Raw genomic sequence first — 55,023 nt, forward strand, 5'->3', positions numbered from 1 at the left:
GATAGCCACGATTGCGGCGCGTGCACCGTCATCGTCGATGGCCGCGCGGTGACGAGCTGCAGCCTCGCGCTTGGGACGCTGGAGGGGGCACGCGTGACGACCATCGAGGGGCTGTCCGCGGACGGGTCGCATCCTGTGCAACAGGCCTGGCTTGCCGAGCAGGTGACGATGTGCGGCTATTGCGAGCCGGGGTTCATCATGGCGATTGCGGCGGCGCTACAGGCGGGCTCTGCCGCGGGAAGTGAGGCCATGGCAGCGCTGCCGAACATCTGCCGATGCGGAGCATATCCGCGGATCCGGAAGGCGATCGCCCGCGCAGCGGCGGCAATGGGGAAGCAGCACGCGGCGCCGCTACATGAACAAAGAGCGCAACAACAATTCACCCCCACTTCATCTGGCGAAGCGCACAGCTCACCGCAGTGACCAGGATTTTCTCAGGTGGGGAGCAGGTGATGCGTAAGTTCCTATTCGGTCTTCTTCTTGCCGGCGCAGCAACGCCGGCGTTCGCCGCGGCGGGTCCGCGCCATCACGACGACAACGACGATCGTTCTCGTCGTCAGGAGGAGCGCGCCGAGCGCCCGGCTCGTGCGGAGCGCAGTGACCGCGCTCAGGCGCGGCCGCGCTTCGATCGCTCCGACCGGTCGGAGCGGCGCGTCGATGTCCAGCGTCCGCAATTCTCGGGCGGCTACGGACGACCCGATCGCCCGCAGCTGGACCGTGTGCAACCGGTCATGCGCGAGAACCCTTACGCGGGTGATCGCCGCCGGTCGTCCGATGCGCCCGACAGCGTCCGCAACTGGCGCCCGCGCGAGCAACGCGGGCAGCAGGGCGGTTACATCGCTCGCCGGATCGACCGTCCGGATGGCGTGCGGATCGATCGTGATGCGCGGCAGCAGTTCTCGGGCGGGTACCAGCAGCGCGATCGCTGGACCAACGGCCAGCGCTATGGACGCACGCAGCAGGTGCGCGTCGACAGCCGCAATCGCGACCGTTCCAACTGGAACCATAACTGGCGCAACGACCGCCGCTATGATTGGCGCAACTGGCGCAACCAGCACCGTTCGCGCTTCCACGTCGGGGTCTACTTCGATCCGTTCGGCTGGAATTATCAGCGGTTCTCGGTCGGCTGGCGCCTGCAGCCCGGCTATTACAGCAACCGCTACTGGATCAACGATCCGTGGATGTACCGCCTCCCCTATGCGCCTCCGGGTACGCAGTGGGTGCGTTACTGGAACGACGCGCTGCTCGTCGATCTCTACTCCGGCGAGGTTGTGGACGTGATCAACAACTTCTTCTGGTAGACTTCGTACAAGCGTTGATCGAAGGGGCGTTGCGGTCTTGCCGCAGCGCCCCTTTTCACGTCTGATTGCAGCAGACATCGACGAGTAACCCGCCATGGCCGTCACGACGCGAATCGCGCTTATTTCCGCATGCCTCGTCCCCCTCGCGGCGACCGCTGCCGCAGCCGCGCCGGCGCCGCCAGCCAAGGCTACGACGGAGGCGAGCCCGCACGACCGCCTGTTCAATCTGTTCAAGCGCAGCGACGAGGACACGCTGCGGCGCAATCCTATGCAGGCCATCTACCGCGGCGACCTGCGTTATGCGGACCGTCTCGGCGACCTTTACAGCCCGGAGCATTTCGCGGGCGAGCGCATCGCGGCGCAGCGCGACCTTGCGGAGCTGCAGACGATTGACCGCGCGCAGCTCGGCGCGACGGATCAGATCGCCTACGACGTTTTCGCTTACCAAACCAAGGACACGCTGCGCGGGCTACAGCCCACGCTACTCGAGCCTCGGATCGTGCGGCCAATGAACCATTTCTTCGGGCTGCAGACGGAATATGCGACATTTGCCAGCGGCAAAGGCGGCGCTCCGTTCAATACGGTTGCCGATTACGAGAACAGCCTGAAGCGCAACCGGGACTTCGTGCGCAACGTCAACGAAGCGATCGCGATGTGGCGCCGCGGCCAGGACGAGGGGATCGTCGACACCAAGCTGACGGTCCGCAACATGATCGAGCAGCTCGACGGACAGCTCAAGCTCAGCCCTGAGGATTCGCCCTATTTCGAGCCAGTAAAGAACTTCCCGGCGACGGTCCGTCCGGCCGACCGGGTGCGGCTCGCCCAGGCGTATCGCCAGTCGATTGCGACCGAGATCTACCCGGCGCTCGGCCGCCTGCGAGACTTCCTGCAGAACCAGTATCTGCCGCATGCACGCGAGGGCGTCGGCCTCATGTACATGAAGGGCGGCGACGCGCTCTACCGCTACCAGGTGCAGTCGACGACGACGCTGCCGAAGACACCCCAGGAGATCCACCAGCTCGGCCTCAGCGAGGTCGCGCGGATCATCAAGGGCTTCGAGGACGTGCAGAAGGAGGTCGGCTTCAGCGGCACGCTGCAGCAGTTCTTCGACTACATGCGAACCAGTCCGAAGTTTCAGCCGAAGAGCCGGGAATCGCTGACGCAGGACTTCTATCGGATCAAGAAGGCAGTCGAGGCCAAGGTGCCGCAATTCTTCTCGACCGTCCCCAAGACCAAGCTGGTCATCCGGCCCTACGACCCGTTCCGGGAGAAGTTCGAAGCCGGCGGCTCCTACGAGCAGGGCAGCGCCGACGGGTCGCGGCCGGGCACGTTCAACTTCAACGCGTACGACCTGCCGACGCGGAGCACCTGGGGCGAAACCACCCTGTTCCTGCACGAAGGCGAACCCGGGCATCACTTCCAGATCAGCCTGGCGCAGGAGGACGAGAAGTTGCCGTCCTTCATGCGGTTCGGCGGCAACACGGCCTACGTCGAAGGCTGGGCACTCTATTCGGAGACGCTCGGCTACGACATGGGCTTCTACAAGGATCCGTACGCCCGCTTCGGCACTCTCAACGACGAGATGCTGCGGGCCATGCGCCTGGTGGTCGACACCGGCATCCACACCAAGGGTTGGACGCGCGAGCAGGCGATCGATTACATGCTGTCGCACTCGGGCATGGGAAAGACGGACGCGACCGCCGAGGTCGAGCGCTATATCGCGATCCCGAGCCAGGCGACCGCCTACAAGGTGGGCGCGCTGACCATCCAGCGGCTTCGAAAAAGGGCCGAAACCGAACTTGGCCGCAAGTTCGACATCCGCGAATTCCATGCCCAGGTGCTTGGCACCGGCGCCCTTCCGCTCGCGATCCTCGAACAGAAGATCGACCGCTGGATCGCCGAGAAACGGTCGAGCTAAGCGCGTCGCCTCTCAGCCTGCCGTTTGGCACCGGGTCACAGTCGCCGGATCGGCTGCAAGCCCGCTGCGCCCTATCCATCGGGTGAATGTCGACGCGAGGGAAGAATCGCCGTCGAGGCTGATGTGTCCGGACTCGATCTCCTCCTCGAACTCGCTGATTCCCAACCAGGCGGACGTCAGCGCGCGCAAGTCTGCCGTAACGAGGAGATCGATATCGACCCCCGGATCGATCGAGCACAGGTCGACCGGCTGTTCCGGGGCGACGATGAGCCAGTGGAAGCGCTGATCCACTGGCAGACAGGGGAAGCTGAACTGTACGACCGTCTTGCGCGCTAGCGTCGACCAGGGGCGCAAGTTGCGGCGCATGTTCCACATCAACTGGCGCACATCGAGGTTGGTCAGTGAGCAGTCCGAATTGGCCCAGCGGAGTGCCCAGCGGCCCATCGCCTGCACGATCGGCTCGAGATTCCGACCAGACGGCGTCAGGAAGTACCGGCCGCTTTCCTGGGTGATGACCCCGGCCTCTCGAAGCTCCTTGAGTCGCTTGGCGAGCAGCGCGGGGGATATACGCGGCACGCCGCGTCGGATTTCATTGAAGTGGGTTGATCCGGACAGCAGCTCACTGACGACGACGAGGGTCCAGCGAGTCGCGAGCAGGTCCGCAGCCATCGCGATGGGGCAGAACTGCCCGATCAGCGACACGTGTCCACCGCCGGTATCGAGCGGAGTACCGTCCATTTCCGAACCCCCTCACCGGTTCAGTTACTATACTTGAGCCCTTTCAGAAACCTGCAAAGCCGGTGCCAACAGCCCGGAGGAGCCGGCCCAGGAGGACCGGACGGGCTGCCTGGAGGAAACGACATGGCGCAAATCGATCAACAGAAACTCGAGCAGTTCATGGGCAAGATGGTGACCGACATGAGCGCCGCGATGAGTGGACCGCTTGTCATCATGGGCGTGAAGCTCGGGATATATGCGGCACTCGCCCAAAACGGCCCAATGTCGTCGGAACGGCTGGCCGAGCTCACGGGCGTACGCGAGCGCTATGTGCGCGAATGGCTCGCGGCACAGGCGGCTTCTGGCTTCGTCGATTATGATCCGGACGGGAGGCAGTTTTCGATGTCCCCCGAGCAGCAGATGGCGCTCGCCGATGAGGACTCGCCCGTCTACGTAGCAAGCGCATTCGAGCTGATCGCCTCGGCCTATATCGATGAGCCGAAACTCACCGATGCGTTCAAGCAGGGCAAGGGTTTCGGCTGGCATGAGCACCATGACTGCCTGTTCCGCGGGACCGAGCGGTTCTTCCGCACCAGCTACCGCGCCAATCTCATTTCCGACTGGCTGCCGTCACTCGAGGGTGTCGTCGACAAACTGACTGCCGGCGCGAAAGTCGCGGACGTCGGCTGCGGCCACGGCGCATCGACCCTCCTGATGGCCGAGGCGTTTCCGAACAGCCAATTCACTGGCTACGATTACCATGACGCGTCCATCGAGCAGGCTCGAAGAGCCGCCGTCAACGCCGGGGCAAACGGCAACGTCGGGTTCGAGCTTGCCGCCGGCAAAGACGTTCCCGACGAGGATTACGACCTGGTCGCCTGCTTCGACTGTCTTCACGACATGGGCGACCCGGTGGGCGTCGCAAGGCGCATCCGCGAGGTCATGAAACCGGACGGGACATTCATGATCGTCGAGCCGTTCGCGAACAACAATCTCGAGGAGAATCTCAACCCGGTCGGACGGATGTACTATTCCGCTTCGACGATGATCTGCACGCCGGGATCGCTGGCGCAGGAAGTGGGGCTCGGGCTCGGCGCGCAGGCTGGCGAGGCCAAGCTCAGCCAGGTCCTCAGGGAAGCAGGGTTCAACCACGTGCGAAAATCCGCGTCTACTCCGTTCAACATGGTTCTGGAAGCAAGACCCTGAGAACCCCGAAGCCCGATCAGCGTCGGGGCAAAGCAGACGAGATAGCTAAACTGCTCCCAGCGCCTCGGCGATCAGCTTGCGGGTGTTGTCGATGCCGTAGAGGGCGATGAAGCTGCCCATGCGCGGGCCCTGACTGGAGCCGAGCAGGGTCTCGTAAAGCGCCTGGAACCAGCCGCGCAGGCTTTCGAACGGGTGGCGCTTGCCGACTTCGAAGACAGCGTTCTGGATCGCTTCGCCGTCCGCGCCGGCGGGCAGCTTCGCGAGTTCGGCGTCGAGGTCGCGCAGGGCTGCAGCCTCGAGATCGCTCGGAGCGCGGCGCTGCAAGGTGGGCACGACGAAGTCGCGGGCGTAGTTGACCGCCAGGCCGATGAGCTCGTCGAGTTCGGGTTCGCTTTCCGGCGAAGTGCCCGGCGCGTAGCGTTGAACAAAGCGCCACGCGGTGTCCTTGTCAGCAACCCCGGGCAGGCTGACGAGGTTGAGCAACAAGCCGTAGGTCAGCGGGAGAGTCGTCGCCGGCACGGCGCCGCGGTGGATGTGGTGAACCGGGTTGCCAAGCTTCTGTTCGATCGGCTGGCCCGCATAATTGCCGCGAAACTGCCAGTATTCGTCCACCGCTCGCGGGATGACGCCGATGTGCAGGCTCTTGGCCCGCTTGGGCTCGCGGTAGATGTAGAAGGACAGGCTCGGCTCGCTTCCATAGCGCAGCCATTCGTCGAGGCTGAGGCCGTTGCCCTTCGACTTGGAGATCTTCTCCCCCTTCTCGTCGAGGAACATCTCGTAGTTGAAGCCTTCCGGCGGACGGCCACCGAGGACTCGGGCGATCTTGCCCGACTGTATGACGCTGTCGATCAGGTCCTTGCCGGCCATTTCGTAGTCGATGCCAAGCGCCACCCAACGGGCGGCCCAGTCGACCTTCCACTGCAGCTTGCCGGCGCCGCCCAGGGCGGACTGCCGCACGCGGCTGCCGTCCTCGTCGTCGAAGGCGATCAGCCCCGCATCGGCGTCCACCACCTCAACCGGCACTTGCAGCACGCGGCCGGTTCTCGGCGAAACGGGCAGAAGTGGCGAGTACGTCTGGCGGCGGTCTTCGCGAAGTGTGGGCAGCATGACGCTCATGATTGCGTCCCAGCTCGCCAGGACCTTGCGGGTCACCTCGTCGAAGCGGCCGCTCGTGTAGCAGTCGGTCGCGGACAGGAACTCATAGTCGAAGCCGAAGCGGTCGAGGAAGGAGCGGAGCATCGCATTGTTGTGATGCGCGAAGCTCTCGTGCGTGCCGAACGGGTCCGGAATCTGCGTCAGCGGCTTGCCGAGATACTTGGTCAGCATCTGCTGGCTGGGGACGTTGTCGGGCACCTTGCGCAGCCCGTCCATGTCGTCGCTGAAGGCGATCAGACGCGTCGGCGCGCCGCCGGTCAGCTCCTCATAGGCATGCCGGACGAAGCTCGTCCGCGCGACCTCGTTGAAGGTGCCGATGTGCGGCAGTCCCGATGGCCCGTAGCCTGTTTCGAAGATCACCGGAGCGCCGCCCGGCTTGCCGTCGGGCCAGCGGTTCAGCAGCTTGCGCGCTTCCTCATAGGGCCACGCTTTGGACGTCAGTGCGGCTGTGCGAAGGCTTTCGGCGTCCAATTGCGTTGCTCTTCTGTTCTCTTGTCGGCAGGGTCGGGGAATGGCCGTTCCTTTGCCGCTTCCCGCGCTGCACGCAACCCACGCCGGGATCTGGTTGGCGGGGGTGAATGGCGACGTCCGCGAGGCGAGCCGGAGCGAGGCGATCGCCCGGGCTGCAGAGACACCGCACATCATTCTCAATGCGCCGCTCGTCGGGCAGCGGCTCGGCTACCCGGAACTTTCAGGCACCGATCTGCTGGAGCTCTTCGCTTTCATTCACCCGGCCCGCTTCGCGGTGCCGACCGCGGCGGGTCTGAGCCGGGCGGTAGGACTGCCGCCGCCGGAGAGTGATGCAGACGCGGCGGTAGCGTTGCGAGCGATCGCGGGACGGCTGCTGGACACGCTCGCGGATACCGATTGGCAAGAGCGCGAGGGCGCGTGGACGGTGAACGCCACGCTGCATCGGCTCGGCTGGGGTTGGGCGCCACTGATCGGTGCCCGGCTCGAGCGGCCGGAGCGCGGCGAACGGATGCTGTTCTCGCGATTGAAGCAATGGGAAGACGCCGCCGAGCGGCCGCCGCCGCTGGCGGTCAACGTCGATGCCGCTGCAGCCCGGTCGCGACTCGAGCGGCTGACCGGACGTGCCGAAACCCGAGAGGGCCAGCGGGCGATGGCCGAAGCGGTCGGCGGACTGTTCGGTCCCAAGCGCCGCAATGAAGCGCCGAACCTGCTGCTTGCCGAGGCCGGCACGGGAATCGGCAAGACGCTTGCCTATCTCGCGCCGGCGTCACTGTGGGCGGAGCGTTCGGGCGGGACCGTTTGGGTCTCCACCTTCACCAAGGCGCTGCAGCGGCAGCTCGATGGCGAAGGTCCCAAACTTTTCGCCGATGCCGAAGAGCGCGCGCGGCGGATCGTCGTTCGCAAGGGGCGCGAGAACTATCTGTGCCTCCTCAACCTGGAGGACGCCCTGCAGGGCGCGTTCAGCGGCCGCGCGGCGGTCCTGGCGCAACTGGTCGGGCGCTGGGCGGCGTACACGAAGGACGGCGACATGGTTGGCGGCGACTTGCCGGGATGGCTGCCGAGCCTGTTCCGCCGAGCCGGCGCAACAGCGCTCAGCGACCGGCGGGGCGAGTGCGTCTATGCCGGCTGTCCGCATTATCGCCGCTGCTTCATTGAGCGGGCGGAGCGGTCGAGCCGCGAGGCTGACATCGTCATCGCCAACCATGCGCTGGTCATGGTCAACGCGGCGCGTGCACGCGAGGACGCACCGCGACGAATCCTCTTCGACGAGGGTCATCACCTGTTCGATGCGGCAGACTCGACCTTCGCTGTCGCGTTCGGGGGGCAGGAAGCGATCGAGCTGCGCCGCTGGATCGTCGGTCCGGAGGGCCGCTCCCGGGGCCGCCGTCGCGGGCTTGCCGCCCGGCTGATGGACGTCGCGTCCTATGACGAGGAGGGGGCGCTCGCGCTCGAAGCCGCCGTGGAGGCCGCACGGGCACTGACATCCGACGGCTGGCTGCAGCGGATCGTCGAAGGATCGCCGTTCGGGCCGGTCGAAGCGCTGCTCGCCGAGGTGCGGGGCACGGTTTACGCGCGCGCCAAAGCCCAGGAGGCGGGATACGGTCTCGAAACCGAACTTGCCGAGCCGGACGGCGCGCTGGTGTCGCGGGCAAGCGACGCGATGCAGGCGCTCGAGTCGCTTCAGAAGCCGCTCGCTGCGTTAGGACGACGGCTCGAAGCGGTGCTCGAGGACTCGCCCGATTGGCTGGATACGCAGGCGCGGGCGCGGGTCGACGGCGCCATCCGCGGCCTGAGCTGGCGGCGCGAGACCGTCGCTGCATGGATTGCCCTGCTGGCGCGGATCGGCGGCGAGGCGGATCCCGAGTTCGTCGACTGGCTTGCGGTCGATCGGGTCGACGGACGCGAGTTCGACGTCGCCATTCACCGCCGGTGGCTGGACCCGACGAAGCCGCTCGCCGGGGCAGTGCTTGCCCCCGCGGATGGCGTGCTCGTGACCTCGGCCACGCTGCGGGGTGGCGAGGACTGGTCTGCAGCGGAGGCGCGCACCGGCGCGCTTCACCTTGCATCCCCTGCCGACCGGTTCGAAGCCGATAGCCCGTTCGACTACGCCGGCTGCTCCGAAGTGCTGGTCGTCACCGACGTAAAGCAGGGCGATGTCGCATCGCTGGCGGGGGCCTATGCCAGGCTGATCGAAGCGGCGGACGGCGGAACGCTCGGCCTTTTCACGGCGATCCAGCGCCTCAAGGCCGTCCACGCCCGCATTACCGACCGGTTGGCCCGGGCGGGGCGGCCGCTGCTCGCGCAACATGTCGATCCCATCGACGCCGGTACTCTGGTCGACATCTTCCGTGATGATCCTCGGGCATCGCTACTGGGTACCGACGCGCTTCGCGACGGTGTCGACGTGCCGGGCGAGTCGCTGCGGCTGGTAGTCATGGAGCGGGTGCCGTGGCCCAGGCCAACGGTGCTTCACGCGGCCCGGCGGATGGCTGGCGGCGGCAGTGCCTATGACGACCGGGTCGTCCGTGCGAGGTTGGCGCAGGCGTTCGGCCGGCTGATCCGACGGCACGGCGACCGTGGCGTGTTCGTGATCCTGTCGGCCGCGATGCCGTCGCGACTGCTTGCCGCGTTTCCGGCCGGCGTTCCGGTTCGCCGCATTCCCCTCGAGGAGGCGATCGGCCGGGTTCGGGAGAAGCTGCTGCTCGACGGCGCTGTGGAAGCAGCGGCGGAGCAGGTCCGCGTCTAGCGGTCGAGCGCGTCCGCCAATCGGTTTCGCAGCGCGATTAGGCGGAAAACATCGAGGCCGGCAGCCTGCGGCGCGTCCTCGAGGTCGTTCTCCAATGGCGGCTGGAGGGCAGCGTCGACATCGGGCGCGCTGTCGATCTCACGAGCGCCCGGATCGCTGCTCTTGTCGCGAAGCAGCTTCTGCACGCCACGAACGGTGTAGCCTTCTTCGTTGAGCAGGCGGTTGATTCGGCGCGCCAGTTCGACGTCGGCAGGGCGGTAGTAGCGGCGATTGCCGGCCCGCTGCATCGGCTTGAGCTGCGGGAAGCGTGTTTCCCAATAGCGAAGGATGTGCTGGGCGACGCCGAGTTCGTCCGACAATTCGCCGATCGTCTTGAAAGCGCCGGCTGCCTTTTCGGCCGTCGCCACCGACCGACCTATTTGGCGACCCGGTCGCGCATGATCTGGCTTGCGCGGAAGGTCATCACCCGGCGCGGCGCGATCGGCACTTCGACCCCGGTCTTGGGATTGCGGCCGACGCGCTCGCCCTTGTCGCGCAGAATGAACGTGCCGAAGCCGGAGATCTTCACGTTCTGCCCTTGCGCAAGCGAGTGGCACATGTGGTGAAGCACGCGTTCGACGACGCCCGCAGACTCGGATCGGGAAAGACCTAGCTTGCGGTGCACGACATCGGCAAGGTCGGCCCGCGTCAGCGTCCCGTCCGCCGCCACGTCCTTGCTGCTGATCCGCGCAATGCCCAAGTCCGCCATTTTCGTCTCCCGAGCAAATCGGCGATGCCCCCGCCGCTGCCTATTACACTTCCGTAATGGATTTCCGCCGTGTCGGCAATTCGACTGTTTCGCTGAATTGCTGATATATATCAATACCTGAGCGCGGCTGCACCCCAAGTAAATCCGCCGCCCATTGCTTCAAGCACGACCATGTCGCCCCGTTTGATTCGCCCGTCGCGCACCGCCGTGTCGAGCGCAAGCGGAACCGAAGCTGCCGATGTGTTCGCGTGACGATCGACGGTGACCACCACCTTTTCCGGCGCAAGCCCGAGTTTCTTCGCGGTCGCATCGAGGATGCGGGCGTTTGCCTGGTGGGGAACGACCCAGTCCACGTCCGCGGCCGTCAATCCGAGTTCCGCGAGAACTTCGTTGAGGACTTCAGCAAGATTGACCACCGCGTGCCGGAAAACCTCCCGGCCTTTCATCCGCAGCTTGCCGACCGTGCCGGTGGTCGAAGGACCACCGTCGACGAACAGCAGGTCGTTGTGGCGGCCGTCGGCGTGAAGCTTGGTCGCGAGCAGGCCCGAGTCGCTATCCTCGGCGCTGAGGACGAGGGCGCCGGCGCCATCGCCGAACAGGACGCAGGTGGTGCGGTCCTCCCAGTCGAGCAGGCGGCTGAACGTCTCGGCGCCGATGACCAATGCCTTGCGGGCGTTGCCGGCGCGAAGCATCGAGTCGGCGACAGTCAGCGCGTAGAGGAAGCCCGTGCAGACGGCGTGCACGTCGAACGCGACGCAGTCGGGAATTCCAAGCGTCGCCTGCACTTTGGTCGCGGATGACGGGAAGGTCTGGTCGGGAGTTGCGGTTGCGAGGACGATAAGGTCGATATCGGTCGCCTGCAGACCGGCTGCGTCGAGAGCGTTGCGGGCGGCCTCCGTGGCGAGGCTGGCGGTGGTCTCGCCCTCCGCCGCGACATAGCGGCTGCGGATTCCCGTGCGCTCGACGATCCAGGCATCGGTTGTGTCGACCGTCTCCGCCAGCTCGGCATTGTCGACGCGGCGCTTCGGCAGCGCAGAGCCGGTGCCGGCAACGACGGAGCGCAACGTCACTGCGCCGACTCAGCCGCGAACGCGTGGGCGCGGAAGTTGTCGAGGTCGTCGCCGATCTTCCGGATGATGTCGCTCTTCACCATGGTCGCGGCGACACCAATCGCATTCGCGACACCCTTCGGAGTCGCGCTGCCGTGGCTCTTCACGACGAGCCCGTTGAGGCCAAGGAAGACGGCGCCGTTGTGATTGTTAGGGTCGAGGTGGACCTTCAGCAGGTTGAGCGCGGGGCGCGACAGCGCGAATCCGGCCTTTGACCGGAGTGAGCTCGTGAAGGCGCGGCGCAGGAGGTCGGTGACGAACCGCGCCGTCCCTTCCGCCGTCTTCAGCGCGATGTTGCCGGAGAAGCCGTCGGTGACGACAACGTCGACTTCGCCGCGCGACAGCTGGTCGCCCTCGGTGAAGCCGTCGAACCGCATCGGCAGGTAATCCGCCTCGCGGAGCAGCGCCGCGGCTTCCTTCAACTCGTCGGTGCCCTTGAGCTCCTCGGTGCCGATGTTCAGCAGCTTCACGCGAGGTTGCTGGATGGCGATGACGGTCCGCGCATAGGCCGCGCCCATCACCGCGAACTGCACCAGGTTCTGTGCGTCGCATTCGGTGTTGGCGCCAAGATCGAGCATGACGAGGTCAGTGTTGCCCAGCGTCGGCAGCAGCGCCGCAAGGGCAGGACGGTCGATGCCCGGCATGGTGCGAAGGGCGAGCTTCGACATCGCCATCAGGGCGCCGGTGTTGCCTGCAGACAGAGCGGCGTCCGCGCGGCCTTCCTTCACGGCGTTGATCGCGATGCCCATGGACGTAGTGCGCGCGCGGCGGATCGCCTGCGTGGGCTTCTCGCTGGCTTCGATCGATTCGGCGGAGTGCACCACCTCGACGTCGTTGCGGAGGTTGCCGTGCTTGGCGATCTCGGCGCGGACGCGCGCTTCGTCGCCGTGGAACATGAAGCAGAGCGAGGTGTCGCGACGGCGCGCACGGGCAGCCCCGGCGATCATTGCCGCCGGACCGCCGTCCCCTCCCATTGCGTCAATGGCGATGCGTGGGCCGTGGGCCACTATCGCCCCCTGTGCTCGGTTGCCGCTCAGGCCTCGGTCGAGACGATCTCACGGCCGTTGTAGTGGCCGCACGCATTGCACAGGTTGTGCGGGCGCTTCAGTTCGCCGCAATTGGGGCATTCCTGGAACGTCGGCGCAGTCAGCGCGTGGTGGCTGCGGCGCATATTGCGCTTCGACGGCGAAGTTTTTCTCTTGGGGACAGCCATTGCGGCACCTTCAAATCAATAAAAATTGCGACGATCTGCGCCTCATCGCGGCAGGGCTTCCTTGCGTCAGCACCCACGGGCGGCGGCCGGATCGTCGCGAACCGCGGCCCCTATAGCGAACCAAGCGCCAAGCGCAACCCGTGGTCAGGCCCCGGCAAGTGCCGCGTCGCCGACGTATGGATTGGTACGCCGCTCGTGCCCGAAGGTCGACATCGGCCCGTGGCCTGGCACGAACGCAGTCTCCTCGCCCATCGGCCACAGCTTATCGGTGATCGACCGGATCAGCTGCTGCTGATTGCCTAGCGGGAAGTCCCAGCGACCCACGGAGCCGCGGAACAGGACGTCGCCGACCAGCGCCAGCTTGGATTCCGCATGATGGAAAACGACGTGACCGGGCGTGTGTCCCGGGCAGTGGCGAACCGCGAAGTTGAGTTCACCGACGGTTACCTCATCGCCGTCGTTGAGCCATCGCGCGGGCGTGAACGGGCGGCCCGGAACGCCGTACTGCTGCCCATCCTCGTGCAGCCGCGCGATCCAGAAGATGTCGTCTTCGTGCGGCCCCTCGATCTCGACGCCCAACTCCTCGGCCAGGATGCCCGCCGAGCCGCAATGATCGATGTGGCCGTGGGTGAGCAGGATCTTCTCGATCGTCACGCCGGCCTGCGCAGCGGCGTCCCTCAGCCGCGGGAGATCGCCGCCAGGATCGACAAAGGCCCCGCGCATCGTCCTCGTGCACCAGATCAGGCTGCAATTCTGATGCAGCGGGGTCACCGGAATGATCGCGGCGCGAAGCGGCGGCTCGCTCACTTGGCTTTCTCCAGCGTCGCCATCGAGGGCGCTTCGTCCTTCATCGCGGCAGAGACGCGTTCGGCCTGTCGCATCACGCGCAGCACGTTGCGGCCGGCGAGCTTCGCCAGGTCCGCGTCGCTCCAGCCGCGGCGGATCAGTTCGGCAAACAGCAGCGGATATCCGGCGACGGTGGCAAGACCGTCCGGCGCCGCTTCGATGCCGTCGAGATCGCCGCCGATGCCGACATGGTCGTGGCCCGCGACCTTGGCGATATGCTCGACGTGGTCGGCGACCTGCGCAATCGTGGCCGCCGGTGCGGGGTGGGCCAGCTCCCAGGATTGCAGCGCCGCCTGACGCTTCGCGGGATCGTTGATGAACAGCGCCTTCCCACGCGCTTCTTCGGCGGCATGCTGGGCGTTCCACAGCCGCAGCTCGTTCGAGACATAGGCGCTGTAGAAGTTCACCATCACCACGCCGCCGTTCGCCGCCGTCAGCCGCAGGATGTCGTCGGGAACGTTGCGGGGGTGATCGTCGAGCGCCCGCGCGCTGCTGTGGGAGAAGATGACGGGTGCGCGGCTCGTCTGGATTGCCTGCCGCATTGTGTCGTCGCTGACATGGCTGAGGTCCACGAGCATGCCAATGCGATTCATCTCGTGGACGACGGTCCGTCCGAAGTCGGTCAGGCCATGATATTTCGGATCGTCCGTCGCGCTGTCCGCGAACTCGTTATTCTTGAAATGGCTCAGCGTCATGTAGCGCGCGCCGAGGTCGTAATAGGCGCGCAGCGCGGCCAGGCTGCCGCCGATCTGGTGCCCGCCCTCGACGCCGATCAGGGAAGCGACACGGCCGTTGCGGTGGACGCGGATGATATCGTCGGCGGTCCCGGCAAGCGCCAGATCATTCGGGTAGGCCTTCACCAGCCGCTTTACGGCATCGATCTGCTCGATTGTCTGGCGGATGGCAGCGTCGCCGGTCACGTCGGACGAGATGTAGACCGACCAGAACTGCGCTCCGACCCGGCCCTGCCGAAGCCGCGCCATGTCGGTCATCAGGGGGTGGGGACGCTGGTCGGTGCCGCTGGCGAGCCCCTCCACGCTCAGATGATAGTTCTCGCGCAGCTGCTCGGCCAGGTCGTTGTGTCCGTCGATCAGCGGCGTTGCCTTGAGGATCCGGTCGATGCGAGCCTGCACCCGCGGACTGATCGGCTGCGCCACCGCAGCGGTGCTCAACGCAATGGCTCCCGTAGCGAGCAGCATCTTGGCAATGGTCATGGAATGAGGATTTAGCAGCGCTCGACCGGCGCGCAATGCGACGGGGGGCTTGCCCCGGCTCCGTCTTGCCGTGAAGGAAGCCGGATGCAGCCGCACAACGACCTTGAAGAGATCATGCGCTTCGACCCCGAGGAAGGGATCGCCGACCTCGACGAGCACCTCGACCGGCTGAAGCAGTCGGCCGATGCGCGGGGTTTCAGGTTCGACCGTCACGCGGCGCGCAACGAGCTTCAGGCGGCCACGTTCGGCAAGCGCCGGGCAGCAACCGCGCGGCTGCTGCTATCGCCGACCGGCGCCATGGCGATCGAGGTGATCCTGCTGGACTAAGCAGCGAGCGGGAAGCGCAGCAGCCGGTCCGATACCGGCACGAGCGCCGCGGCTCCGCTGCCGACCGATCCGAGGATTTCCGGGTGGTGCGCGTCGAGGCCGCCCGTCAGTGAGCCGAACGCGGGCATGATCACCTTGGTCGCGGACCTGACGAAGCAGCGCCGCGAGACGTTGCGCCCCTTTACGTGCAGGCGAAGCTTGGGATGGAAGTGTCCGGAGATTTCCGGTCGCGGGTCGTCGCGCACGGCCTCGTGGCGGAGCGTGATCCCGGCAAGTTCGATCTGGTCCGCGAGGCCGCCGCCGCAATGGTCCGCGAAGCCCGGGTCGTGGTTTCCGACGATCCAGGTCCAGTCGAGCCGCGCGGTGAGGTCGCGCAGCAGCTCGCGCGCATCATCCGGCAGGCGGTCGCAGCCGAAGCGGTCATGGAAGCTGTCGCCCAGGCAGTAGAGCCGCGTTGCGCCGGTTCGCTCAACCTGGGCGGAGAGCGCCACCAGCGTCGCATGCGAATCATAGGGCGGAAGGAACTGGCCGAGACGCGCGAACCAGCTCGCCTTCTCAAGGTGCAGGTCGGCGACGAGCAGGGCGCTCTGCTCCGGCCAGAACAGTGCGCCCTCGGACGTTGCGAGGAATGTTTCGCTTGCGAACGAAAAGGGAACCATCAGCCGTTATTGGAAGCAGCGGAGCAGCGACGCAATGCAAATCGCGGCCGCTTACTCCATCGACAGAACATGGTCGCGAAGCGCGCGCGCGTCGTGCAGCGCGTTGTGCGGCACCTTGCTGTGCGCTGCAGTGCTGAAGTTGCTCATCGGCGTCAGCTGGAACGTCAGGTGTCGAAGCTCGACCATGTCGCCGGGCCCGGTGATCAGCAGGTTGCAGAACTGCGCGACGTCCTCGGGCCAGTCGGCGACGATCAGCGGCTGAGGGTCGTGCCGCAGGTAGCGCTCGAGCGCGTGGGACGCGTCCTTGCGGGTGAGGCGCGGGCAGGAAAGCTGCTCCGGGACCATGTCGAGGTAGGGGATGACGTGCTGCTGGACCCACTCGGAGATCGGCTCGTCCGCCTGGAACGTCAGGTAGAAGTCGTCACCGTCGTCGGGCACCAGCGCCAAGCTCAGAAGCGCTCCGCCAGTGCCGTTATATTCGGTGTCGATGAAATATCTCAGCGCCTCGCCCCGTAGCCGCAATCGTCAGTGGGGAGTGGGCGGCCGGCCCGGCACCGGGCCTGGGACTCGCGATAGAGGCGGCCGCGAGCTTCGTCAGCCTTCCGCGCCCGGCGGCCAGCGTTGCGGTCGGCTTCCGCCTGGCTGGTGGTCACGGCGTCGACGCCAGCCGAAGCGGCCTTCACCGGCAGGGTGGCGACATCCACGGCAGTCTTCGCGACGGTGCCGACGATGCATCCGCTAAGCGCAGCGGGGAGGAGCAGGATGAGGAGGCGTTTCATGAGCCAAGCCTCGCAGAAGAGAAAGCAACGGGCAATGAACGATCGCTCATAAATGCATGGCTTCCTCGGCGAGCGCCTCGGCCTGGGTCAGCAGGGTCTCGTCGGCTTCGGCTCCTGGCGGCAGCGCTTCCCTGCCGACGATCACCATCAGCGGCACGGCCATCGGCGTGATCCGCTCCACCTCGACGTGGAGCATGGTTGCCGAGGCGCGATCGACCAGGCGGACGAGGCGGCCAAGCTCTGTCATTCGCCGGCGCGCGTCGTCCCACGCAGCGCGCAGCAGCAGGTGCTCCGGTTCATAGCGGCGCAGGACGTCGTAGATGAGGTCGGTCGAGAAGCTGACCTGCTTGCCCGACTTCTTCTTGCCCGGGTGGTGCCGCTCGACGAGGCCGCCGATCACCGCGACTTCACGGAAGGCAGTCTTGAGCAGGTACGAGCTCTCGACCCACTCGATGAACTCGCGTTCGAGGATGTCCGGCGAAAATAGCGCCTTCGGATCGCTGATCGGCTCCAGGCCGTAGCATGCAAGCCCATAGTCGTTGGCCACGAAACCCAGCGGCTTCAGTCCTGCGGTTTCCATCCGCCGCGTGATCAGCATTCCCAGCGACTGGTGCGCGTTCCAGCCTTCGAAGCTGTAGGCGACCATGTAGTGCTTGCCCTCATGCGGGAAGGTTTCGACGAGAAGCTGGTGCGGCTCGGGGAGTACGGACCTCTCCGACTGGACCTCGAGCCATTCGCTGACGTCGAGCGGGAACCGGTGCCAATCGTTCCGGTCGCACAGCATATGGCGGACGCGGTTCGCGAGGTGCGTCGACATCGACATGCGCTGGCCGCCGTAAGTGACGATGCGCGCCGACTTCGACGACGCGCGGACGATGATGTCGACATCCTTGAACTGCTCGACTTCCAGGCTGAGGCCGGAGAAGTAAAAATGGTCGCCCGGCGACAGGGTGGAGGCGTAGCCTTCCTCGATGGTGCCGAGCTTGCGGCCGTTGCGGAAGCGGACGGTGAGCAGCGGCTGCTCGACGATGACGCCGGCATTGAGGCGGTGCTGCTGGGCGATCTGCGGTCGCGCGATGCGCCACATCCCGCCCGGCTCTGGTACGAGGCGCCGGAAGCGGTCGTACGCTTTGAGGGCATAGCCGCCGTTGCCGATGAAGTTGAGGATTTCCTCGAAGGTCTCCTCCTGCAGGCCGGCATAGGGCGCCGCGGAGCGGACTTCGGCGAGCATCTCCTGCTGCTGGAAGGGCGCGGCGACGGCCATTGCCAGGATGTGTTGGGCGAGCACGTCGAGCGCTCCCGGGCGGAAGGTCTCGGGGTCGAGCTCGCCGTCGGCAATGGCGTCGAGCGCAGCGCGGGCTTCCAGGTATTCGAAGCGATTGCCGGGGACGATGATGCCCTTGCTCGGCTCGTCCAGCCGGTGGTTAGCGCGGCCGATCCGCTGCAAAAGGCGCGAACTGCCCTTAGGCGCACCCATCTGGACGACGAGGTCGACATCGCCCCAGTCGATGCCGAGGTCGAGGCTGGCGGTCGCGACGAGACCCCGCAACTTGCCGGCGGCCATCGCTCCTTCGACCTTGCGGCGCGCTTCGACGGCCAGGCTGCCGTGGTGGATGCCGATCGGCAGGGCGTTGTCGTTCACTGCCCACAGATCCTGGAAGATCAACTCGGCGAGGCTGCGCGTATTGCAGAACACGAGCGTGGTCTGGTGCTCTTCGATGAGCTTCATCACCTCGCGCGCGGCGTGGCGGCCGGAGTGGCCCGCCCAGGGAATCCGGTTTTCCGGGATGAGGATCGAGAGGTCGGGCTCGGCTCCCGGATCGCCCACCACGAGGTCGACTAATTCGACGTCCGCGTCGGGCGCAAGCCAGCCGCGATAAGCGTCCGGGTCACTGATGGTCGCGGAGAGACCGACCCGCCGGAGGTTGGGCGCAAGCTTCTGAAGTCGCGATATCGACAGCGACAGCAGGTCGCCGCGCTTCTCCTTGGCGAAGCCGTGAAGCTCATCGACGACGATCGACCTCAAGCCTTCGAACATCGTCGCCGAGTCCGGATAACTCAACAGCAGGCTGAGCGACTCCGGCGTCGTCAGCAGCACTTGCGGCGGCTTGATGCGCTGGCGTGCCTTTCGATCGGAGGGTGTGTCGCCCGTCCGCGTTTCGACCCTGATGGGCAGCCCCATTTCCTCGATCGGGCCGATCAGGTTGCGCTGGACGTCTACAGCAAGCGCCTTCAGCGGCGAGACGTAGAGGGTGTGCAATCCTTCTGCAGGCTCTTCCGCAAGTTCGCAGATCGTCGGCAAGAAACCCGCCAGCGTCTTGCCGGCGCCGGTCGCCGCGACGAGCAGTCCGCTTCGCCCCCGCCGCGCCAGCTGCAGCATCTCGAGTTGGTGACGCCGCGGCTGCCAGCCCTTGGAGTCAAACCACTGCTGGACGGCAAGCGGAAGCGCGGTCTCGCTCAGAGGTCGTCGGTTCCCTCGCGGCGGCGCACCTCTTCGTCCGCGTAGACGTCGCGCGCGCCCGCTTCCGAGCGCTGGTTGTCACGGTCGTTCCGGTTTGATCGCGTCCGCATCACCAGCCAGATCAGCACGATCAGCAGGATCGCCGGCCCCACGATGTCGATGATCCACCACTGCGCTTCGTCCATGCTTTGCCTCCCTAGGCGGGGAACTCCCGCTCGTTTCGGCTAGTATAGCTCGCAATGGCGCGATTGGGTTCCTGGATCGAGTCCCACCCGGAGGGCATCTACGTCCGGCCCGCGGACGCGTGGATTGATCCCTCGGAACCGAAGCAACGCGCGTGGGTCACTCACGGGCACGGCGACCACGCCCGCGGCGGTCACGGCGCAGTCCTTGCAACCACCGAGACGCTGGCGATCATGGGCGTACGGTACGGCGAACAATCGGGTCAGGCGATTGCCTACGACGAGACGATCCGCGTCGGCGACGTCGACGTGCGCTTCGTTCCCGCGGGGCACGTGCTCGGCTCTGCGCAGATCGTCATGAAGCACAAGGGAGAGCGGGTGGTGGTCTCGGGCGACTACAAGCGGCGCAAGGATCCGACCTGTCCAGAGTTCGTGCCGGTGCCGTGCGATATCTTCGTTACCGAGGCGACCTTCGGGCTGCCGGTCTTCCGCCATCCGGACGCGGGCAGCGAAATCGACCGGCTGCTTCATCGGCTGCACTCGGACCCGAGCCGCTGCGTGCTGGTCGGCGCCTATGCGCTCGGCAAGGCGCAGCGGATCATCTGCGAGCTTCGCGCTCGTGGGCATCACGAGCCCATCTATTTCCATGGTGCCATGGAACGGCTCAACCAGCTGTACGAAAGCTTCGGCGTCGAGCTTGGCGAGCTTCGCCACACGGCTGGAGCAACCAAGCAGGAGATGGCTGGCCACATCGTGATCTGCCCGCCCGGAGCGCTCAACGATCGTTGGTCGCGGCGGCTGCCCGATCCGGTGACGGCAATGGCGTCAGGCTGGATGCGGATCCGGCAGCGCGCCCGGCAACGCAATGTCGAACTGCCGCTCGTCATCTCCGACCATGCCGACTGGGACGAGCTGACGATGACCATCCGTGAGCTCGAGCCGACGGAGGTGTGGATCACGCATGGCCGCGAGGAAGCACTGAAGCACTGGTGCATGACGCACCAGATCAAGGCGTGCGAGCTGAACCTGGTCGGCTACGAAGACGAGGACGACTGACCGCTATCAGTCTCCCGGCACTGGTCCACGCGCCTTCTTTACGTCGTCGGGAAACTCCCGCACCGCAGCGATGGTTAACTCGGCGAGCCGCGGGTCGAACTCGCGGGCTTTGGCGCTCGTTTCGGAAATGCGGTCCACCAGCCCCTCGTCGGAGGCGGGCACCACGTGCGCATCGGCGGTGAACTCGCGACCGCGCTCGCGAACGCGGACGACCACATCCTTCACCCAGGGCTGCGCACGCAGATAGTCGGTGAGAATGGCTGGCACCTTCTCGTCTTCCTTGGACAGGATTTCCTGGGGCTTGCTGTCCATGATGTCGCCGAGCGCCGTGCGAAGTTCCGACCAGCCGCTGCGGATGATCTCCAGCGAGATGAGGACGCCGGCGAGGGAGTCCGCCCACCATAGACCGAAGCCGACACCGATAATCCCGAGCATCGCCGCGGCGGCGCTTTGCCAGTCAGCGGTGTTGATCTCTGCGTCCGCGGCGAGCGTCTTGTCGTGCAGCGTCTTGGCAGCACGGCGCTTGGCGCGCCCGAGGAAGAAGGCCGGGACCGAGCTCCACACCAGCACCGCGATCCCGAGCCAACCAGTCCACACGACATGCCCGAGCAACGGATATCCGCCGATCGTCGGATGCTCCTTCATCGCGAGCTTCATGCCCCCGTCGAACAGCAGGTAGGCGCCGACCAGGAATAGCGCGACGGCCGCGCCAACGTAGCCGGCACTGACCGCGCGCTCGTAACCGAACGGGTAACGTTCGTTCGGCTCGCGCCGGCTGACCTTGTCGCCGATGAGGAACAGCGTGGGGGGGATGAGGCTGAGCAATTCGCCGCTCATCTCGGTCTTCAGCGCCTGCGATCCCGACATCACCATGAACAGCATCGCAATGGTCGAGCAGATGTAGGCGATGCTAACCCACGCCAGGACGCGGCCCTTTCTTACAGCCGCCTCGGCTTCGGGGACCTGTGGCACGCCCCTCACGACTGTCCCTGGGATGCGCGCATCTGCTGCGTAAGGAAGCGATCGAGTGACAGGATGAACTTGTTCTCACCGGGGCCCGCGAGGAAGATGTGGCTCTTGCCGCCCGCATCCTTCGCGAATGGCTGCGTCGCCCCGGCCGTCGAGCTCCACTGCGTCTTCGCGTCGAAGCCGCCGATCACCAGGTCTAGCTCGTGATCCTTGAGTGCCTTGACGAGGGCGGTTTCACTGCCCTCGGTCCACATCACGTGCGCGCCCGTTGAGGCGGCGAAGCGGCGCACCAGATCTGGCTCCCGCCCGGTCGGCTCGGCGTGCGAAGCGTCCGTCCACGGCGGGTTGTCCGTCACGCCGACGCGAAGCTCGTGAGTCGAGGCAATCCGTTCGCTCGTGCCCTCCGGATCGCGCGGCAGACCGCAGGCGGCGGTGAGTAGGACGGACGCGAGCACTCCGCTGCGAGACGATGTTAGCCAGAACATAGGCGGCAAACTCGGCTGCTGCTGGGGCGTTCCTACTGCCGTAGAGCGCCTGCCTTAGTGCGCGGCCTCGACGCGGGTCACGCCCGACTTCGCCAGCTGACCGTCGATCTGCTCCACCAGTCGATCGAGGCCGCCCTGGTCCGCAGCTTCCGCGCGGGCGACCAGCACGTCCTGGGTGTTGGACGCACGCAGCAGCCACCAGCCATCAGCGGTGTTGACGCGAACGCCATCCGTGGCGTCGACCGTGGCCCCATCGGCAGAGAGGCGATCACGGACTTCATCCACGATGGCGAACTTGCGGACTTCATCAACCTGGAAACGCATTTCCGGCGTGGCCGTGGTCTTGGGCATATCGTCCATGATCTGGGTCAGAGTCTTGCCGGACTGCGAGACCGCTTCAATCAGCCGCACTGCTGCGTAGAGTGCGTCGTCGAAGCCGTACCAGCGGTGCTTGAAAAAGACGTGGCCGCTCATCTCGCCGGCGAGCGGGGCGCCGGTTTCCTTCATCTTCGACTTAATGAGGCTGTGCCCGGTCTTCCACATCAGCGGCTTGCCGCCGAGCTGGGCGACGCGGTCGAACAGGACCTGGCTCGCTTTGACGTCCGCAATGATAGTGGCGCCCGGCTCCTCCTTGAGCACTGCTTCCGCGAGGATCGCCAGGAGCTGGTCGCCCCAGATGACGCGGCCCTTGCCGTCGACGGCGCCGATGCGGTCGGCGTCACCATCGAATGCGATGCCGAAATCGAGCTGTCGATCGAGAACCAGCCGCTTCAGGTCTTCCAAGTTCGCCTCGACCGTGGGATCGGGATGATGGTTGGGGAAGCGGCCGTCGACTTCCGTGTAGATTGCGTGATGCTGGCCTGGAAGGCGGTTGAGCAGCATGTCGAGGACTGGTCCACCGGCGCCGTTGCCGGCGTCCCAGCCGACGTGGAACGGCTTGCCGGAGAAGCCTTCGAGCAGCCGGTCGGCATAGGCTTCGCGGACGTCCACCTCTTCGGTCGTGCCGGTGCCCGTGCTCCAATGCCCCGAGGCAGCGCGCTTGCCGATCCCCTGAATCTCCTGGCCGAAGACCGAGCGGCCCTTCAGCAGCAGCTTGAAACCATTGTAGTCGGCCGGGTTGTGGCTTCCGGTAACCTGGATGCCGCCGTCGACGTCGAGATGATAGGTCGCGAAATACAGCATCGGCGACGGACCCATGCCGATCAGGACGGCATCGATGCCGCCGTCCGTCAGGCCGCGGACGAGGGAGGCCTGCAGCATTCCCGAGTGGGTGCGGCCATCACGGCCGACTGCGATGCGCCTGGCTCCTTCATCGCGCGCTAGCGCGGCGTAGGTGCGGCCGAGGCCATAGGCGTCCGCCTCGGTGAGCGTATCGCCGACGATTCCGCGGATGTCATATTCGCGGAGGATGTTGGGGTTGAATGTATGAGCCATTGCCCTGCCTTACGCAGCGGCGGGCGATTGGTTCAACCGGTGGCGGCGAGCTTCTCTTCTTCCTGGCCGGGGATGCCGAGGCCTGCAATCATTTCACGGAGCTCCTGGCGGGCCGCGATGTGGGCAATGCCGACTTCGCCAAGCTGGGCAAGGTCGAGGAGAGTCAGGCCCTTCGGGAACAGTTCGCGGTAAATGACGCGTTCGCCCAAACCGGGGATTACGCGAAAACCAACGCGGCGGGCGAGCTCGTCCATGGCAGCGCCGACGCGTTTGAGGTTGTGCGACTCTATGTGCTGCAAGCGGTTGCGGAGCACGACCCAGTCGACGCTCTTGCCGGTAGTCTTCGCCCGCTGCGTGCGACTGTTCCAGATCAGCTCGGCATAAAAGCTCGGGCGCGTGATCTTGTAGTTCTCGGGGTGCACCTGGCCGATGAGGTCGAGGTCGACGAAGCTGTCGTTCATCGGCGTGACGAGCGTGTCGGCCCTCAGGATCGCCGCGCGGGCAAGCGCGTCATCGCGGCCCGGTGTGTCGATCACGACGACATCGGCGTCCGCTGTGAGCCGATCAAGGGCGGCGCCGAGCGCCTCCTCGGTCTGATCCTCGAGAACTTCGTAGCTCGCCTGCGGCAGTGTCTTGTCGAGCCGGCGCATGGTTGCGTCCCGGTTCTCGAGATAGCGGGTCATCGTCCGCTGGCGGCTGTCGAGGTCGAGCGCGCCGACGCGATGGCCCGATGCAGCGAGGGCAATCGCCGTGTGCACGGCAGTCGTCGACTTGCCGGTGCCGCCCTTTTCGTTGGCGAATACGATGAAATGCGGCTGGGTCATGCTTGATCTTTCCCCCGGCGCATGTGCAAGCGCCGCCCGTCCAATGGTTTACCGGAGGCTCCGGCGGCGTGCAAATCGTTCGTTCGAGTGAAGAACTGACGCGCGGGCGGGCCAGACTGCAGGGCACGGTTGCCCTGGTCCCGACCATGGGCGCACTTCACGCCGGTCACCTGAACCTGATCGACGAAGCGAAGCGGCACGCCGACAAGGTCGTGGCAACAATCTTCGTCAATCCGGCCCAGTTCGGCCCGAGCGAGGATCTGTCGCGCTATCCCCGCCGCGAACAGGAAGACGCGCGTCTGTTGGCCGATGGCGGCTGCGACCTGTTGTGGATGCCCGGTGTCGATGACATCTATCCAGGCGGGTTCTCGACGACGGTCAGCGTTGGCGGAGTATCCGACCGGTGGGAAGGCGAGGCGCGACCCGGGCATTTCGCAGGCGTAGCCACCGTCGTCGCCAAGCTGCTGCTCTCGGTTCAACCGGATGTCGCGCTGTTCGGCGAAAAGGACTTCCAGCAGCTTGCAGTGATCCGGCGGATGGTCGCCGACCTGGCGATCCCGGTCGAGATCGTCGGATGCGAGACAGTGCGCGAGGATGACGGACTGGCCCTGTCCTCCCGTAACGCTTATCTGGATGCGGACGAGCGGATGCGTGCTGCAGCCCTCTTTTCGGCACTCGAGACCGCTCGTGGGGCGATTCTGGCAGGCCAGCCGGTCGCAGCGGCACTGGGTGAGGGACGGAGTTCTCTCTTGGTCGCAGGCTTTGCTCGGATCGATTATTTCGCGCTGGTCGATGCAGCGACGCTCGAGCCCCTTGATGTGGCGGCTGGCGAGATGCGGCTGATCGCTGCCGCGACGATCGGAACAACCCGGCTGATCGACAACCTTCCGGTGTAAATCGGCATAGTATTTTCGCCGTTAACCATTTGTTTGCCATCCCCTGCTGAATTGGCGCCAACAGAGACAGGGGGAAATCATGGGTGCCATTAGCCAGAAGAGTGCGGAATTCCTGATCCAGAGCCGGATCGCCGATGCCGAATGCGGAGATGTCGATGCATTGTTCGAGCTCGGCGTTGCCTATTCGACCGGCCGCGGCGGCGTTCCGGTGGATCTCATCGAAGCGCACAAGTGGTTCAATCTCGCGGCGCTGTCGGGCTGCACCCGCGGCCAGGAGTGCCGGGCCGAGATCTCGGTCGAGATGACCGCCCGGGAAATCGCCGAAGCGCAGCGCCAGGCGCGTTCGTGGCTCGGCAGCTGCGGCTATCAGCGCCGCGCCGCCTGAACCGTCAACTCAACGAACCAGTATGGTGACCGCGCGACCCGGCCCGGCACGCTCCTTGCCGAAGCTGGCGGCACTCACCTGCATCGCCGGAACGCCGAGCAGCACGAGGTAATCACGAACGGCGTCGGCGCGGCGTGCGCCGACGGCTAGGCCATGGTCCCGCGTGTCGATCGGGTCGGCATAACCTTCGATCCGGACCACTACTTCGGGATGGCGAAGCAGCCATTGGGCCTGCGCGGCGAGAGTCGCCCGCGCAGGCACGCCGATCACGGCACTGTCCGCACCGAAATAGACGTTGGCACTCCCGGACTGAGCAATGAATTCCGAACGGAGCGCGTCGATTCCTTGCAGCATCGGAGCCATCGCGGATGGCTGCCCGGGCATTCCGCGCTGGACGATGTGCGGCACCCGAAGCTGCGCTGCCGCGCTTCCTGATGCGAGCGCAACCGCAGCGGCAGCGAAAAGCATGGGTTTGCCCATCGTCATCAATCCATCAGCCCTGACCAGTCGGGGTCGGAAGCGTCTTGCGGAGTCGCAATCTGCATTGGCTCTCCGCCGGCAACCGAGATCCGGTAAAGCGATCGGCGGCGGGTGCCATCGGTGCGCTGGAACACGAGGTCGCGCCCGCTCGGCGCCCAACTCGGCCCTTCGTCCGACGGGCCGGTAGTCAGCACTCGCTCGTCGCTGCCATCGACGTTCATGACGCCGATGCGGAGCACGCCGCCGCCGCGCCAGGTGAATGCAATGCGGTCGCCGGCCGGGCTCCACTCGGGAGCCGCGTGCATGCCACTGCCGAAGCTCACGCGCCGTTCGTCCGAGCCGTCGGCATTCATCATGTAGATCTGCTGCGTGCCCGAGCGGTCGCTCTCGAACAGGATCTTGGTGCCGTCGGGGGAGAAGCTCGGGTCGGTGTCGATGCCGGGAGCGGTGGTCAGGCGACGCGGCATGCCGCCATTTGCGTCCGCAAGGTAGATGTCGCTGTTGCCAGCGAAGGTCATCGAGAAGACGATCTGATTGCCGTCGGGCGAGAAGCGTGGGGCGAAGGTCATTGCGTCGCCGGAGACGAGCGGGCGCTCGGCGCCTGACGCGACATCGCGGATACGAACCTGCGGTTTCCCCGTCGAGTAGCTGACATAGGCGACCCGCGCGGCCTTCGGCGAGAGGCGCGGCGTCAGCACCATCGTGTCGCCCGCGGTCAGATAGCCATGATTGAAGCCGTCAGCATCCATGACAGCAACCCGGCGAACCCGCCCGTCTCCCATTCCGCTTTCGGCGACATAGGCGATGCGGGTGTCGAAGATGCCCGGGGCGCCGGTCGCCGCCTTGTAGGCGAGGCCTGAGCATTTGTGCGCTGCCCGGCGCCACTCGTCGGGAGCGGCGACGAAGCCGCTGCGGTCGACTTCGCGCCCCTTCTGCACATCATAGACGTAGCAGCCAAAGGTCACACGGCCGTCAGGCCGGCCTCCAATGAAACCGGTAACCAGCAACTTGGCGTTGCGGCCCCGCCACTTGGAGAAGGTCGGCGCCGTGACCTCCGGATAGGAATAGAAGTCCTTCTGGTCCGGCTCGATCGTCATCAGGTCGGGGCTGGACTTAAGGTCCGAAGCGATCAGCAGCGATGCCTGCCAGGCGAGGGCCGCGGTGGAGCCCGCGCTGGTCGGCTTGTCGTCGGGCGTCGACAGCGGCGGAACCGCGACGACCGCGACTGCCTGCTGCGCAAGCGTCGGTGCCGGGACGAGCAGTGCCGCGACGGCGAAAAGAAGATGGCGGCTATTCATTGATCGGAGCTGCTGAGGTCGCGGAATTTGGCAATCCAATCCTTGGGCTGACGCTGCGGGCGTCCTTCCGGGCCGACGAAGGCCGCGGTGACGCTTGCCTCTGCCACTAGTTCAGCCCCGCGCATGACTCTTTGCTGAATCACGATCGACGCGGCGTGGAGCTCGGTCATGCGGCTGAGGACTACGAGGTCTTCACCCAGCCGCGCGGGCAATCGGTACCGGATGTGGACCTCAGCAACGACGTAGACGCCGCCGCCCTCGCGGTGGAGGGCGATGTGGTCGGCTCCCGCTGCACGCAACATGTCCGACCGGGCGCGCTCGAGGAATTTGATGAAGTTGGCGTGATAGACGATCCCGCCGGCATCGGTGTCCTCGAAGTAAACTGTCAGCGCATAATGATGCACGTCGCCGACGAATCCGCCGCGGTACGGACGATCGAACTCCCCGGCAGTCATCGCCGGGGCCGAGGCTCGGCGGCGGCAATGTCCCCAACGGTCCGGATCAGGTCACCCTGTGCAACGGCGACGTCTGCAAGGTGCATGCCCCACGCCGGCAGGAACATGCCGAACAGCCCCACTTCGCCGCCGATTCGGTCGGTGCGCTTGTCGCCAGAATTGTGGTTGGTGCGGATGAACAGGTAGCCGCGGGGGCCATCGTTGATGCACTTTCCGGACGCGAGACCCTCGGTACGCACGTAGGGCGTTGCGGGTTTACCTTCGCTCGACCATTGGATCGGACCTCCCGGCACGGGCAGCGTCGAGCGGGCGAACCAGTAGCTGTCGAGCGGAACCCAGCCAGTCGCTCCGGGCCGCGCAGGATTGACGCAGCCGACCGTCATTCCCGGCTCTCCGGCATATCCGAACATGGCGCCCGGTGGCGGTACGTTCTTCTCCCGGAAGCTGCTCCATGCCATCACGCAGCCGGTCTGGCCGGGGCGGCTGCACAACGGGGTCGACTTGAATGTCCCGCCGACGAGCTTGCCTTCGGGAACGAGGACGTTGAAGCCCGGGATGATGGCGAGCCGCATGCGGGCCGCCACGGCTGGGTTCTTCTCGATTTCGCGCGCGATCAGCTGCTGCAGCATCAGGCTGCCCTGGCTGTGGCCGATCAGGACGAACGGGCGGCCCTGGTTCCGCGTGCCGATGTAATTGCGCCAGGCGGCGAGTACGTCGGAATAAGCGATGACGCCGGCCTGCCTGATGTCGAGGCCCGCGGAGTACGCCGCGATCGAGCCCAGCGTCATCTGCCGGTAGATGGGCGCGTAGGTACGGCACACCGTAGAGAAGCGGGCGAACTGGCTCTCGGCGGCAAGTTGCTCCTCGCGGCCGGCCGACATGTCGCTGTTGAGGCCCTGGTCGCTTGAGACCGTCGGGTAGACGTAAAAGCAGTCCAGCGGCGCGTCCTTCGCGACGGTGCTGAGGCCGGTTGACCCATAGCCGTTGGCGTTGAGAGCCGTCGTCGGCAGCGGCCGCGAGCAGACGTCGGAGCGGCCGGGAAGGCAGAGCCAGGCGGAGCTCTTGCTGTAATCCGGGATCGCACTCGTTTGCGCTTGTGCGGGTGCAGTCGCGGCGAGGGTCGCAGCAGCGGCCAGGGCGAAGATACGCATTACTTGGCGGAAGCTCCCGGATCGAAAAGACCGGCCTGGCTGCCCTGCGGCTGCGGCAGGCCCAGGTGGGCGTAGCCGCGGCCATTGAGGCAGCGGCCGCGCGCGGTGCGGGCGATGAGTCCGAGCTGGATGAGAAAGGGCTCGATGACGTCCTCGATGGTGTCGCGCGGCTCGCTCAGACCAGCCGCGAGCGTTTCGATGCCAACGGGCCCGCCGCCGTATAGGTCCGCGATCATGGTCAGGTACCGGCGATCCATCGCGTCGAGCCCAAGCGCGTCGATTTCAAGGCGCGAGAGCGCCCGGTCGGCGGCCTCGGCGGTGATCTCGTCGCCCCCTGCCGCGTGCGCGAAGTCGCGGACGCGTCGAAGCAGGCGACCGGCAATGCGGGGCGTTCCGCGCGATCGCCGCGCGATTTCCCGGGCGCCGTCGCCGGTCAGCTCGGCGCCAAGCAGGCGCGCGGCGCGCCGGACGACCTGCTCAAGCTCCTCTATGGTGTAAAAGTTGAGGCGGACCGGAATCCCGAAGCGGTCACGGAGCGGTGTCGTCAGCAAACCCTGCCGAGTAGTCGCACCAACAAGAGTGAAACGCGGCAGGTCGATCCTTACGGAGCGCGCCGATGGGCCTTCGCCGATCATCAGGTCGAGGGCGCGGTCCTCCATTGCCGGGTAGAGGACCTCCTCGACCGCCGGGTTGAGGCGATGGATCTCGTCGATGAACAGGACGTCGCCGTCTTCCAGGTTCGTCAGGAGCGCGGCGAGATCGCCGGACTTGGCGATGACGGGACCCGAGGTGGCGCGGAAGCCAACGCCCATCTCCCGGGCGAGAATGCCGGCAAGCGTCGTCTTGCCGAGGCCAGGCGGTCCGTGAAGCAGGACGTGGTCGAGTGCCTCTCCCCGGCTGCGGGCAGCATTTACGAATACGCGCAGGTTCTCGCGCGCTGCCTGCTGGCCGATGAACTCGTCGAGGCTCTTGGGCCGCAGGGCAGCGTCGGCGTCCTCGGCGGTGCGTTCGGGTGTCGTGATTCGGGCGGGATCAGTGGCCATCAGTGCGAATGCTCGACGCCTTCGCCGACAATCTCAACCCAGTCGTTCTTACGTTCCTCCCAGACCGAGAAGGACGGCTGGAGCATGTACGGGTCATCGAAGATGCCGAGCGGGATGGCGATCTGCCCGTCGGCCGGGTCAACGCTTTCGTAGTACACGCCGGCCCCGCAGTCGGTGCAGAAGTGGAATTCCACCCGCCTGCCACTGTCGCCCACATAGGACCAGTTCCCGGACTCGCCTTCCAGGCTGACCTGGTCCGCCGGCCAGCGGGCCTGGGCGGCGAAGGCGCTGCCGGAGCGCTTTTTGCATTCGAGGCAGTGGCACACCGAAACGCGCACCGGCTCGCCGGTGACTGTGGCTCGGAACCGGCCGCAGCGGCACGAGGCGATCCGTCTGGTCACTTGGCTGCCTTTCTGAGAGCGAGCCGGACTAGGGCGTCCAGAGTTGCGTCAGAGCCCAATTCGTCTGCGGCGGCGTTGACGGCGGCGCTCGCTTCGGCAGGCTTGAAGCCAAGATTGGCGAGAGCGGAGAGGGCGTCGGCTGCCGAGCCTCCCCGGGGCAACGGGGCGGAGCCGGCGAGGCCCGGCGCGCCCAGTTTGCCCTGAAGCTCATTGGCGATACGCGCGGCGAGCTTCGGACCCACGCCGTTGGCCCGGCCAATCATCGCTTTGTCGCCCTGGCTGATCGCGCGCGAAAGCTCGTCGGGCGAGAGGGTCGAGAGAATGGCGAGGGCGAGGCGGCCGCCAACGCCCTGAACGGAGGTAAGCGCGCGAAATGTGTCCCGTTCGACCGGCGAGCCGAAGCCGAACAGTGTCCAGGCATCCTCCCGAACCTGGAGTTCGGTGAGGACCAGCACGTCGCCACCAATGGGGCCGAGCGCCTCGAGCGTCCGGGCGCTGCACAGGAGTTGATAGCCGACGCCACCGACGTCGATCACGGCGCCGTCGGCGGTCGCTTCCGCAAGTTTGCCGGTGAGGCGAGCGATCATCTCGTCAACGCGTAATGCCCGCCCGCGTACTCGCCAAGTGGTGGGCATGGGTGATCGCGACGGCGAGCGCGTCGGCGGCGTCGGGGCCGGCGATCTTCACTCCAGGAAGCAGGCGCGACACCATGGCGTGGACCTGCGTCTTCTCGGCGTTGCCGTTGCCGACGACCGCCTTCTTGACGAGCCGGGCGGCATATTCGCCGACCTCGATACCGGAGCGCGCCGCGACCATGATGACGACGCCGCGGGCCTGACCGAGCTTTAGCGTCGATTGCGGGTTCTTGTTGACGAAGACTTCCTCGACGGCGGCCGTCTCCGGCCGCTGCTCGGCCAGGAGAGTCTCCAATTGACCGCCGAGGTCGGCGAGGCGCGTCGGCAGCGGCGCTGCCGAGTTCGTCTTCAACTGGCCGTTAGCGATGTGCCGCAGGCGATTGCCTTCCGCCTCGATCATGCCCCAGCCGGTCGTGCCAAGGCCGGGATCGAGCCCGAGGATGATCAGCCGAGCTTCTCCAGCTCGTCTTCCGGGATGTCGTAATTGCCCCAGACGGTCTGGACGTCGTCGTCTTCCTCGAGCGTGTCGATAAGTTTGAGGAGGGTCTGGGCATCGTCGCCGCGGACTTCGACTTCGGTCGAAGGCTTCCACGCGAGCTTGGCGCCTTCGCCTTCGCCGAGCAGCGGCTCGAGAGCGCGGGCAACCGGGTGCAGGTTCTCAACGCTGGTCCAGATGCGGTGGCCGCCCTCGTCCGATTCGACGTCGTCCGCGCCCGCTTCGATGGCCGCTTCGAGCACCTTGTCGGAGTCGCCCGCTCTGGCCGGGTACTCGACCAGGCCAAGCCGCTCGAACGCATGGCTCACGCTGCCGCTCGCCCCGAGATTGCCGCCGTTCTTGGAGAAGGCGGTGCGAACGTTGGTGGCGGTCCGGTTGCGATTGTCCGTCAGCGCTTCAACGATCAGCGCAACGCCGCCCGGGCCGAACCCCTCGTAGCGGATCTCTTCGTAGGTATCGGCATCGGACCCGGCGGCCTTGTCGATCGACCGCTGGATGTTGTCCTTCGGCATCGACTGCGCCCGTGCGGCGATCACCGCTGCCCGCAAGCGCGCATTCGCTTCCGGATCGGGCAGGCCCATCTTCGCGGCGACCGTGATTTCGCGGCTCAGCTTGGAGAAGAGGGCGGACCGCTTTTTGTCCTGCGCGCCCTTCCGATACATGATGTTCTTGTATTTGGAATGCCCTGCCATGGCCGTTCCTTACGCGAGCCCAAGCGCGTTGCGATAGGTTTCCATCAGCGCGTCGGCTTCCTGGCGGGCCTGACTTTCCATCTTCCGCAGCCGGACGATGGCCCGCATCGTCTTGGTGTCGTAGCCGTTCGCCTTGGCCTCCGCGTAAACGTCGCGGATGTCGTCGGCGATGCCCTTCTTCTCTTCTTCCAGGCGCTCGATGCGCTCGATGAATAGCCGCAGCTGGTCGGCCGCGACGTTCCCCTCCGCCATGCTCTTATGATCTCCGATGTCCGTGCTTGAACGGGCCGTCTAGGCGAGGCGGCGGCGGCGCTCAAGCGGGTTGAACCGCACGAAGGAGGGGCTATGGCGAGCGCTCCGCAAGACAAGGACGCATCGTGACCGAGACTCTGGCGCCCCGCTCGCGCAAGGTGAAGATTCTGGCGACTCTCGGGCCTGCTTCCAGCGATCCCGACATGATCCGTCGGTTGATGCTTGCCGGCGCCGACGCCTTCCGGATCAACATGAGTCATGGTGACCAGCAGCAGAAGGCGGCCTTGGTTCAGGCCATCCGAGCCCTGGAGGATGAATTCCGGCGCCCGACGACGATCTTGTTCGACCTGCAAGGGCCGAAGCTGCGGGTAGGCCACTTCGACGGCGGTGCGGCCCAGCTCAAATCGGGCGCACGCTTTATCCTCGATCGCAGCAGTGACGCGGGCGACGCAACACGCGCCGAACTTCCGCATCCCGAGTTGTTCGGCGCGGTGCGGCCGGGAGCGAACCTGCTGATCGATGACGGGAAGATTCGGCTCAAGGTTGTCGAAGCGAACGACGAGCGCATCATCACCGAAGTCCAGGTCGGCGGCCGAGTGTCGGACAACAAGGGCGTGAACGTTCCCGACATCGTGGTGCCAATTCCCGCGCTGACGGACAAAGATCGTTCTGACCTGCAGTTCGCGCTGCAGCAGAACACCGACTGGGTTGCGCTGTCGTTCGTGCAGCGGCCCGAGGACGTTGCCGAAGCCCGTTCGCTGATCGGCGATCGCGCATCACTACTGGCCAAGATCGAGAAGCCGGCCGCGATAGACCGTCTCATCGACATCATCGCATTGTCGGATGCGGTGATGGTTGCGCGCGGCGACCTCGGCGTCGAGCTGCCCCCGGAACGTGTGCCGCCGCTTCAGAACAAGATTGTGGCCTGTGCGCGCCAGTTCGGGAAGCCGGTGGTGGTTGCGACCCAGATGCTCGAATCGATGATTACCTCGCCGACTCCGACGCGGGCGGAAGTCAGCGACGTGGCAACCGCGATCTACGACGGTGCCGATGCCGTTATGCTGTCCGCGGAAAGCGCGGCTGGGCAGTATCCCTGCGAGGCGGTGCAGATGATGGATCGCATCGCCATCAGCGTTGAACACGACCCAAGTTACCAGGCGCGCATCCACTTCACACAGACGAAGCTGGAGCCGACGACCGCCGATGCGCTTGCCGGATCAGCCCGGCAGATCGCCAGCACGGTCTCGGCAACGGCCATGGTTTGCTATTCGAGCTCCGGCGCAACCGCACGCCGAATTGCGCGCGAGCGGCCGCCGGTGCCGCTACTGGCAATGAGCGCGTCAATCACGACGGCACGGCGGCTCGGCCTGCTGTGGGGCGTTCACGCGATCCAGACGCGCGACGTCGCGAGCTTCGAAGAGATGGTCGAAAAGGGCAAGCGCATGGCCCTGCGGCACAAGATCGCGACCGGCGGCGAGCGCATCGTCCTGATGGCCGGTATCCCGTTCGGGACGGCGGGGTCCACCAACGTGTTGCACGTAGTGCGGCTCGCGGGCGACGAGCTCGAGCGTTACGAGGCGACCAAGGGATCAGCGCGGGAGTAGGCCGGGCACCTCGTCGGCGATCTGTCGGGCGAGGAAGCCGATCGGCCCGACTTTGACGCCGAGGCGGGCACCGGCCTCGCCGTGCAGCCAGACCGACCAGAGTAGAGCCGTGAGCGGCTCGGCGCCTCGGGCGAGCAGCCCGCCGACGATCCCCGCGAGGACGTCGCCGCTTCCCGACACGCCGAGGCCGGGGGCGCCTCCTTCATAGGTCCAGCAGCTGCCGTCGGGGGTGACCACATAGCTGACGACGCCCTTCACCACCACGATTGCGTGGTAGAGTTCGGCGGCCCGCAAGCCACAGCGGATGGGCTCCCGATCAACCTCGTCCGAGTCACAGTCGAGCAGGGACGCGAGTTCGCCGGCGTGCGGGAGAAGCACCGGCAGAGTGGTCCGAGCCGGAGTCGACCTGGGTTCCAGCGCGTGGAGGAGCGCGGCGTCGAGGGCGAGCGCCGCGTCGCTCGCAACGAGGGTGGCGACGATCTTCCGGCACACCTCGCCTTGCGTCATGCCGGGACCGGCAATGACGGCGTCCACATGAGCGGCTTGTTCGGCGAGCGACTCTACCGACGAGGAGCCGAACCCGCCGTGCGTTTCCGCCAGGCCGATGACCATCGCTTCCGGCATCGCGATGCCGAGGTGCGGGGCGATGCTTTCGACAGTCGCGATGCGAAGCTTGCCTGCGCCGGCGCGCATGGCGCCCATCGCTGCGAGTAGCGCGGCGCCGGGGACTTCACGGCTGCCCGCGACGATTAGGATCTTGCCCTTGGTCTCCTTGTCGCCATCGACGACGGCTGGGAGGGGATGCTGCTCGAGCGCGGTCCGGTCGAGCGGCGTGCCTCTGCTCACCGCGTACCGGCCATGGCATCGGGCGCGGACGTCTTGGGAGCGCCTTCGACCTCGAGCGGAGCGCCGTGATTCCACTGCGACAGCATCGGCACGCACAAGCCGTCGGGCGACTTGTCGAAGTCATAGGCGCAAATGCCGCAGTTGAGGATTTCCGCCTGCCGGTCGATGTCGAGGATCTCCGCCTCGTCGAGCCCTTCGAGAATGTAGCGCATGCACAGCACGACGACCTGGTGGCAGACGACGAGCACGCGCCGGTCGCAATATTGCAGGTTGATGGTGTTCATCATCGAGCGCAGGCGCAGGATGACATCGGCCCAACTCTCCCCACCGGGGGGGCGATGGTAGAACTTTCCGAGCCGCTTGCGGTGCGCCGCCTCTTCCGGGAAGCGGGCGCGAATTCCGGCGGTGGTCAGGCGGTCGAAGATCCCGAATTCGCGCTCGCGCAGGCGCTCGTCGATGATGGTTCGGGCAGGGCCGCCGGCAAGCGCTCCGGCCTTGCAGATCAGTTCTGCCGTCTGCCGCGCCCGGATGTAGGGAGAGCAGAGGATGAGTTCCGGCCGTTCATGGGTGGGGAGTTCAGCGAAGTAGCGGCCGGCCGCTTCCGCCTGCTTCAGCCCAAGACCCGAAAGCGGGACGTCGACGTCGCGCATGTCGATGTCGATCTCGTGCGCGCCGGACTGGTCCGCGGCATCGCGCGCAACGTTCCCCTGACTCTGTCCATGCCGCACCAGCCACAGGCGCTCGGGCCAGCTTTGCCCCATCAGCAATCGTCCTCCTGCCGTTCAGAAAGCATGAGCGGCAGGATTGTGCCAGCTTGCCGCTACTGCAGAGCTTGAAGGCTCTCTGAGTGGCGCGCGAAGTCCGTTAGCGCCGCATCAATCGGGCGCAGGAGGAGGCCGCGCTTGCTGCTGAGGCTGGTGTCGGCGCCCTCGTCATGATCCGGAGTGCGAACCCGGTCGATTGCGCTCGCGTCGAGATTGGCCATGGCAGCTGCTTCGCGCGCAAGTTCGTGCCAGCTGACGGCCCCCTGGTTGGCGAGGTGCCAGATGCCCTTTTCCTCGTCGAGCAGCAGGTCGAGAGTCGCGTGGACGAGGTCGGGAACATAGGTCGGGGAAACCACCGTCCGGTCACTGGCGATGACTTCCTCGCCGCGCTTCAGACGTTTGATCGTATCAACCAGGAAGTTGTAGCGGTCCCACGGTCCGAAAAAGGCGCTCGTGCGGACAATAAGTGCGTCGGCGTCGATCCCAAGCAGTCGCTGTTCGGCCTCCGCCTTGCTCTTGCCGTAGGCGCAGGCGGGAGCGGGGGTGTCGGGCTCGACGTAGGGGCGGCCGAGTTTGCCGTCGAAGACGAGGTCCGACGAGAAGGTCACTAGCGGGATGCCGGCCGCCTTGCAGGCCTGACCGAGTTTCTCGGGACCCGTCGCGTTGATTGCGAGACACTCGTCGAACTTCTCGTCCGCTTCCCAAGTGCGAACGAAACCGGCCGTGTTGATGACCGCCCACGGCTTGTGGCGCTCGATTGCTGCGGCGATCGACGCATCGTCGGTGATGTCGAGCTCAGCGCGAGAAGTCAGGACGTGTGCGAGGCCGCGGTGCGCGCAGATCTTCGCGAATGCCTGTCCAAGTGTCCCGGTGGCGCCGGTGATGAGTAGCGGTCTCGCCTTGCTGCAGTCGCGCGGAAGCATCTCGAAACGAGGACGCCCGTGGCAACGACCGGGACGTTTCCACCAGCCTGGCATGTCGAGGACGGGATGGTCCAGCTTTTCTCCGCGGCCCAGCTTTGCAGCCGCTTTCGCGAGCATGGTCGGGCGCAACTCTTCCGAGCGGGTGTCGAATCCGCCCACGTCGTACGCGCCTTCGCGGCGCGTCAGCAGCGATCGCCAGTCGACCATGCCAAACATCGCCCAAAGAGTGACCGCGCGAACATCGACACCTTCGGACTTCGCGGCCTGCGCTTCGGTCCACACCTGGTTGAGCCAGCGCACCTGCTCGTCACGCGTGCAGCCGTGATGGACTTCGGTGATCGCGATTGGGATGCCGTAGCGTTCCCACGTCTCGTGGAGCCGAAGGCGCGGACCAAGCGAGTTCTGGAGCTTGGCGACCCTCACCGCTTCCACGTCGACATAGGTGTCGCGCCCGTTCGTGCCCGCCTCGATCGTCGGATACCTCTCCACCCGGTGATCGAGCCAGCGCTCGCTGGTGAGGTAATGGTCGAATCCGATCATGTCCGGCTTGCCCGCGCCGGTTGCCAGCTCCGTCAGCACTTCCTCGGACGCGGCCTTGTTGCGCAGCCAGTCGTAGAACGGATGGCCGGGGATGACCCGGCCCGACAGCAGATCGAAGGTTAGCCAGCGCCGTTCGTTCTCGTGGTCGGCTTGGTATTGAAGAGGCTCGGTCGCGAAAGTCTTGCCGACGTCCTCGGTGGTGATCAGCTGCGCGTTGGGAATGACCTTGCGGATTGCTTCCATCGACCGTTTGATGGCGACGCACTCGTTGACCAGCGCGCGGAAGGTCGAATCCATGTTGGTGTGGTGCGGGTACCAGTGGCCATACAGGCACGAGAAGCGCGCCGTGGTCATCGGCTCGTTCACCGGGTTCCAGGCGTCGATCCAAGGGTAACGCCTGGCAACCCGGGACGCGAAGTCCGCAAGCAAGTCCGGGAATTTGGGATCGAGCAGGTTGGTGTACTTGGGCCCCGAGCCGTGGTGTACCAGGCCGGCAATAACCCGGATGCCGAGTTCGCGCAGGCGCCCGAGCCGCTTGTCGTGCCATGAGAAATCGAGTTCGCCGGGTGCTTCGGGTGCGATGCTCTCCCAGACGATGGGGTAGCGCACGGCCTTGATGCCGAGCTCCGCCATCGCATCGAGATCCGAGAAGCGCGACGCGTGGCCAGTGTCGACCAGCTGGTTGCGGAACTCGTTCCCGATGCGGACGACGGAACATTCGATGCCGCCCCACAGCTCGAGCGATGAGGCGGCCCGAGTCATGCGGCCTCGACCGCCGTGGGCTGCGGTCGCTCCCTCGATTTGCGCTCGTCCATGCGCCGGAAAGTGGCCAGCGCCTGCCCGACGATCTGATCCATGTTGTAGTAACGGTAGGTCGCGAGGCGCCCCACGAACGTTACGTTCTCGGTAGCGTCAGCAAGCGCCTCGTACTTCTTGAACAGCTCCTGGTTCTCGGGTCGCGGGATCGGATAGTAAGGATCGCCCTCGGCTGACGGATATTCGTAAGTGATCGTCGTGACCGGAGCCTGCTGACCAGTCAGGTGCTTGTACTCGCTGATGCGCGTGTACGGCACTTCCGGTGACGGGTAGTTGACGACGGCGACGGGCTGGAACTGTTCCTGCTCGAGGGTCTGGTGATCGAACTTCAAGCTGCGGTACGGCAGCTTGCCAAACCGGAAGTCGAAATACTCGTCGATTGGACCCGTGAAGATCAGGTGGTCGTAGTCGACGGTGTCCTTCACGTCACGGAAGTCGGTTCCGAGGCGCTTCTCGATCAGCGGATTGTCGAGCATGTTCTCGAACATCGCGGTGTAGCCGTTGAGCGGCATCGCCTGGTACGTGTCGCCAAAATAGCGGTCGTCGGTGTTGGTGCGCGTCGGAATGCGCGAGGTCACCTGCTTGTCGAGCTCGCTTGGGTCGAGGCCCCATTGCTTGCGCGTGTAGCCGCGGAAGAACAGCTCATAGAGCTCGCGTCCGACCGCGTTGATCACGACGTCCTCGGATGTCGTGATCTCGTCGACGGGCTCTGCGCGCGAAGCAAGATACTCGGCCGCTTCTTCGTCGGTCTTGAGATCGAGACCGAACAGCTCGTTCAGAGTCGTGCGGTTGATCGGGATCGGGACCAGCTTGTCGCGAACGACCGCGCGGACGCGGTGCTCGTATGGACGCCACTCGGTGAATTGCGAGAGATAATCCCACACCTGTTCGCTGTTGGTGTGAAAGATGTGCGGTCCGTACTTGTGGTACCAGATGCCCGCGTCATCCTGCTCGTCGTACGCGTTGCCGCCGATGTGATCGCGACGATCGATCAGCAGGATGCGAGCGCCATGCTGGCTCGCGAGGCGCTCGGCCAGGACGGAGCCGGCGTATCCGGCTCCGACGATGAGGTAATCGTAACGGTCCTTGCCGCCAGTTTGCCCGCTCATTCGGCAGCCACGAGCATTGCCGAGTTCGCGCCGGTGGCCGTGGTGCCCAGCAGCTCGCCGATGAAGCCGCTCATGCGCGCCTGGGTCGTATCCCAGCTTGCCGCGGACAGCATCAGGTCCGCCTCGGCCAGCCAGCCGCTCTCGCGGTTCCGCGACTGCACCAGCGCCTTCTCGCAGGCCTCGATGAACTCCTCGGCCGTCGAGGCGATGTGCACGCCCTCAAGGTCGCCGTAGTGACGGACCACGTCCTTCACCGCGGTCGACACGACAGGCTTTCCGCCGGCGAGATATTCCGGGGTCTTGGTGGGCGAGATGAACTGCGTCGACTCGTTCATTGCGAACGGCATCAGCGCAACGTCCCAGCCGGAAAGATAGCAGGGAAGCTCCTCGTACTTCTTGCCGCCGAGATAGTGGATGTTCGGCCGGCGCGGCAGGTCTTCGTCGGAAATCTTCACGACGGGACCGACCATGACGAACGACCAGTTCGGGCGAAGCGCGGCGATCTCGCCAAGCAGCTCGGTATCGAAGCGCTCGTCGAGGACGCCGTAGAAGCCGAAGCGTGGCCGCGGCAGGTCTTCCTGATCGGCGGGGTCGAACAGCCGCGAGCGTGCCTTCGCGAAGTGGCAGCGATCCACGGATGACGGGAAGCAGTGGACGTTGTCGTGACGGTCCTTCTTCGCCTCATAAAGGCTGGACCCGCCAGTGAAGACGACGTCGGCGCGGTCGATCAGCTCCTGCTCGAGAGCGAGCAGATGGGTCGGCGCGAACTTGAACTTGGATAGCTCGTCCATGACGTCGAAAACGGTGACGTCCGCTTCGATGTGCCGCGAGAAGGGCAGCATCATCGGCGTATAATACCAGGTGACCAACGGTCCGCTGATCGCCGCCACGTGGGCGTCGAGAAGGCGGCTAAGGGCGGCCTCGCGCGCATCCTCGGGCATCCCGGCTGGCAGGTGCGGGACGACGACGCGGACGTTCGGGAAATCCTCGGCCTGACGGACCTGCAGAAACGCGGTCTCGTTCGCCGCAATCTCCATCGGCTCTTCCCAGTAGATCACGGACATCTCGCGAGCGAAACGGCTCATCAGGTGCTGGGGACGCTGAAACACGAAGTTCCACCGCAGGTGCGAAAAGCACAGCAGGGTAGCAGGCTCCGGACCTCGCGCCGCGGGCTCAGCTACAGAATCGACAGGCACCCCAACGCGCGTGAGCATTTCTCGTTTTTCCTCCGTGTACTGTGTTGCCCCCACATGAACGGGGAAAATGGCATTACGGTTCCGCAACACTGATCGAAGTTAATGCGAAACTTACGCTTGTGCACCGCAACATTGCGGCTCGGGGAGCGATCCGGCGAGGCGGTCTCCAGCTCCTTTTCGATATGGTTGGTTTCCGCAGCGAAACAAGGCGGCGATTGACCTTGCGGGGCCTCCGTGGAAGGGAACTGGCGCAAGGGAGACACGCTTTGGCGACTACCATCCAGGAGCTTGAACGGCGTCGGGAAGCGGCGCGGATGGGCGGCGGCGAGAAGCGCATTGCGGCGCAGCACGCCAAGGGCCGGCTGACCGCTCGCGAGCGGCTCTCGGTGCTGCTCGATGCCGGCAGTTTTGAAGAATATGACATGTTCGTCGAGCACAATGCGACGGACTTCGGCATGGGCGACCAGCGAATTCCAGGCGACGGCGTTGTCAGCGGGTCGGGGACGATCAACGGCCGGCTGGTGTACGTGTTCGCGCAAGACTTCACCGTTTTCGGCGGCTCCCTGAGCGAGCGCCATGCGCAGAAGATCTGCAAGGTCATGGACATGGCCATGAAGGTCGGAGCGCCGGTGATCGGCCTCAACGACAGCGGCGGCGCCCGCATCCAGGAGGGCGTCGCGAGCCTCGCCGGTTATGCGGAAGTCTTCCAGCGCAACGTGCTCGCAAGCGGAGTCATTCCGCAGATCAGCCTGATCATGGGGCCATGCGCGGGCGGCGCCGTTTACTCACCGGCGATGACCGACTTCATCTTCATGGTGAAGGACAGCAGCTACATGTTCGTGACCGGGCCAGACGTCGTGAAGACGGTCACCAACGAAGTCGTCACCCAGGAAGATCTCGGCGGCGCCGTCACGCATACGACGAAATCCGGCGTTGCCGACGTCGCGTTCGAGAACGACATCGACGCACTGCTGGCCACGCGCGAGTTCTTCGACTTCCTGCCACTGTCCAACCGCCACGACTTGCCGGAGCGGCCGTGCGAGGACCCCGCCGACCGCCTGGAGGAGAGCCTCGACACGCTGGTCCCGCCGAGCGCGGCGACGCCCTACGACATGCACGAGCTGATCCGGAAGGTGGCGGACGAAGGCGACTTCTTCGAAATCCAGCCCAAGCATGCAGCCAATATCATCACCGGCTTCATTCGCATCGAAGGCCGCACCGTCGGCGTCGTTGCCAACCAGCCGATGGTGCTGGCGGGCGTGCTCGACATCAATTCATCCAAGAAGGCGGCCCGGTTCGTTCGCTTCTGCGACGCTTTCGACATTCCCATCCTGACCTTCGTCGATGTGCCGGGCTTCCTTCCCGGGGTCGGCCAGGAGCATCACGGCATCATCAAGCACGGCGCCAAGCTGCTGTTCGCTTATGCCGAAGCGACGGTGCCCAAGATCACCGTGATCACGCGCAAGGCGTATGGCGGCGCCTACGACGTGATGGCCTCCAAGCACCTGCGCGGCGACCTCAACTATGCGTGGCCGACCGCCGAGATCGCCGTTATGGGGGCCAAGGGCGCCGTCGAGATTATCTTCCGCCAGGATGCGAAGGATGCGGAGACGATCGCCAAACGCACCGCGGAATATGAAGAGCGCTTCGCCAACCCGTTCGTGGCGGCGAGCAAGGGCTTCATCGACGAGGTGATCATGCCGCATTCGACGCGTCGGCGCGTGGCGATGGGGCTAAGGAAGCTCCGCAACAAGCAGCTGGAGAACCCGTGGAAGAAGCATGACAACATTCCTCTTTGAGACCTTGCTGCTTCTCCTGAGTGCTGTCACACTCAATCCGACGGTTGAGTCCCTTCCCACCGATGGATGGACCTACCTCGATTTCTCGCAGCCACCTTTTCATTCGGTGGAAGCCGTCCTCTACTCGCGCGACCGAACGGCGAAGCTAGCAATCAATTGCAGTCACGCGAGCGACGACCCGGTGATCTCCATTCAATTCCTGCCCGACCCTAATAACGGCCTTGGAATGGCACCGATCATGCTTGACTGGCTCCCGTCTAAAGGTTCTCCCTTGGGGTCCCATCTGGTTTGGGAGCGGGATCAGCATGGCGCCTTCGTTCGGGATGGTGAATTCGATCGGGATGCCAGTGACGTTTCGTCAGCGATCGAGGCAGGTCCCGGGGTAATCAGTATACAGGCGACCGACCGGAACGGAGATCACTTCCAAACCACCTATGACAGCGTCAGCAATCGGGAGGCCATCGGTCGCGTGCTTGCACAATGCCCTGGGAAACCCACACCTCAAAGTAATGCAAATCGGTCGTGACCACATACTTCGCCAGGGTCCGCTGGACCCGCGACCCGAGCACCGACTTCGCTAAGGGCCAGTACAGCCGCGCGCATGAGTGGTTGTTCGACGGCGGCGCGGTGGTCGCCGGGTCGTCGAACCCGCACACGGTTCCGCTGCCCTGGTCGGATGCCGCTGCCGTCGATCCGGAGGAAGCATTCGTCGCTTCGCTGTCGTCGTGCCACATGCTGTTCTTCGTCGACTTCGCGCGGCGCGCCGGATGGGTGGTCGAATCCTACGTCGACGAAGCCGAGGGCGTGCTGGAGAAGCGCGACGACGGCAAGATGTGGATGAGCCGCGTGACGCTCCGGCCGCGGGTGACGTGGGGCGAGGACACGCAGCCGGATGATGCGGCCATCGCCGACCTCCACCACCGCGCGCACGAAGCCTGCTTCATCGCCAACAGCGTGACCACGAAAGTGACCGTCGAATGAAACTCGGACGCCTGAACCATGTCGGCGTTGCGACGCCATCGATCGAGAAGAGCCTCGAGACCTATCGCACCATGTTCGGCGCGGAGTCGCATGGCGAACCATTCGATTTGCCGGCGCAAGGCGTGCGAGTCTGTTTCCTCGACACGCCCAACAGCCAGATCGAGCTGATCGAACCGCTCGGAACGGACTCGCCCATCGCCAAGTTCCTCGAGAAGAACCCGCTGGGCGGTCAGCACCACGTCTGCTTCGAAGTCCCCGACATACACGCGGCCAAGGCAGAGCTCGAAGGCAAGGGCGCCCGCATCCTCGGTGAGCCGCGGATCGGCGCCCACGGCACGCCCGTGTTCTTCGTGCATCCCAAGGACATGGGCGGGGTGCTGACCGAGATCATGGAGACCCCCAACAGCGCTCACTGATTGGATTTGGCCGGGGACGGCGCTAGTGCGCTCCGGTGACTGAGAAGCCGAACAAGCATGATTGGGAAGCGCTCGCGGCGAAGGAAGCGCGGGGCAAGGACCTGACGGTTGAAACCGTCGAAGGCATCCGGCTGAGCAACGTCTACGGCCCGGAGGACACGGCCGGCATCGACAGCGGCTACCCCGGCGTCGCGCCGTTCACGCGCGGACCCTATGCTACCATGTATGCCGGGCGGCCTTGGACGATCCGGCAATACGCGGGCTTCTCGACCGCCGAGGAATCGAACGCTTTCTATCGCCGGAACCTGGCCGCCGGACAGAAGGGCCTGAGCGTAGCCTTCGACCTTGCGACCCACCGCGGCTACGACAGCGACAATCCGCGCGTGGCCGGCGATGTCGGCATGGCGGGCGTCGCGATCGACAGCGTTGAGGACATGAAGCTGCTGTTTGACGGCATCCCGCTCGGCGAGATGTCGGTCAGCATGACGATGAACGGCGCGGTGCTTCCCGTCATGGCCTTCTTCATCGTCGCCGGCGAAGAGCAGGGGGTCCCGCACGCACAGCTCACCGGCACGATCCAGAACGACATTTTGAAAGAGTTCGCGGTCCGCAACACCTACATCTACCCGCCCGAGCCGAGCATGCGGATCGTCAGCGACATCATCGCTTTCACGAACCGCGAAATGCCGAAGTTCAACTCGATCTCGATCAGCGGCTACCACATGCACGAGGCCGGGGCGACGGCGGTCCAGGAACTCGCCTACACGCTCGCCGACGGCATGGAATATGTCCGTGCCGCGATGCGCCAAGGGCTTGAGATCGACGCTTTCGCCGGCCGCCTCAGCTTCTTCTGGGGCATCGGCATGAACCTGTTCATGGAGGTCGCGAAGCTGCGCGCCGGGCGCACCTTGTGGCACCGGATCATGACCGATCTCGGCGCCCAGAAGGACGAGTCCAAGCGGCTGCGCACGCACTGCCAGACCAGCGGCGTAAGCCTGACCGAACAGGACCCGTACAACAACATCATCCGCACCACGATCGAGGCGCTGGCGGCGGTGCTCGGCGGCACGCAGTCGCTGCACACCAACAGCTTCGACGAAGCGATCGCGCTGCCGACCGATTTCAGCGCGAGGATTGCCCGCAACACGCAGCTGATTCTGGCCGAGGAGAGCGGCGTCACCGCGGTCGCCGATCCGCTCGGCGGCAGCTGGTACGTCGAGGCGCTGACTCGCGAGCTGGAGGAGAAGGCCTGGGCGCTGATGGAGGAAGTCGAGGCGCACGGCGGCATGACCAAGGCGGTTGCCGAAGGCCTGCCCAAGCACCGGATCGAGGAAGCGGCAGCGGCGCGCGCGGCCAAGGTCGATACCGGCGAAACGACGATCGTCGGCGTCAATCGTTACCGGCTGGAGAATGAAGCCGAGCTGGACATTCTGGAGGTGGACAATGCGAAGGTCCGCGCCGGGCAAATCGAGCGCATCGATCGGGTGCGATCGAGCCGCGATGATGCGAAGGTCCGCGCTGCGCTCGATGCGCTGGAGGCGGGTGCCCGCGGCGATGCCAATTTGCTCGCTTTGAGCGTGGAAGCGGCGCGGGTCCGAGCAACCCTCGGCGAGATTTCGGACGCGCTCGAACGCCCGTTCGGGCGCTATGGCACCAAGCCGGACCCGGTGCGCGGCATCTACGGCAGCGCACGTAAGGACGGACGCTGGAAAGCCGCCGAGGAAGGCACGCGCTCGGTTGCCGACCGGCTGGGCCGCAAGCCGCGGATTATGGTCGCGAAGATGGGCCAGGACGGCCACGACCGCGGCGCCAACCTGGTCTCCTCGGCCTTCACCGATCTCGGCTTCGACGTGATCCCCGGCCCTCTGTTCCAGACCCCGCGAGAGACGGCGCAAATGGCGATCGACAGCGACGTCGACGTGGTCGGCGCCAGCTCGCTCGCGGCCGGTCACCGCACGCTGATTCCGGAAATGATCGAGGCGCTGAAGGACATGGGCCGCGCGGACATTAAGGTAGTCGCTGGTGGCGTCATCCCCGCGCAGGATTACGCGATGCTCCGCGCCGCCGGTGTGCAGGCGATCTTCGGCCCCGGTACCAACCTCGCCGATGCCGCTGACGAAGTGCTGCGCCTGCTCGGGCAGAATCGGCCGCCGCTCGATGAGGCGGCGGAGTGAAGCTTCGGCAGTTCGCAATCTTGGCTGTTTGGACTGTGATCGTGCTCATTGCTGTCGGCGCGCTGTTGTTTCTCTTCACATTCGGCGATTGCTTCGACAACGAGGCATGCAGGAGCACCATCAACCGAAATTTCGTGATGATCGCGTCCACTGGATACGTTGTTTATTGGGCTGGGTTCATCGCGCTCATCCGTAGGTGGAATCGGTAGTGTTCAAGAAAATCCTGATCGCCAACCGCGGGGAGATCGCGTGCCGGGTGATCCGCACGGCGCGGCGCATGGGCATCAAGACAGTCGCGGTCTATTCGGACGCCGACGCGCGCGCGCCGCATGTGCGGATGGCGGACGAGGCGGTTCGGCTCGGGCCGCCGCCGGCGTCCGAATCCTATCTCAAGGCCGAGCTGATCATCGACGCGTGCAAGGCGACCGGGGCAGAGGCGGTGCACCCGGGCTATGGTTTCCTCTCGGAGCGAACGACCTTCGCACAGGCGCTGGCGGAGGCGGGGATCGCCTTCATCGGCCCGCCGCCGAATGCAATCGCGGCGATGGGCGACAAGATTGAATCCAAGAAGCTTGCCCGTGACGCCGGCGTGAACATCGTCCCCGGCTATCTCGGCGACATCGCGACGACGGACGAGGCGGTGAAGATCGCCGGAGACATCGGCTATCCGGTGATGATGAAGGCCTCGGCCGGCGGCGGCGGCAAGGGCATGCGACTGGCCTGGTCTGAGGCCGACGTTCGCGAGGGCTTCGAAGCCACGAAGCGCGAGGGGCTGAGCAGCTTCGGCGACGATCGCGTCTTTATCGAGAAGTTCATCGAGCAGCCGCGGCACATCGAGATCCAGCTACTCGGCGATCAGCATGGGAACATCGTCTACCTCAACGAACGCGAATGCTCGATCCAGCGCCGCCACCAGAAGGTCGTCGAGGAAGCGCCCTCGCCTTTCGTCACGCCCGAGATGCGCAAGGCGATGGGTGAACAGGCGGTCGCGCTGGCGCGGGCGGTCGGATATTATTCGGCCGGGACAGTCGAGCTGATCGTCTCCGGCGCAGACCCGACCGGCAAGAGCTTCTACTTCCTCGAGATGAACACGAGGCTGCAGGTGGAGCATCCGGTGACCGAGGAGATCACCGGGCTGGACCTGGTCGAGCAGATGATCCGCGTGGCGGCGGGCGAGAAGCTGGCGTTCACGCAGGAGGAGGTGAAGCTCAACGGCTGGTCCGTCGAGACGCGTGTCTATGCCGAGGACCCGTACCGCGGCTTCCTGCCGAGCACGGGCCGGCTGGTGCGCTATTCTCCTTCGAAGCCGCGCCGGGAAAAAGACGAGGTCGTGCGGGTCGATGACGGCGTCACCGACGGCGGCGAAGTCAGCATGTTCTACGACCCGATGATCGCCAAGCTGGTGACCTGGGCGCCGACACGGATCGGAGCGATCGACGCCCAGGTCGAAGCGCTCGACCAGTTCGTCATCGACGGCATCAGCGACAATGTCGATTTCCTGTCCGCGCTGATGCAGCACCCGCGCTTCCGCTCGGGCGAGATCACGACCGGCTTCATCGCCGAGGAATATCCGGAAGGTTTCGCGGGCGCGCCGGCCGACGCGCAGCTGACCAGCGACCTCGCGGGGATCGCAGCGATGGTCGCCGTTATCAGCGACGAGCGCGCGGCAGAGATCAGCGACCAGCTGGGACCGCCGCCGCACCAGCCGTGCGAGCGCGTGGTGCGGCTTGGCGGCGCCGAACATCGCGTGCGGATCAAGCCTTACAAGGGCGGCACGCTAGCGGTGCTCGACGGTCAGGGGCCAATCGACATCGTCGGGCGCTGGACGCCGGGACAGCGGCTGCTGACGGTGGATGTCGATGGCCGACGCCGCATCGTCCAGGTGCGCCGCGCCGGTCGCGGCTGGGAGCTTCAGACGCGTGGCGCCAGCCACAAGGTGCAGGTGTTGCTGCCGCATGTCGCCGAGTTGTCGAAGCACATGATCGACAAGCCCGCGCCCGATCTGTCGCGGCTGCTGCTCGCGCCGATGCCGGGGCTTTTGACGAAGCTGGACGTCGCGGTCGGGGAAAAGGTGGAGCCCGGTCAGCCGGTCGCGGTGATGGAAGCGATGAAGATGGAAAATATCCTTCGCGCGCCCAAGGCGGCGACCGTCAAGGCGACTCCCGCCAAGGCCGGCGACAGCCTCGCGGTCGATCAAATCATCGTGGAGTTTGAGTAGTCGCTTCTAGCGCGGCCAGAACCCAGTTCGCTCGGCGTCGAACGTCGGCATCTTCATCTGCTTCGGAAGCTCGAAGCTTGTCTCTGAATTGCTGATGGTTGACAGCTGTTGCAGCTCGACAGTAGCGACGGAACTCTCGGCGGTCGGGTTTTTGAACCACGTTGATGATAATCGCTTGCAGCCGCTCAATCTCACGTCGGTCTAAGGGGCGCTTCTTGACCTCCGCGAGAAGCGTTTCCTTCATGTAGCCGGATCGAAAGAAAACCGGGTCAGCTTCCAAAAAATCTAGGATGTCGGTCGTGTCCACGTCCGAGGCTGGAAGCGCTCCCTGCTCAAGCAGACGTAGGTCTTCGGGATACACATGCGGGTACGCTTCCTCGAATGCTTTTATGGCTTTGAGCCAACGCTGCGTTCTTGGATCGCTCTCATCATTTCGATTCACGACCTCTTCGAAGGCGGCATGAATCTCCGCCTGAGCCGCATTCACAGACCGTGCACGGTCTGAGTAGCCAAAGTCACGCATTCAGCACCGTTAGCGGCCGAAGGTTAGCGACCTCTCAACTCACTCCGCCTGAGCTTGCCCGTCGCGGTTTTCGGGAGCGCGTCGACGAACTCGATCTCCCGCGGATATTTGTAGGGGGCGATCCGCTCCTTGACGAAGCCCTGCAGCTTCTCCCGCAGCTCGTCTGACGGCTCGGCGAAATCGGCGAGCACCACGAACGCCTTCACTTTCTGCCCGCGCTCGGGGCAGCGCACGCCGATCACCGCGCATTCGGCGACCGCGGGATGGCCAAGCAAAGCATTTTCCACTTCGGGAGCGCCGATATTGTAGCCCGAGCTGACGATCATGTCGTCGCTCCGCGCGAGGTACCAGTAATAGCCGTCGGCGTCCTTGCGGTAGGTGTCGCCGGTGACGTTCCAGCCGTTTTGCACATAGTCGCGCTGCCGCTCGTCATCGAGGTAGCGGCAGCCGGTCGGGCCCTTGATCGCCAGCCCGCCGATACCCTCGTCCAGCGGTTCCCCGAAGTCGTCGAGCACGGCGGCCTCGTATCCGGGCACTGCCTTGCCGGTTGAGCCTGCGCGCACGTCATCGCCGGCAGCGGAGACGAAAATGTGCATCATCTCTGTCGACCCAATGCCGTCGGTAATCGCGATGCCGGTGCGCTCCTGCCACGCCCGCCAGGTCGCCTCCGGCAAATGCTCGCCAGCGGAGATGCAGTAGCCCAGGGTCTTGAGAGCCGCCTCAAGACTCGGCTGCGAGAGCATCGCCTTATAGGCAGTGGGCGCGGTGCCGATGTGGGTGACGCCGTGCTTGACGATGGCATCGAGCATTGCCGACGGGCTCGCCTGCTCGATGGTCGCGGCCGCCGCCCCTAAGCGGAGCGGGAACAGCAGCGTGATGCCGAGGCCGAAGGTGAAGGCCATCGGCGCGCTCGTCATGAACACGTCACCGGCCTTGGGTCCGACGAGATGCTTCGCGAACGTGTCGCACGGGGCAAGGATGTCGCGGTGGAATTGGACGCAGCCTTTCGGCACGCCGGTCGTGCCGCTGGTGAAAGCGATAATGCAGGGATCGTCGCGGCCCGTGTCGGCGGGCGGCAGCGGGTCCAGCGAGGCGCAGCGCGTCTCAAGCTCGCCGCGGCCGTAATCGCCGTCATATCTGATGATGTGCCTGACGCTGTGCGTCTGCTCGACCGCCTGCCGGAAGTCGCCGATGTAGCGGCTGTCAACGATCGCGTGCGATATGGCCGCGCGCTCGATCACCGTCGCGATCTCGCCCGGGCGCAGCAACGGCATGGTCGCGACCACGACCCCTCCGGCCTTGAGCACTCCGAGCCACGCGGCAAACATCGTGTAGCAGTTCGGACCGCGCAGCAGCACGCGATTTCCAGCAATCAGTTCGTGTTCGTCAACGAGGAGCCGTGCGATGCGGCCGCTGAAGTAGTCGAGGTCGGCGTACGTCCAGCGGCCGTGGTCGTTGAGGATCGCGAGCGCGTCCGGCGCGCCGCCTTTCAGCAGTTCAGCAGCGGCGTTCAGCCGTTCAGGATATTGCAGTTCCGGCAGGTCGAAGGCGAACTCCGGCAGGAGGTCCGGCGGCGGTAGGCGCTCCTCGACGAACGTGTCCCGCATCAATCGGGAACAACGGCCGTGGTTTCGATTTCGACCTTCGCTGCGGCTTCCACGAGGCCCTTCACTTCAACGAGAGCCATCGCCGGGTAGTTCGGACCAACGATCTTGCGCCAGGCGGCGCCGATGTCGCGGACTGAGCGCAGGTAATCTTCGCGGTCCGTGACGTAGCAGGTCATGCGCACGATGTGCTGCGGACCGGCGCCGTCGCAGGCCAGGATCTCTAGCGTGTTCGTCAGCGCCTGCGCGAATTGCCCGGCCAGCGTGTCGGAGGTAAACGTCTCGGTCTCATTCCAGCCGACCACGCCGGCAGTGAAGACCGTGCGTCCGCGGGCGCTGATGCCGTTGGAATACCCTTTCGGGCGCGGCCAGCCCGGCGGCTGGAGCACCTTCATTCGCCTGACGCCTTGAGCAGGTGGCGGCCGATGATCTGCCGCTGCACTTCGCTCGCGCCTTCGTAAATTCGCAAGGATCGGATGTCCCGGTACAGTTCCTCGACCTTGACCCCGCGAGTGACGCCGGCGCCGCCGTGCATCTGGACGGCCATGTCGATGACCTGCTGCGCTGATTCGGTCGCGTGGAGCTTGGCCATGGCCGCCGCGCGCCGGTTGTCGATGCCGCCGACGTCCTGCTGCCAAGCCGCGCGCGCGACAAGCAGCGCCGATGCATCGTTGAGCAAGGCCATGTCGGCCAGCTTCTGCTGCGTTACGGCGTTTTCCGCGAGTGTTCCGCTGCCGAGGCGGCGGTTGGTTGCGAAGCGCAGTGCTTCATCGAGCGCGCGCCTTGCGAAGCCGAGGGCGGCAGCGCCTACCGTGACGCGGAACAGGTTCAGCGTTTCCATGCCGATCCGGAAGCCTTCGCCGGGCTCGCCGATGATTGCATCGGCGGGAATGCGGACATTGTCGTAGGTCAAGCGCGCTAGCGGATGCGGCGCGATCACGTCGATGCGCTCGGCGATGCTGAGCCCCGGCGCGTCAGCGGGAACGATGAAGGCGGACAGCCCCCGTGAGCCCTCGGCCTCGCCGGTACGGGCGAAGGTCAGGTAGAAGTCAGCAATGCCGCCGTTCGAGATGTAGGTCTTCTCGCCGACCAGCACCCATGAACCGCCGTCCTGCATCGCCGACGTGGCAATATTCGCAGCGTCGGAGCCGCATTCGGGCTCCGTCATCGCGAAGGCGGCGATAGCGTCGCCTGCGGCGACTTTCGGCAACCAGGCGCGCTTCTGCTCGAGCGTTCCGAACAGCGAGATCGCGCCGGAGCCGAGGCCCTGCATGGCAAACGCAAAATCGCAAAGTGCGCTGTGGTAGGCTAGCGTCTCACGAGCGATGGCGAGGCTGCGCACGTCCGGCCTGTTCATGCCATCGGAGACGCAGAGCTTCAGGAACCCGGCAGCACCGAGTTCGCGCACGAGTGTGCGACATTCGCTGTCGAGGTCGTCGCCATAGCGGTCGTTGAGATTGTCTGCGGCCCAGTCCGCGACGTTCCGCGCCACTTCGCGGTGGCACTCCTCGAAGAAGGGCCAGGCGAGGTCAGTCACCGCGGAACTCCGGGATCCGCCTGGCCGCGAACGCCTCGTACGCTCGCCTGAAATCGTTGGTCTGCATGCACCGCGCCTGCACATGCGCTTCCAACTCCAGCGCTTCGTCGAGTGTCACATTTGCCTCGGCGTCCAGCTGCGCCTTGGTGACCGCGTGGGCGAGGGTCGGCCCGCTTGCGAGCTGCCGTGCAAGCGTGTCCGCCTCGGCGGCGACGTCCTGGACCACGCGATTGTAGAACCCCCAGGCCAGACCCTCCTCGCTTGTCATGTCGCGGCCGGTGAACAGAAGCTCGCTGGCGCGACCGAGCCCGATCTGCCGCGGCAGTAGCGCACAGGCGCCCATGTCCGCACCGGAGAGGCCGACACGGGTGAACAGGAAGGCGGTCCGGCTGCCGGATTCCGTGAAGCGGATGTCGCTGGCCATCGCCAGGATCGCGCCGGCACCGGCGCACACACCCTCGACTGCGGCAACGATCGGCTGCGGACAGGAGCGCATCGCACGAACCAGGTCGCCGGTCATCCGCGTGAAGGCGAGCAGGCCGTCTTCGTCCATCCGGGTAAGCGGGCCAATGATTTCGTGCACGTCGCCGCCGGAGCAGAAATTTCCGCCGGCGCCGCGCAGGACGACAACTTTCACCTGTCGCGCGTCGCTCAGCGCGCGGAAGGTTTGCCGGAGTTCGTCGTAGCTCTCGAAGGTCAGGGGGTTCTTCCGCTCGGGCCGATTAAGCGTGATGGTCGCGACGCCTCCGTCGAAGCTCCAGAGGAAGTGCGCCGGCGCGAAAGTCTCCGGGTCGAAGCTCATGCGCTGGTGCCGCCATCGATAGTGATCGCGGCGCCGTTCACGTCCTGACTTTCGGGCAAGCACAAGGTCGTGATCATCGTTGCGACTGACGCGGGTTGCACCAGGCGGCCGCTGGCATTCATCGCAGTGATTGCGGCGAGCGCCTGCTCCTCTGTGCGTCCGGTCTTGTGCATGACCCGCGCGGCGGACTGCTGGGTCATCGGGGTGTCGACATATCCCGGGCACACGGCGTTCACGGTCAGCTTGGTCTTGGCATATTCCGCCGCCAGCGAGCGCATCAGCCCGATGAGCCCGTGCTTGGACGCCGCATAATGGGCGGCATAGGGCACACCGCGAAGGCCGGCGACCGAGGCCACGAAAACGATGCGGCCATTCTCGCTTTGCAGAAGGTCGGCAATCGCAGCCTGGGCACAATCGAATGCGGCGGTGAGGTTGATCGCGATAATCCGCTGCCAGCTTTCACGACTCACTTTCGCGAATGGCGCGCTGTCGGCGATGCCGGCGTTGACGATCAGCAGGTCGATGGGGCCGGTCGCCGCGCGAGCTTCGTCAAAGGCGTGGGTGATCCCCTCCAGACCGCCGACGTCGCAACCGATTGCAGTGCCGCCTATTTCGGCGACCACAGACTGCAGTGGCTCGAGGCGGCGACCCAGGAGCGACAGCTTCGCTCCTTCTGCGGCGAGTTGCTCGGCAGCGGCAGCCCCAATGCCTGTGCCGCCGCCGGTAATCAGCGCGTGCCGACCTGCGAGCCTGCTCCCCATTTCTCCAGCTTGGCCCAAGCCCACGGAGGTGGCAAGGCGGCCGGATGAAGGTTGCAGTGCTTGAAGCAGGCGTTCCTCCGGCGCCGCTTGCCGACGAGTTCGGTTCCTATCCAGACATGTTCGCAGAGCTCCTTGGTGGGGGCTTCGAGCTCGAGAGTTTCGACGTGCAGGCCGGGCGCTTCCCGGATCCCGGCGCGCATGACGCCTATCTAGTCACCGGGTCCCCCGCCGGCGTCTACGACCCGCTGCCGTGGATCGAACCGCTGCAGGAGTTCATCCGCGGCGCGGCGAACGCGAAGCTGGTCGGTGTCTGCTTCGGGCACCAGGTCATGGCCGAGGCGCTCGGCGGGCATGTCGAGAAATCGGAGAAGGGCTGGGGCGCCGGGTTGCACCGGTACGACATCGTCCACGCCGAGCGGTGGCTCGACGGCGAGCGGACGATCGCTATCCCGGCTTCGCATCAGGATCAGGTCGTGCGGCAGCCGCCGAACACACAGGTGGTTGCCAAGTCGGAGTTCACACCTATCGCGGCGCTCGCCTGGACCGATCGGCAGGCCATCAGCTTCCAATTCCATCCGGAATTCTCGCCTGCTTACGCGAGGGCGTTGATCGAGAAGCGGTACGACCGCGTGAATGATCCGATCGCGGCCCTAGCCTCCCTGGACGCGCCGAACGACAATGCTCGCGTCGGTGGTTGGATACGGCGCTTCCTGCAGGCATAGGCGGCGCGAAGATCTACGGAGACGAACAACCATGAAGACCCGCGCCGCAGTCGCCTTCGCAGCCAAGCAGCCGCTCGAAATTGTCGAGGTGGATCTGGAAGGCCCCAAGGCTGGCGAAGTGTTGGTCGAGATCATGGCTACCGGCATCTGCCACACTGACGCCTACACGCTCGACGGGCTCGACAGCGAAGGCCTGTTCCCGTCGATTCTCGGCCATGAGGGCGCCGGCATCGTCCGGGAAGTCGGCCCGGTCGTGACCAGCGTGAAGCCCGGCGACCACGTGATCCCGCTATACACGCCCGAGTGCCGCCAGTGTAAGTCGTGCCTCAGCGGCAAGACCAACCTGTGCACTGCCATCCGAGCCACCCAGGGCAAGGGCGTCATGCCCGATGGCACCAGCCGCTTCAGCTACAAGGGCGAGACGATCTTCCACTACATGGGCTGCTCGACATTTTCGAACTTCACTGTGCTGCCGGAGATCGCCGTGGCGAAGATCCGCGAGGACGCGCCGTTCCAGAGCAGCTGCTACATCGGCTGCGGTGTGACCACCGGCGTCGGCGCGGTAACTAACACGGCGAAAGTGCAGGCCGGCGACAATGTCGTTGTTTTCGGGCTGGGCGGCATCGGGCTCAACGTGATCCAGGGCGCAAAGCTGGTCGGTGCGAACAGGATTGTCGGCGTCGATATCAATCCGGCGCGCGAAGAGTGGGGCCGCAAGTTCGGCATGACGGACTTCCTCAACACGAAGGGTTTGAGCCGCGAGGACATCGTCGCGAAGATCGTCGAGATTACGGACGGCGGGGCCGACTATACGTTTGACGCGACCGGCAACACGGAGGTGATGCGAACCGCTCTGGAATGCTGCCACCGCGGCTGGGGGACGAGCATCATCATCGGCGTGGCCGAGGCGGGCAAGGAGATCGCGACGCGGCCCTTCCAACTGGTCACCGGGCGCAACTGGCGCGGGACGGCATTCGGGGGCGCGAAGGGCCGCACGGACGTGCCGAAGATCGTCGACTGGTACATGGACGGGAAGATCGCGATCGATCCCATGATCACCCACACGCTCAGCGTCGAGGACATCAACAAGGGCTTCGACCTGATGCACGCCGGCGAAAGCATCCGGGCTGTCGTCGTTTACTGAGGAGCGCAGAGCATGTTCAGTCACGTGATGGTCGGCTCGAACGACATCGAACGATCAAAGAGCTTCTACGATCGGCTTTTCGGGAAGGAAGGACTGACCGACGCGAGCGGAAGGCTCGCTTATCGGCGCAACGGTTCGATGTTCATGGTGAGCAGGCCAATCGACGGGCAGCCGGCGCACCATGCGAACGGGGGCACCATCGGCTTCAACTTCGACAGTCCGGAAGAAGTCGATGCCTGGCAGCGCACGGGCGTCGAAGCGGGGGGAAAGGCGATAGAGGATCCGCCCGGCTACCGCGACAGCGCGTTTGGCAAGCTCTACCTCGCCTATTTACGGGATCCGGACGGCAACAAGCTTTGCGGTCTGTACCGGCCCCCGCAATGACCATCGAGATCGTTTCGGAGAACAGGTCGCACGGCGGCCGCCAGCTTGTCGTGCGGCATCCTTCGAGCGCGACGCGCACCGATATGACGTTCTCGATCTTCCTGCCGCCGCAAGCCCAACAGGGTGGGAAGCTGCCGGTCGTCTGGTATCTGTCCG

The 55,023-nt window shown here is 65.4% G+C and carries 59 protein-coding genes (2 of these 59 only partly in view); 20 read left to right on the forward strand and 39 right to left on the reverse strand.

Translation table 11 applies throughout. The features are described 5' to 3' along the window. The 3 genes from ACUXST_RS09805 to ACUXST_RS09815 form a co-directional block, all read left to right on the forward strand. On the forward strand, nt 1–423 hold the 3' portion of the coding sequence (locus tag ACUXST_RS09805) for a (2Fe-2S)-binding protein (RefSeq protein ID WP_458389792.1). It extends 114 nt beyond the left edge of the window; the window shows 423 of its 537 coding nt (coding positions 115–537); the start codon falls outside the window, past its left edge; the stop codon is at nt 421–423. Between the two features lie 29 nt (nt 424–452). After that, nucleotides 453–1,301, forward strand: coding sequence for an RcnB family protein (locus ACUXST_RS09810; protein ID WP_458389793.1), 849 nt, complete (start codon nt 453–455; stop codon nt 1,299–1,301). Between the two features lie 94 nt (nt 1,302–1,395). Then, nucleotides 1,396–3,219: a DUF885 domain-containing protein gene (locus ACUXST_RS09815; protein WP_458389794.1), complete on the forward strand. Its 1,824-nt coding sequence runs from the start codon at nt 1,396–1,398 to the stop codon at nt 3,217–3,219. Nucleotides 3,220–3,231: 12 nt separating this feature from the next. Here the strand turns inward: ACUXST_RS09815 and ACUXST_RS09820 are convergent, their stop codons facing one another. Further along, nucleotides 3,232–3,957 (reverse strand): winged helix-turn-helix transcriptional regulator, encoded by a 726-nt coding sequence (locus ACUXST_RS09820; RefSeq protein WP_458389795.1) that lies wholly within the window; start codon nt 3,955–3,957, stop codon nt 3,232–3,234. A gap of 123 nt (nt 3,958–4,080) precedes the next feature. Here ACUXST_RS09820 and ACUXST_RS09825 point away from each other — a divergent pair, with 123 nt between their 5' ends. Beyond that, the gene (locus tag ACUXST_RS09825) at nt 4,081–5,142 is read left to right on the forward strand and encodes a class I SAM-dependent methyltransferase (protein WP_458389796.1); all 1,062 of its coding nucleotides are present in this window, start codon (nt 4,081–4,083) and stop codon (nt 5,140–5,142) included. Nucleotides 5,143–5,187: 45 nt separating this feature from the next. On the opposite strand, the gene ACUXST_RS09830 is transcribed toward ACUXST_RS09825, so the two are convergent. Further along, nucleotides 5,188–6,768 (reverse strand): lysine--tRNA ligase, encoded by a 1,581-nt coding sequence (locus ACUXST_RS09830; RefSeq protein ID WP_458389797.1) that lies wholly within the window; start codon nt 6,766–6,768, stop codon nt 5,188–5,190. A gap of 40 nt (nt 6,769–6,808) precedes the next feature. Between ACUXST_RS09830 and ACUXST_RS09835 the strand changes: the two genes are divergently transcribed. After that, nucleotides 6,809–9,514 carry an ATP-dependent DNA helicase gene (locus ACUXST_RS09835; protein WP_458389798.1) on the forward strand — a complete coding sequence of 902 codons (2,706 nt, stop codon included), beginning with the start codon at nt 6,809–6,811 and terminating at the stop codon, nt 9,512–9,514. On the opposite strand, the gene ACUXST_RS09840 is transcribed toward ACUXST_RS09835, so the two are convergent. The 7 genes from ACUXST_RS09840 to ACUXST_RS09870 all read right to left on the reverse strand — a co-directional run bounded on the left by ACUXST_RS09840 (nt 9,511) and on the right by ACUXST_RS09870 (nt 14,644). Further along, a complete protein-coding gene (locus ACUXST_RS09840; protein ID WP_458389799.1) occupies nt 9,511–9,921 on the reverse strand; it encodes a MerR family transcriptional regulator in 411 nt (136 codons plus the stop codon). The genes ACUXST_RS09835 and ACUXST_RS09840 overlap by 4 nt on opposite strands. 8 nt (nt 9,922–9,929) lie before the next feature. Further along, entirely contained in the window at nt 9,930–10,223 is a 294-nt protein-coding gene (locus tag ACUXST_RS09845) for an integration host factor subunit alpha (RefSeq protein ID WP_458390042.1), read from the reverse strand. Between the two features lie 149 nt (nt 10,224–10,372). Next, entirely contained in the window at nt 10,373–11,332 is a 960-nt protein-coding gene (locus ACUXST_RS09850; protein WP_458389800.1) for a beta-ketoacyl-ACP synthase III, read from the reverse strand. Beyond that, nucleotides 11,329–12,378 carry a phosphate acyltransferase PlsX gene (gene plsX / locus ACUXST_RS09855; RefSeq protein WP_458389801.1) on the reverse strand — a complete coding sequence of 350 codons (1,050 nt, stop codon included), beginning with the start codon at nt 12,376–12,378 and terminating at the stop codon, nt 11,329–11,331. The genes ACUXST_RS09850 and plsX overlap by 4 nt, the downstream gene beginning before the upstream one ends. 26 nt (nt 12,379–12,404) lie before the next feature. Further along, nucleotides 12,405–12,584, reverse strand: coding sequence for a 50S ribosomal protein L32 (gene rpmF, locus ACUXST_RS09860; protein WP_458389802.1), 180 nt, complete (start codon nt 12,582–12,584; stop codon nt 12,405–12,407). A 144-nt stretch (nt 12,585–12,728) separates the two neighbouring features. Continuing rightward, complete coding sequence (locus ACUXST_RS09865; protein WP_458389803.1) at nt 12,729–13,391, reverse strand: MBL fold metallo-hydrolase; 663 nt, start codon at nt 13,389–13,391, stop codon at nt 12,729–12,731. Continuing rightward, on the reverse strand, nt 13,388–14,644 hold the full coding sequence (locus ACUXST_RS09870) for a dipeptidase (RefSeq protein ID WP_458389804.1): 1,257 nt from the start codon (nt 14,642–14,644) through the stop codon (nt 13,388–13,390). Before ACUXST_RS09870 ends, ACUXST_RS09865 begins: the two co-directional genes overlap by 4 nt. An 84-nt stretch (nt 14,645–14,728) precedes the next feature. Between ACUXST_RS09870 and ACUXST_RS09875 the strand changes: the two genes are divergently transcribed. Next, nucleotides 14,729–14,971 (forward strand): hypothetical protein, encoded by a 243-nt coding sequence (locus ACUXST_RS09875; RefSeq protein ID WP_458389805.1) that lies wholly within the window; start codon nt 14,729–14,731, stop codon nt 14,969–14,971. Here ACUXST_RS09875 and pdeM read toward each other — a convergent pair. The 5 genes from pdeM to ACUXST_RS09900 are packed head-to-tail and all read right to left on the reverse strand — an operon-like array spanning nt 14,968 to nt 19,055. Further along, the gene (gene pdeM / locus ACUXST_RS09880; protein ID WP_458389806.1) at nt 14,968–15,630 is read right to left on the reverse strand and encodes a ligase-associated DNA damage response endonuclease PdeM; all 663 of its coding nucleotides are present in this window, start codon (nt 15,628–15,630) and stop codon (nt 14,968–14,970) included. The genes ACUXST_RS09875 and pdeM overlap by 4 nt on opposite strands. 51 nt (nt 15,631–15,681) lie before the next feature. Next, nucleotides 15,682–16,152 (reverse strand): hypothetical protein, encoded by a 471-nt coding sequence (locus tag ACUXST_RS09885; RefSeq protein ID WP_458389807.1) that lies wholly within the window; start codon nt 16,150–16,152, stop codon nt 15,682–15,684. Next, the gene (locus ACUXST_RS09890) at nt 16,128–16,409 is read right to left on the reverse strand and encodes a hypothetical protein (RefSeq protein ID WP_458389808.1); all 282 of its coding nucleotides are present in this window, start codon (nt 16,407–16,409) and stop codon (nt 16,128–16,130) included. The genes ACUXST_RS09885 and ACUXST_RS09890 overlap by 25 nt, the downstream gene beginning before the upstream one ends. A 46-nt stretch (nt 16,410–16,455) precedes the next feature. Further along, on the reverse strand, nt 16,456–18,870 hold the full coding sequence (locus tag ACUXST_RS09895) for a ligase-associated DNA damage response DEXH box helicase (protein ID WP_458390043.1): 2,415 nt from the start codon (nt 18,868–18,870) through the stop codon (nt 16,456–16,458). Continuing rightward, the gene (locus tag ACUXST_RS09900) at nt 18,867–19,055 is read right to left on the reverse strand and encodes a hypothetical protein (RefSeq protein WP_458389809.1); all 189 of its coding nucleotides are present in this window, start codon (nt 19,053–19,055) and stop codon (nt 18,867–18,869) included. The genes ACUXST_RS09895 and ACUXST_RS09900 overlap by 4 nt, the downstream gene beginning before the upstream one ends. A gap of 63 nt (nt 19,056–19,118) precedes the next feature. Between ACUXST_RS09900 and ACUXST_RS09905 the strand changes: the two genes are divergently transcribed. After that, nucleotides 19,119–20,108, forward strand: coding sequence for a ligase-associated DNA damage response exonuclease (locus ACUXST_RS09905; protein ID WP_458389810.1), 990 nt, complete (start codon nt 19,119–19,121; stop codon nt 20,106–20,108). Between the two features lie 6 nt (nt 20,109–20,114). Here the strand turns inward: ACUXST_RS09905 and ACUXST_RS09910 are convergent, their stop codons facing one another. From ACUXST_RS09910 to ACUXST_RS09925, 4 genes are all read right to left on the reverse strand, one after another. Then, complete coding sequence (locus ACUXST_RS09910) at nt 20,115–21,089, reverse strand: cation diffusion facilitator family transporter (RefSeq protein WP_458389811.1); 975 nt, start codon at nt 21,087–21,089, stop codon at nt 20,115–20,117. Then, on the reverse strand, nt 21,086–21,532 hold the full coding sequence (locus tag ACUXST_RS09915) for a transporter substrate-binding domain-containing protein (protein WP_458389812.1): 447 nt from the start codon (nt 21,530–21,532) through the stop codon (nt 21,086–21,088). Before ACUXST_RS09915 ends, ACUXST_RS09910 begins: the two co-directional genes overlap by 4 nt. 84 nt (nt 21,533–21,616) lie before the next feature. Then, nucleotides 21,617–22,996, reverse strand: a complete 1,380-nt coding sequence (pgmG, locus tag ACUXST_RS09920; protein ID WP_458389813.1) for a phosphoglucomutase/phosphomannomutase PgmG — start codon at nt 22,994–22,996, stop codon at nt 21,617–21,619. 32 nt (nt 22,997–23,028) lie between these two features. Further along, the gene (locus ACUXST_RS09925; protein WP_458389814.1) at nt 23,029–23,820 is read right to left on the reverse strand and encodes a division plane positioning ATPase MipZ; all 792 of its coding nucleotides are present in this window, start codon (nt 23,818–23,820) and stop codon (nt 23,029–23,031) included. Between the two features lie 68 nt (nt 23,821–23,888). Here ACUXST_RS09925 and panC point away from each other — a divergent pair, with 68 nt between their 5' ends. Both panC and ACUXST_RS09935 read left to right on the forward strand, forming a co-directional pair. Next, entirely contained in the window at nt 23,889–24,716 is an 828-nt protein-coding gene (panC, locus tag ACUXST_RS09930) for a pantoate--beta-alanine ligase (protein ID WP_458389815.1), read from the forward strand. A 79-nt stretch (nt 24,717–24,795) separates the two neighbouring features. After that, complete coding sequence (locus ACUXST_RS09935; RefSeq protein ID WP_458389816.1) at nt 24,796–25,101, forward strand: hypothetical protein; 306 nt, start codon at nt 24,796–24,798, stop codon at nt 25,099–25,101. A gap of 9 nt (nt 25,102–25,110) precedes the next feature. Here the strand turns inward: ACUXST_RS09935 and ACUXST_RS09940 are convergent, their stop codons facing one another. Genes ACUXST_RS09940 through ACUXST_RS09985 form a run of 10 tightly spaced genes read right to left on the reverse strand, consistent with a single transcriptional unit; the run spans nt 25,111 to nt 32,004 of the window. Next, on the reverse strand, nt 25,111–25,581 hold the full coding sequence (locus ACUXST_RS09940; RefSeq protein WP_458389817.1) for an OmpA family protein: 471 nt from the start codon (nt 25,579–25,581) through the stop codon (nt 25,111–25,113). A gap of 5 nt (nt 25,582–25,586) precedes the next feature. Further along, a complete protein-coding gene (gene tolB / locus ACUXST_RS09945) occupies nt 25,587–26,879 on the reverse strand; it encodes a Tol-Pal system beta propeller repeat protein TolB (RefSeq protein WP_458389818.1) in 1,293 nt (430 codons plus the stop codon). Beyond that, nucleotides 26,876–27,334, reverse strand: coding sequence for a YbgC/FadM family acyl-CoA thioesterase (locus tag ACUXST_RS09950; protein ID WP_458389819.1), 459 nt, complete (start codon nt 27,332–27,334; stop codon nt 26,876–26,878). The genes tolB and ACUXST_RS09950 overlap by 4 nt, the downstream gene beginning before the upstream one ends. After that, nucleotides 27,331–28,485, reverse strand: coding sequence for a DUF3089 domain-containing protein (locus ACUXST_RS09955; RefSeq protein ID WP_458389820.1), 1,155 nt, complete (start codon nt 28,483–28,485; stop codon nt 27,331–27,333). The genes ACUXST_RS09950 and ACUXST_RS09955 overlap by 4 nt, the downstream gene beginning before the upstream one ends. Continuing rightward, on the reverse strand, nt 28,485–29,528 hold the full coding sequence (gene ruvB, locus ACUXST_RS09960) for a Holliday junction branch migration DNA helicase RuvB (protein ID WP_458389821.1): 1,044 nt from the start codon (nt 29,526–29,528) through the stop codon (nt 28,485–28,487). The genes ACUXST_RS09955 and ruvB overlap by 1 nt, the downstream gene beginning before the upstream one ends. Continuing rightward, nucleotides 29,528–29,929: a GFA family protein gene (locus ACUXST_RS09965; RefSeq protein ID WP_458389822.1), complete on the reverse strand. Its 402-nt coding sequence runs from the start codon at nt 29,927–29,929 to the stop codon at nt 29,528–29,530. Before ACUXST_RS09965 ends, ruvB begins: the two co-directional genes overlap by 1 nt. Beyond that, the gene (gene ruvA, locus ACUXST_RS09970; protein WP_458389823.1) at nt 29,926–30,516 is read right to left on the reverse strand and encodes a Holliday junction branch migration protein RuvA; all 591 of its coding nucleotides are present in this window, start codon (nt 30,514–30,516) and stop codon (nt 29,926–29,928) included. Before ruvA ends, ACUXST_RS09965 begins: the two co-directional genes overlap by 4 nt. Nucleotides 30,517–30,520: 4 nt before the next feature. Further along, nucleotides 30,521–31,012, reverse strand: coding sequence for a crossover junction endodeoxyribonuclease RuvC (gene ruvC / locus ACUXST_RS09975; RefSeq protein ID WP_458390044.1), 492 nt, complete (start codon nt 31,010–31,012; stop codon nt 30,521–30,523). Next, nucleotides 31,009–31,752 carry a YebC/PmpR family DNA-binding transcriptional regulator gene (locus ACUXST_RS09980; RefSeq protein WP_458389824.1) on the reverse strand — a complete coding sequence of 248 codons (744 nt, stop codon included), beginning with the start codon at nt 31,750–31,752 and terminating at the stop codon, nt 31,009–31,011. The genes ruvC and ACUXST_RS09980 overlap by 4 nt, the downstream gene beginning before the upstream one ends. A 9-nt stretch (nt 31,753–31,761) precedes the next feature. Next, the gene (locus ACUXST_RS09985) at nt 31,762–32,004 is read right to left on the reverse strand and encodes a DUF2312 domain-containing protein (RefSeq protein ID WP_458389825.1); all 243 of its coding nucleotides are present in this window, start codon (nt 32,002–32,004) and stop codon (nt 31,762–31,764) included. A gap of 125 nt (nt 32,005–32,129) precedes the next feature. Here ACUXST_RS09985 and pyk point away from each other — a divergent pair, with 125 nt between their 5' ends. Beyond that, a complete protein-coding gene (gene pyk / locus ACUXST_RS09990; protein ID WP_458389826.1) occupies nt 32,130–33,608 on the forward strand; it encodes a pyruvate kinase in 1,479 nt (492 codons plus the stop codon). Here pyk and ACUXST_RS09995 read toward each other — a convergent pair. From ACUXST_RS09995 to ACUXST_RS10015, 5 genes are read right to left on the reverse strand one after another with little or no spacing between them, the layout of a single operon-like run. Next, a complete protein-coding gene (locus tag ACUXST_RS09995) occupies nt 33,594–34,454 on the reverse strand; it encodes an NAD(P)H-hydrate dehydratase (RefSeq protein WP_458389827.1) in 861 nt (286 codons plus the stop codon). The genes pyk and ACUXST_RS09995 overlap by 15 nt on opposite strands. Next, complete coding sequence (locus tag ACUXST_RS10000; protein WP_458389828.1) at nt 34,451–35,215, reverse strand: histidine phosphatase family protein; 765 nt, start codon at nt 35,213–35,215, stop codon at nt 34,451–34,453. The genes ACUXST_RS09995 and ACUXST_RS10000 overlap by 4 nt, the downstream gene beginning before the upstream one ends. A 59-nt stretch (nt 35,216–35,274) precedes the next feature. After that, nucleotides 35,275–37,443, reverse strand: a complete 2,169-nt coding sequence (locus tag ACUXST_RS10005; RefSeq protein WP_458389829.1) for a family 1 glycosylhydrolase — start codon at nt 37,441–37,443, stop codon at nt 35,275–35,277. After that, complete coding sequence (gene glf, locus ACUXST_RS10010) at nt 37,440–38,606, reverse strand: UDP-galactopyranose mutase (protein WP_458389830.1); 1,167 nt, start codon at nt 38,604–38,606, stop codon at nt 37,440–37,442. Before glf ends, ACUXST_RS10005 begins: the two co-directional genes overlap by 4 nt. Further along, on the reverse strand, nt 38,603–39,691 hold the full coding sequence (locus ACUXST_RS10015; RefSeq protein WP_458389831.1) for a glycosyltransferase: 1,089 nt from the start codon (nt 39,689–39,691) through the stop codon (nt 38,603–38,605). Before ACUXST_RS10015 ends, glf begins: the two co-directional genes overlap by 4 nt. 425 nt (nt 39,692–40,116) lie before the next feature. Between ACUXST_RS10015 and ACUXST_RS10020 the strand changes: the two genes are divergently transcribed. The 6 genes from ACUXST_RS10020 to ACUXST_RS10045 all read left to right on the forward strand — a co-directional run bounded on the left by ACUXST_RS10020 (nt 40,117) and on the right by ACUXST_RS10045 (nt 47,390). Beyond that, the gene (locus tag ACUXST_RS10020) at nt 40,117–41,601 is read left to right on the forward strand and encodes an acyl-CoA carboxylase subunit beta (RefSeq protein ID WP_458390045.1); all 1,485 of its coding nucleotides are present in this window, start codon (nt 40,117–40,119) and stop codon (nt 41,599–41,601) included. Further along, entirely contained in the window at nt 41,582–42,127 is a 546-nt protein-coding gene (locus tag ACUXST_RS10025) for a hypothetical protein (RefSeq protein WP_458389832.1), read from the forward strand. The genes ACUXST_RS10020 and ACUXST_RS10025 overlap by 20 nt, the downstream gene beginning before the upstream one ends. After that, entirely contained in the window at nt 42,124–42,582 is a 459-nt protein-coding gene (locus tag ACUXST_RS10030; protein WP_458389833.1) for an OsmC family protein, read from the forward strand. Before ACUXST_RS10025 ends, ACUXST_RS10030 begins: the two co-directional genes overlap by 4 nt. Next, complete coding sequence (gene mce / locus ACUXST_RS10035; RefSeq protein ID WP_458389834.1) at nt 42,579–42,998, forward strand: methylmalonyl-CoA epimerase; 420 nt, start codon at nt 42,579–42,581, stop codon at nt 42,996–42,998. The genes ACUXST_RS10030 and mce overlap by 4 nt, the downstream gene beginning before the upstream one ends. Before the next feature lie 35 nt (nt 42,999–43,033). Then, a complete protein-coding gene (scpA, locus tag ACUXST_RS10040; protein WP_458389835.1) occupies nt 43,034–45,172 on the forward strand; it encodes a methylmalonyl-CoA mutase in 2,139 nt (712 codons plus the stop codon). Between the two features lie 208 nt (nt 45,173–45,380). After that, entirely contained in the window at nt 45,381–47,390 is a 2,010-nt protein-coding gene (locus ACUXST_RS10045; protein ID WP_458389836.1) for an ATP-binding protein, read from the forward strand. Here the strand turns inward: ACUXST_RS10045 and ACUXST_RS10050 are convergent. Genes ACUXST_RS10050 through ACUXST_RS10075 form a run of 6 tightly spaced genes read right to left on the reverse strand, consistent with a single transcriptional unit; the run spans nt 47,371 to nt 52,617 of the window. Next, the gene (locus ACUXST_RS10050; RefSeq protein WP_458389837.1) at nt 47,371–47,913 is read right to left on the reverse strand and encodes a hypothetical protein; all 543 of its coding nucleotides are present in this window, start codon (nt 47,911–47,913) and stop codon (nt 47,371–47,373) included. The two genes, ACUXST_RS10045 and ACUXST_RS10050, sit on opposite strands and share 20 nt — an antisense overlap. Before the next feature lie 23 nt (nt 47,914–47,936). After that, complete coding sequence (locus ACUXST_RS10055; RefSeq protein ID WP_458389838.1) at nt 47,937–49,520, reverse strand: AMP-binding protein; 1,584 nt, start codon at nt 49,518–49,520, stop codon at nt 47,937–47,939. Continuing rightward, entirely contained in the window at nt 49,520–49,912 is a 393-nt protein-coding gene (locus tag ACUXST_RS10060) for a RidA family protein (protein ID WP_458389839.1), read from the reverse strand. Before ACUXST_RS10060 ends, ACUXST_RS10055 begins: the two co-directional genes overlap by 1 nt. Next, entirely contained in the window at nt 49,909–51,054 is a 1,146-nt protein-coding gene (locus ACUXST_RS10065; protein WP_458389840.1) for an acyl-CoA dehydrogenase family protein, read from the reverse strand. Before ACUXST_RS10065 ends, ACUXST_RS10060 begins: the two co-directional genes overlap by 4 nt. Next, entirely contained in the window at nt 51,047–51,856 is an 810-nt protein-coding gene (locus ACUXST_RS10070; protein ID WP_458389841.1) for an enoyl-CoA hydratase family protein, read from the reverse strand. Before ACUXST_RS10070 ends, ACUXST_RS10065 begins: the two co-directional genes overlap by 8 nt. Then, nucleotides 51,853–52,617 carry an SDR family NAD(P)-dependent oxidoreductase gene (locus ACUXST_RS10075; protein ID WP_458389842.1) on the reverse strand — a complete coding sequence of 255 codons (765 nt, stop codon included), beginning with the start codon at nt 52,615–52,617 and terminating at the stop codon, nt 51,853–51,855. Before ACUXST_RS10075 ends, ACUXST_RS10070 begins: the two co-directional genes overlap by 4 nt. Nucleotides 52,618–52,661: 44 nt before the next feature. Here ACUXST_RS10075 and ACUXST_RS10080 point away from each other — a divergent pair, with 44 nt between their 5' ends. The 4 genes in view from ACUXST_RS10080 to fghA are tightly spaced (at most 31 nt apart) and all read left to right on the forward strand, a layout consistent with a single transcriptional unit that may run on beyond the window. Further along, on the forward strand, nt 52,662–53,339 hold the full coding sequence (locus ACUXST_RS10080; protein ID WP_458389843.1) for a glutamine amidotransferase-related protein: 678 nt from the start codon (nt 52,662–52,664) through the stop codon (nt 53,337–53,339). Nucleotides 53,340–53,370: 31 nt separating this feature from the next. Further along, entirely contained in the window at nt 53,371–54,483 is a 1,113-nt protein-coding gene (locus ACUXST_RS10085) for an S-(hydroxymethyl)glutathione dehydrogenase/class III alcohol dehydrogenase (protein ID WP_458389844.1), read from the forward strand. Between the two features lie 12 nt (nt 54,484–54,495). Beyond that, nucleotides 54,496–54,867: a VOC family protein gene (locus ACUXST_RS10090; protein WP_458389845.1), complete on the forward strand. Its 372-nt coding sequence runs from the start codon at nt 54,496–54,498 to the stop codon at nt 54,865–54,867. Further along, nucleotides 54,864–55,023, forward strand: partial view of an S-formylglutathione hydrolase gene (gene fghA / locus ACUXST_RS10095; RefSeq protein WP_458389846.1) — the start only. The gene runs 680 nt beyond the window's last position; the window shows 160 of its 840 coding nt (coding positions 1–160); the start codon lies at nt 54,864–54,866; its stop codon lies off the right edge, out of view. The genes ACUXST_RS10090 and fghA overlap by 4 nt, the downstream gene beginning before the upstream one ends.

The organism is Sphingomonas sp. F9_3S_D5_B_2, assembly GCF_054263715.1.

What these genes read in the sequence shown, in the direction of transcription:
- ACUXST_RS09810 (WP_458389793.1), top strand. Translation starts at nt 453, where the DNA reads ATGCGTAAGTTCCTATTCGGTCTTCTTCTTGCCGGCGCAGCAACGCCG.
- ACUXST_RS09815 (WP_458389794.1), top strand. Translation starts at nt 1,396, where the DNA reads ATGGCCGTCACGACGCGAATCGCGCTTATTTCCGCATGCCTCGTCCCC.
- ACUXST_RS09820 (WP_458389795.1), bottom strand. Translation starts at nt 3,957, where the DNA reads ATGGACGGTACTCCGCTCGATACCGGCGGTGGACACGTGTCGCTGATC.
- ACUXST_RS09825 (WP_458389796.1), top strand. Translation starts at nt 4,081, where the DNA reads ATGGCGCAAATCGATCAACAGAAACTCGAGCAGTTCATGGGCAAGATG.
- ACUXST_RS09835 (WP_458389798.1), top strand. Translation starts at nt 6,809, where the DNA reads ATGGCCGTTCCTTTGCCGCTTCCCGCGCTGCACGCAACCCACGCCGGG.
- rpmF (WP_458389802.1), bottom strand. Translation starts at nt 12,584, where the DNA reads ATGGCTGTCCCCAAGAGAAAAACTTCGCCGTCGAAGCGCAATATGCGC.
- ACUXST_RS09870 (WP_458389804.1), bottom strand. Translation starts at nt 14,644, where the DNA reads ATGACCATTGCCAAGATGCTGCTCGCTACGGGAGCCATTGCGTTGAGC.
- ACUXST_RS09875 (WP_458389805.1), top strand. Translation starts at nt 14,729, where the DNA reads ATGCAGCCGCACAACGACCTTGAAGAGATCATGCGCTTCGACCCCGAG.
- pdeM (WP_458389806.1), bottom strand. Translation starts at nt 15,630, where the DNA reads ATGGTTCCCTTTTCGTTCGCAAGCGAAACATTCCTCGCAACGTCCGAG.
- ACUXST_RS09890 (WP_458389808.1), bottom strand. Translation starts at nt 16,409, where the DNA reads ATGAAACGCCTCCTCATCCTGCTCCTCCCCGCTGCGCTTAGCGGATGC.
- ACUXST_RS09900 (WP_458389809.1), bottom strand. Translation starts at nt 19,055, where the DNA reads ATGGACGAAGCGCAGTGGTGGATCATCGACATCGTGGGGCCGGCGATC.
- pgmG (WP_458389813.1), bottom strand. Translation starts at nt 22,996, where the DNA reads ATGGCTCATACATTCAACCCCAACATCCTCCGCGAATATGACATCCGC.
- ACUXST_RS09925 (WP_458389814.1), bottom strand. Translation starts at nt 23,820, where the DNA reads ATGACCCAGCCGCATTTCATCGTATTCGCCAACGAAAAGGGCGGCACC.
- ACUXST_RS09935 (WP_458389816.1), top strand. Translation starts at nt 24,796, where the DNA reads ATGGGTGCCATTAGCCAGAAGAGTGCGGAATTCCTGATCCAGAGCCGG.
- ACUXST_RS09940 (WP_458389817.1), bottom strand. Translation starts at nt 25,581, where the DNA reads ATGGGCAAACCCATGCTTTTCGCTGCCGCTGCGGTTGCGCTCGCATCA.
- tolB (WP_458389818.1), bottom strand. Translation starts at nt 26,879, where the DNA reads ATGAATAGCCGCCATCTTCTTTTCGCCGTCGCGGCACTGCTCGTCCCG.
- ACUXST_RS09950 (WP_458389819.1), bottom strand. Translation starts at nt 27,334, where the DNA reads ATGACTGCCGGGGAGTTCGATCGTCCGTACCGCGGCGGATTCGTCGGC.
- ACUXST_RS09955 (WP_458389820.1), bottom strand. Translation starts at nt 28,485, where the DNA reads ATGCGTATCTTCGCCCTGGCCGCTGCTGCGACCCTCGCCGCGACTGCA.
- ruvB (WP_458389821.1), bottom strand. Translation starts at nt 29,528, where the DNA reads ATGGCCACTGATCCCGCCCGAATCACGACACCCGAACGCACCGCCGAG.
- ruvA (WP_458389823.1), bottom strand. Translation starts at nt 30,516, where the DNA reads ATGATCGCTCGCCTCACCGGCAAACTTGCGGAAGCGACCGCCGACGGC.
- ACUXST_RS09980 (WP_458389824.1), bottom strand. Translation starts at nt 31,752, where the DNA reads ATGGCAGGGCATTCCAAATACAAGAACATCATGTATCGGAAGGGCGCG.
- ACUXST_RS09985 (WP_458389825.1), bottom strand. Translation starts at nt 32,004, where the DNA reads ATGGCGGAGGGGAACGTCGCGGCCGACCAGCTGCGGCTATTCATCGAG.
- ACUXST_RS10000 (WP_458389828.1), bottom strand. Translation starts at nt 35,215, where the DNA reads ATGGGGCAAAGCTGGCCCGAGCGCCTGTGGCTGGTGCGGCATGGACAG.
- ACUXST_RS10005 (WP_458389829.1), bottom strand. Translation starts at nt 37,443, where the DNA reads ATGACTCGGGCCGCCTCATCGCTCGAGCTGTGGGGCGGCATCGAATGT.
- glf (WP_458389830.1), bottom strand. Translation starts at nt 38,606, where the DNA reads ATGAGCGGGCAAACTGGCGGCAAGGACCGTTACGATTACCTCATCGTC.
- ACUXST_RS10015 (WP_458389831.1), bottom strand. Translation starts at nt 39,691, where the DNA reads ATGAGCCGTTTCGCTCGCGAGATGTCCGTGATCTACTGGGAAGAGCCG.
- ACUXST_RS10020 (WP_458390045.1), top strand. Translation starts at nt 40,117, where the DNA reads ATGGGCGGCGGCGAGAAGCGCATTGCGGCGCAGCACGCCAAGGGCCGG.
- ACUXST_RS10025 (WP_458389832.1), top strand. Translation starts at nt 41,582, where the DNA reads ATGACAACATTCCTCTTTGAGACCTTGCTGCTTCTCCTGAGTGCTGTC.
- mce (WP_458389834.1), top strand. Translation starts at nt 42,579, where the DNA reads ATGAAACTCGGACGCCTGAACCATGTCGGCGTTGCGACGCCATCGATC.
- ACUXST_RS10050 (WP_458389837.1), bottom strand. Translation starts at nt 47,913, where the DNA reads ATGCGTGACTTTGGCTACTCAGACCGTGCACGGTCTGTGAATGCGGCT.
- ACUXST_RS10055 (WP_458389838.1), bottom strand. Translation starts at nt 49,520, where the DNA reads ATGCGGGACACGTTCGTCGAGGAGCGCCTACCGCCGCCGGACCTCCTG.
- ACUXST_RS10060 (WP_458389839.1), bottom strand. Translation starts at nt 49,912, where the DNA reads ATGAAGGTGCTCCAGCCGCCGGGCTGGCCGCGCCCGAAAGGGTATTCC.
- ACUXST_RS10070 (WP_458389841.1), bottom strand. Translation starts at nt 51,856, where the DNA reads ATGAGCTTCGACCCGGAGACTTTCGCGCCGGCGCACTTCCTCTGGAGC.
- ACUXST_RS10075 (WP_458389842.1), bottom strand. Translation starts at nt 52,617, where the DNA reads ATGGGGAGCAGGCTCGCAGGTCGGCACGCGCTGATTACCGGCGGCGGC.
- ACUXST_RS10080 (WP_458389843.1), top strand. Translation starts at nt 52,662, where the DNA reads ATGAAGGTTGCAGTGCTTGAAGCAGGCGTTCCTCCGGCGCCGCTTGCC.
- ACUXST_RS10085 (WP_458389844.1), top strand. Translation starts at nt 53,371, where the DNA reads ATGAAGACCCGCGCCGCAGTCGCCTTCGCAGCCAAGCAGCCGCTCGAA.
- ACUXST_RS10090 (WP_458389845.1), top strand. Translation starts at nt 54,496, where the DNA reads ATGTTCAGTCACGTGATGGTCGGCTCGAACGACATCGAACGATCAAAG.